General features: G+C 37.7%; 57 protein-coding genes and 5 tRNA genes (2 of these 62 cut by a window edge). 42 read left to right on the top strand and 20 right to left on the bottom strand.

The annotated features are described in order from the left end of the window. Positions 1 to 459, bottom strand: partial view of a LysM peptidoglycan-binding domain-containing protein gene (locus tag M9892_02670; GenBank protein ID MCO5253253.1) — the start only. Its footprint begins 957 nt before the window's first position; only the first 459 of its 1,416 coding nucleotides appear in the window; it begins with the start codon at positions 457 to 459; its stop codon lies beyond the left edge, outside the window. 89 nt (positions 460 to 548) lie between these two features. Here M9892_02670 and M9892_02665 point away from each other — a divergent pair, with 89 nt between their 5' ends. Together M9892_02665 and lpcA are read left to right on the top strand one after the other, a co-directional pair. Next, positions 549 to 2,777, top strand: coding sequence for a thioredoxin family protein (locus M9892_02665; protein ID MCO5253252.1), 2,229 nt, complete (start codon positions 549 to 551; stop codon positions 2,775 to 2,777). Positions 2,778 to 2,780: 3 nt separating this feature from the next. Beyond that, the gene (gene lpcA / locus M9892_02660; GenBank protein MCO5253251.1) at positions 2,781 to 3,347 is read left to right on the top strand and encodes a D-sedoheptulose 7-phosphate isomerase; all 567 of its coding nucleotides are present in this window, start codon (positions 2,781 to 2,783) and stop codon (positions 3,345 to 3,347) included. Between the two features lie 6 nt (positions 3,348 to 3,353). Here lpcA and M9892_02655 read toward each other — a convergent pair whose 3' ends face one another. The 6 genes from M9892_02655 to M9892_02630 all read right to left on the bottom strand — a co-directional run bounded on the left by M9892_02655 (position 3,354) and on the right by M9892_02630 (position 12,025). Beyond that, complete coding sequence (locus tag M9892_02655) at positions 3,354 to 4,043, bottom strand: hypothetical protein (GenBank protein MCO5253250.1); 690 nt, start codon at positions 4,041 to 4,043, stop codon at positions 3,354 to 3,356. A 100-nt stretch (positions 4,044 to 4,143) separates the two neighbouring features. Then, the gene (locus tag M9892_02650; GenBank protein MCO5253249.1) at positions 4,144 to 4,677 is read right to left on the bottom strand and encodes a DUF4878 domain-containing protein; all 534 of its coding nucleotides are present in this window, start codon (positions 4,675 to 4,677) and stop codon (positions 4,144 to 4,146) included. A gap of 184 nt (positions 4,678 to 4,861) precedes the next feature. Continuing rightward, the gene (locus tag M9892_02645) at positions 4,862 to 6,832 is read right to left on the bottom strand and encodes a ComEC family competence protein (protein MCO5253248.1); all 1,971 of its coding nucleotides are present in this window, start codon (positions 6,830 to 6,832) and stop codon (positions 4,862 to 4,864) included. 62 nt (positions 6,833 to 6,894) lie between these two features. After that, positions 6,895 to 9,300 carry a thiamine pyrophosphate-dependent enzyme gene (locus tag M9892_02640; protein MCO5253247.1) on the bottom strand — a complete coding sequence of 802 codons (2,406 nt, stop codon included), beginning with the start codon at positions 9,298 to 9,300 and terminating at the stop codon, positions 6,895 to 6,897. A gap of 132 nt (positions 9,301 to 9,432) precedes the next feature. Then, positions 9,433 to 10,659 carry a hypothetical protein gene (locus tag M9892_02635; protein ID MCO5253246.1) on the bottom strand — a complete coding sequence of 409 codons (1,227 nt, stop codon included), beginning with the start codon at positions 10,657 to 10,659 and terminating at the stop codon, positions 9,433 to 9,435. Between the two features lie 127 nt (positions 10,660 to 10,786). Further along, complete coding sequence (locus M9892_02630) at positions 10,787 to 12,025, bottom strand: hypothetical protein (GenBank protein MCO5253245.1); 1,239 nt, start codon at positions 12,023 to 12,025, stop codon at positions 10,787 to 10,789. Between the two features lie 286 nt (positions 12,026 to 12,311). Between M9892_02630 and M9892_02625 the strand changes: the two genes are divergently transcribed. The 7 genes from M9892_02625 to M9892_02595 all read left to right on the top strand — a co-directional run bounded on the left by M9892_02625 (position 12,312) and on the right by M9892_02595 (position 18,703). Beyond that, positions 12,312 to 12,785 (top strand): cytochrome c, encoded by a 474-nt coding sequence (locus M9892_02625; protein ID MCO5253244.1) that lies wholly within the window; start codon positions 12,312 to 12,314, stop codon positions 12,783 to 12,785. A gap of 80 nt (positions 12,786 to 12,865) precedes the next feature. Further along, a complete protein-coding gene (gene nosZ, locus M9892_02620; GenBank protein ID MCO5253243.1) occupies positions 12,866 to 14,857 on the top strand; it encodes a Sec-dependent nitrous-oxide reductase in 1,992 nt (663 codons plus the stop codon). A 118-nt stretch (positions 14,858 to 14,975) separates the two neighbouring features. Continuing rightward, entirely contained in the window at positions 14,976 to 15,536 is a 561-nt protein-coding gene (locus M9892_02615; GenBank protein MCO5253242.1) for a hypothetical protein, read from the top strand. Next, positions 15,533 to 15,991, top strand: a complete 459-nt coding sequence (locus M9892_02610) for a nitrous oxide reductase accessory protein NosL (protein ID MCO5253241.1) — start codon at positions 15,533 to 15,535, stop codon at positions 15,989 to 15,991. The genes M9892_02615 and M9892_02610 overlap by 4 nt, the downstream gene beginning before the upstream one ends. Then, a complete protein-coding gene (gene nosD / locus M9892_02605; protein MCO5253240.1) occupies positions 15,964 to 17,217 on the top strand; it encodes a nitrous oxide reductase family maturation protein NosD in 1,254 nt (417 codons plus the stop codon). Before M9892_02610 ends, nosD begins: the two co-directional genes overlap by 28 nt. After that, positions 17,214 to 17,939 (top strand): ABC transporter ATP-binding protein, encoded by a 726-nt coding sequence (locus tag M9892_02600; GenBank protein ID MCO5253239.1) that lies wholly within the window; start codon positions 17,214 to 17,216, stop codon positions 17,937 to 17,939. Before nosD ends, M9892_02600 begins: the two co-directional genes overlap by 4 nt. After that, a complete protein-coding gene (locus M9892_02595; protein ID MCO5253238.1) occupies positions 17,936 to 18,703 on the top strand; it encodes an ABC transporter permease subunit in 768 nt (255 codons plus the stop codon). The genes M9892_02600 and M9892_02595 overlap by 4 nt, the downstream gene beginning before the upstream one ends. A gap of 11 nt (positions 18,704 to 18,714) precedes the next feature. Here the strand turns inward: M9892_02595 and M9892_02590 are convergent, their stop codons facing one another. After that, on the bottom strand, positions 18,715 to 19,038 hold the full coding sequence (locus M9892_02590) for an MmcQ/YjbR family DNA-binding protein (protein ID MCO5253237.1): 324 nt from the start codon (positions 19,036 to 19,038) through the stop codon (positions 18,715 to 18,717). A gap of 83 nt (positions 19,039 to 19,121) precedes the next feature. On the opposite strand from M9892_02590, the gene M9892_02585 reads away from it, so the two are divergent. After that, positions 19,122 to 20,168, top strand: a complete 1,047-nt coding sequence (locus tag M9892_02585) for a hypothetical protein (GenBank protein MCO5253236.1) — start codon at positions 19,122 to 19,124, stop codon at positions 20,166 to 20,168. Between the two features lie 35 nt (positions 20,169 to 20,203). Here M9892_02585 and mutS read toward each other — a convergent pair whose 3' ends face one another. Both mutS and M9892_02575 read right to left on the bottom strand, forming a co-directional pair. Continuing rightward, positions 20,204 to 22,807, bottom strand: coding sequence for a DNA mismatch repair protein MutS (mutS, locus tag M9892_02580; protein ID MCO5253235.1), 2,604 nt, complete (start codon positions 22,805 to 22,807; stop codon positions 20,204 to 20,206). Positions 22,808 to 22,939: 132 nt separating this feature from the next. Beyond that, positions 22,940 to 26,194 (bottom strand): DUF2723 domain-containing protein, encoded by a 3,255-nt coding sequence (locus tag M9892_02575; protein ID MCO5253234.1) that lies wholly within the window; start codon positions 26,192 to 26,194, stop codon positions 22,940 to 22,942. A 122-nt stretch (positions 26,195 to 26,316) separates the two neighbouring features. Between M9892_02575 and meaB the strand changes: the two genes are divergently transcribed. Then, positions 26,317 to 27,237: a methylmalonyl Co-A mutase-associated GTPase MeaB gene (gene meaB, locus M9892_02570; protein MCO5253233.1), complete on the top strand. Its 921-nt coding sequence runs from the start codon at positions 26,317 to 26,319 to the stop codon at positions 27,235 to 27,237. A 23-nt stretch (positions 27,238 to 27,260) separates the two neighbouring features. On the opposite strand, the gene M9892_02565 is transcribed toward meaB, so the two are convergent. The 3 genes from M9892_02565 to M9892_02555 form a co-directional block, all read right to left on the bottom strand. Then, positions 27,261 to 28,559 carry an ABC transporter permease gene (locus tag M9892_02565; GenBank protein ID MCO5253232.1) on the bottom strand — a complete coding sequence of 433 codons (1,299 nt, stop codon included), beginning with the start codon at positions 28,557 to 28,559 and terminating at the stop codon, positions 27,261 to 27,263. Continuing rightward, entirely contained in the window at positions 28,556 to 29,467 is a 912-nt protein-coding gene (locus M9892_02560) for an ATP-binding cassette domain-containing protein (protein MCO5253231.1), read from the bottom strand. The genes M9892_02565 and M9892_02560 overlap by 4 nt, the downstream gene beginning before the upstream one ends. 129 nt (positions 29,468 to 29,596) lie before the next feature. Further along, positions 29,597 to 30,838, bottom strand: a complete 1,242-nt coding sequence (locus M9892_02555; GenBank protein ID MCO5253230.1) for an isocitrate dehydrogenase (NADP(+)) — start codon at positions 30,836 to 30,838, stop codon at positions 29,597 to 29,599. Between the two features lie 296 nt (positions 30,839 to 31,134). On the opposite strand from M9892_02555, the gene M9892_02550 reads away from it, so the two are divergent. Beyond that, the gene (locus tag M9892_02550; GenBank protein MCO5253229.1) at positions 31,135 to 32,226 is read left to right on the top strand and encodes a methionine aminotransferase; all 1,092 of its coding nucleotides are present in this window, start codon (positions 31,135 to 31,137) and stop codon (positions 32,224 to 32,226) included. Next, positions 32,214 to 32,972 (top strand): amidohydrolase, encoded by a 759-nt coding sequence (locus M9892_02545; GenBank protein ID MCO5253228.1) that lies wholly within the window; start codon positions 32,214 to 32,216, stop codon positions 32,970 to 32,972. Before M9892_02550 ends, M9892_02545 begins: the two co-directional genes overlap by 13 nt. A gap of 56 nt (positions 32,973 to 33,028) precedes the next feature. Here the strand turns inward: M9892_02545 and M9892_02540 are convergent, their stop codons facing one another. The 6 genes from M9892_02540 to M9892_02515 all read right to left on the bottom strand — a co-directional run bounded on the left by M9892_02540 (position 33,029) and on the right by M9892_02515 (position 36,880). After that, positions 33,029 to 33,907 carry an alpha/beta hydrolase gene (locus tag M9892_02540; GenBank protein MCO5253227.1) on the bottom strand — a complete coding sequence of 293 codons (879 nt, stop codon included), beginning with the start codon at positions 33,905 to 33,907 and terminating at the stop codon, positions 33,029 to 33,031. A 109-nt stretch (positions 33,908 to 34,016) separates the two neighbouring features. Beyond that, positions 34,017 to 34,685, bottom strand: a complete 669-nt coding sequence (locus M9892_02535) for a flavodoxin reductase (GenBank protein MCO5253226.1) — start codon at positions 34,683 to 34,685, stop codon at positions 34,017 to 34,019. A gap of 6 nt (positions 34,686 to 34,691) precedes the next feature. Continuing rightward, positions 34,692 to 35,339, bottom strand: coding sequence for a GTP cyclohydrolase I FolE (gene folE, locus M9892_02530; GenBank protein ID MCO5253225.1), 648 nt, complete (start codon positions 35,337 to 35,339; stop codon positions 34,692 to 34,694). A gap of 102 nt (positions 35,340 to 35,441) precedes the next feature. Then, a complete protein-coding gene (locus M9892_02525) occupies positions 35,442 to 35,603 on the bottom strand; it encodes a hypothetical protein (GenBank protein MCO5253224.1) in 162 nt (53 codons plus the stop codon). An 18-nt stretch (positions 35,604 to 35,621) separates the two neighbouring features. Beyond that, entirely contained in the window at positions 35,622 to 36,227 is a 606-nt protein-coding gene (locus M9892_02520) for an isocitrate lyase/phosphoenolpyruvate mutase family protein (GenBank protein MCO5253223.1), read from the bottom strand. A 137-nt stretch (positions 36,228 to 36,364) separates the two neighbouring features. Further along, a complete protein-coding gene (locus M9892_02515; GenBank protein MCO5253222.1) occupies positions 36,365 to 36,880 on the bottom strand; it encodes a DUF2480 family protein in 516 nt (171 codons plus the stop codon). Positions 36,881 to 37,022: 142 nt separating this feature from the next. On the opposite strand from M9892_02515, the gene M9892_02510 reads away from it, so the two are divergent. The 10 genes from M9892_02510 to trxA all read left to right on the top strand — a co-directional run bounded on the left by M9892_02510 (position 37,023) and on the right by trxA (position 42,960). Continuing rightward, the gene (locus tag M9892_02510) at positions 37,023 to 39,275 is read left to right on the top strand and encodes a T9SS type A sorting domain-containing protein (protein ID MCO5253221.1); all 2,253 of its coding nucleotides are present in this window, start codon (positions 37,023 to 37,025) and stop codon (positions 39,273 to 39,275) included. 117 nt (positions 39,276 to 39,392) lie between these two features. After that, entirely contained in the window at positions 39,393 to 39,779 is a 387-nt protein-coding gene (locus M9892_02505; protein MCO5253220.1) for a DUF302 domain-containing protein, read from the top strand. 11 nt (positions 39,780 to 39,790) lie between these two features. Then, positions 39,791 to 40,015, top strand: a complete 225-nt coding sequence (locus tag M9892_02500) for a DUF2892 domain-containing protein (protein MCO5253219.1) — start codon at positions 39,791 to 39,793, stop codon at positions 40,013 to 40,015. A gap of 4 nt (positions 40,016 to 40,019) precedes the next feature. Next, positions 40,020 to 40,349, top strand: coding sequence for a rhodanese-like domain-containing protein (locus tag M9892_02495; GenBank protein MCO5253218.1), 330 nt, complete (start codon positions 40,020 to 40,022; stop codon positions 40,347 to 40,349). Further along, positions 40,349 to 40,969 carry a class I SAM-dependent methyltransferase gene (locus M9892_02490; protein ID MCO5253217.1) on the top strand — a complete coding sequence of 207 codons (621 nt, stop codon included), beginning with the start codon at positions 40,349 to 40,351 and terminating at the stop codon, positions 40,967 to 40,969. The genes M9892_02495 and M9892_02490 overlap by 1 nt, the downstream gene beginning before the upstream one ends. Then, the gene (locus tag M9892_02485; GenBank protein ID MCO5253216.1) at positions 40,970 to 41,575 is read left to right on the top strand and encodes a class I SAM-dependent methyltransferase; all 606 of its coding nucleotides are present in this window, start codon (positions 40,970 to 40,972) and stop codon (positions 41,573 to 41,575) included. A 27-nt stretch (positions 41,576 to 41,602) separates the two neighbouring features. Beyond that, positions 41,603 to 41,860, top strand: coding sequence for a hypothetical protein (locus M9892_02480; protein ID MCO5253215.1), 258 nt, complete (start codon positions 41,603 to 41,605; stop codon positions 41,858 to 41,860). Continuing rightward, positions 41,857 to 42,471, top strand: coding sequence for a DUF3365 domain-containing protein (locus tag M9892_02475; protein MCO5253214.1), 615 nt, complete (start codon positions 41,857 to 41,859; stop codon positions 42,469 to 42,471). Before M9892_02480 ends, M9892_02475 begins: the two co-directional genes overlap by 4 nt. Further along, positions 42,468 to 42,689, top strand: a complete 222-nt coding sequence (locus M9892_02470; protein ID MCO5253213.1) for a DUF6132 family protein — start codon at positions 42,468 to 42,470, stop codon at positions 42,687 to 42,689. The genes M9892_02475 and M9892_02470 overlap by 4 nt, the downstream gene beginning before the upstream one ends. Continuing rightward, positions 42,667 to 42,960 (top strand): thioredoxin, encoded by a 294-nt coding sequence (trxA, locus tag M9892_02465; protein ID MCO5253212.1) that lies wholly within the window; start codon positions 42,667 to 42,669, stop codon positions 42,958 to 42,960. Before M9892_02470 ends, trxA begins: the two co-directional genes overlap by 23 nt. Positions 42,961 to 42,999: 39 nt before the next feature. Here the strand turns inward: trxA and M9892_02460 are convergent, their stop codons facing one another. Next, positions 43,000 to 43,482: an HAD family hydrolase gene (locus tag M9892_02460; GenBank protein MCO5253211.1), complete on the bottom strand. Its 483-nt coding sequence runs from the start codon at positions 43,480 to 43,482 to the stop codon at positions 43,000 to 43,002. Positions 43,483 to 43,540: 58 nt separating this feature from the next. Between M9892_02460 and M9892_02455 the strand changes: the two genes are divergently transcribed. The 19 genes from M9892_02455 to rpoB all read left to right on the top strand — a co-directional run. Next, positions 43,541 to 44,272: a polyprenol monophosphomannose synthase gene (locus M9892_02455; GenBank protein ID MCO5253210.1), complete on the top strand. Its 732-nt coding sequence runs from the start codon at positions 43,541 to 43,543 to the stop codon at positions 44,270 to 44,272. A gap of 164 nt (positions 44,273 to 44,436) precedes the next feature. Further along, positions 44,437 to 44,919: a hypothetical protein gene (locus M9892_02450; protein ID MCO5253209.1), complete on the top strand. Its 483-nt coding sequence runs from the start codon at positions 44,437 to 44,439 to the stop codon at positions 44,917 to 44,919. Positions 44,920 to 44,997: 78 nt separating this feature from the next. Continuing rightward, positions 44,998 to 46,035 (top strand): RluA family pseudouridine synthase, encoded by a 1,038-nt coding sequence (locus tag M9892_02445; protein ID MCO5253208.1) that lies wholly within the window; start codon positions 44,998 to 45,000, stop codon positions 46,033 to 46,035. Next, complete coding sequence (gene uvrA, locus M9892_02440) at positions 46,035 to 48,863, top strand: excinuclease ABC subunit UvrA (protein MCO5253207.1); 2,829 nt, start codon at positions 46,035 to 46,037, stop codon at positions 48,861 to 48,863. Before M9892_02445 ends, uvrA begins: the two co-directional genes overlap by 1 nt. Before the next feature lie 265 nt (positions 48,864 to 49,128). Beyond that, positions 49,129 to 50,040, top strand: a complete 912-nt coding sequence (locus M9892_02435) for a tyrosine-type recombinase/integrase (GenBank protein ID MCO5253206.1) — start codon at positions 49,129 to 49,131, stop codon at positions 50,038 to 50,040. Between the two features lie 111 nt (positions 50,041 to 50,151). Then, positions 50,152 to 50,445 carry a ribosome-associated translation inhibitor RaiA gene (gene raiA, locus M9892_02430; protein MCO5253205.1) on the top strand — a complete coding sequence of 98 codons (294 nt, stop codon included), beginning with the start codon at positions 50,152 to 50,154 and terminating at the stop codon, positions 50,443 to 50,445. A 114-nt stretch (positions 50,446 to 50,559) separates the two neighbouring features. Beyond that, a tRNA-Thr gene (locus tag M9892_02425) sits at positions 50,560 to 50,632 on the top strand. 21 nt (positions 50,633 to 50,653) lie between these two features. Further along, positions 50,654 to 50,739, top strand: a tRNA-Tyr gene (locus M9892_02420). A 44-nt stretch (positions 50,740 to 50,783) separates the two neighbouring features. Further along, positions 50,784 to 50,856 (top strand) — tRNA-Gly (locus M9892_02415). A gap of 19 nt (positions 50,857 to 50,875) precedes the next feature. After that, positions 50,876 to 50,947, top strand: a tRNA-Thr gene (locus M9892_02410). Positions 50,948 to 51,065: 118 nt separating this feature from the next. Continuing rightward, positions 51,066 to 52,253: an elongation factor Tu gene (tuf, locus tag M9892_02405; protein MCO5253204.1), complete on the top strand. Its 1,188-nt coding sequence runs from the start codon at positions 51,066 to 51,068 to the stop codon at positions 52,251 to 52,253. A gap of 27 nt (positions 52,254 to 52,280) precedes the next feature. Next, positions 52,281 to 52,351: transfer RNA gene (locus tag M9892_02400), tRNA-Trp, on the top strand. Positions 52,352 to 52,367: 16 nt separating this feature from the next. Further along, positions 52,368 to 52,565, top strand: a complete 198-nt coding sequence (gene secE, locus M9892_02395; GenBank protein ID MCO5253203.1) for a preprotein translocase subunit SecE — start codon at positions 52,368 to 52,370, stop codon at positions 52,563 to 52,565. Positions 52,566 to 52,586: 21 nt separating this feature from the next. Then, positions 52,587 to 53,126: a transcription termination/antitermination protein NusG gene (gene nusG / locus M9892_02390; GenBank protein MCO5253202.1), complete on the top strand. Its 540-nt coding sequence runs from the start codon at positions 52,587 to 52,589 to the stop codon at positions 53,124 to 53,126. Positions 53,127 to 53,150: 24 nt separating this feature from the next. Then, on the top strand, positions 53,151 to 53,591 hold the full coding sequence (rplK, locus tag M9892_02385) for a 50S ribosomal protein L11 (protein ID MCO5253201.1): 441 nt from the start codon (positions 53,151 to 53,153) through the stop codon (positions 53,589 to 53,591). Between the two features lie 18 nt (positions 53,592 to 53,609). After that, positions 53,610 to 54,305, top strand: coding sequence for a 50S ribosomal protein L1 (gene rplA, locus M9892_02380; GenBank protein MCO5253200.1), 696 nt, complete (start codon positions 53,610 to 53,612; stop codon positions 54,303 to 54,305). A gap of 3 nt (positions 54,306 to 54,308) precedes the next feature. Beyond that, positions 54,309 to 54,830 carry a 50S ribosomal protein L10 gene (gene rplJ, locus M9892_02375; GenBank protein MCO5253199.1) on the top strand — a complete coding sequence of 174 codons (522 nt, stop codon included), beginning with the start codon at positions 54,309 to 54,311 and terminating at the stop codon, positions 54,828 to 54,830. A 26-nt stretch (positions 54,831 to 54,856) separates the two neighbouring features. Further along, positions 54,857 to 55,237: a 50S ribosomal protein L7/L12 gene (gene rplL / locus M9892_02370; protein MCO5253198.1), complete on the top strand. Its 381-nt coding sequence runs from the start codon at positions 54,857 to 54,859 to the stop codon at positions 55,235 to 55,237. A gap of 97 nt (positions 55,238 to 55,334) precedes the next feature. Next, on the top strand, positions 55,335 to 57,671 hold the 5' portion of the coding sequence (gene rpoB, locus M9892_02365) for a DNA-directed RNA polymerase subunit beta (GenBank protein MCO5253197.1). The gene runs 1,476 nt beyond the window's last position; the window shows 2,337 of its 3,813 coding nt (coding positions 1-2,337); its start codon is at positions 55,335 to 55,337; its stop codon lies beyond the right edge, outside the window.

The raw sequence follows: 57,671 nt of genomic DNA, 5'->3' as shown, positions 1-57,671 counted from the left end.
AGGGTATTTCTGATTGGTAGCATAGCCCGCTTTCAATAAGCCGTCAGCCCAGGCTTTGTAATCAAGTATGTGAATGTCAAATAAAAAAGCATATCTTTTGTTCTCTGTTAAAAATAAGGAATGGTCTTCATACGATTCAAAAGGAGAGTTGTATGCTCTAAAGCATTCTCCTATTTCGTCATCATCTTCAATTATCGTGCGTCCTGTCCAATTTTTTTTACATTTTATTCCAAAATGATTATTTCCTTCTACAGCCAGACGACTATTGCCCGCACCTGATTCCAATAGACCTTGGGCGAGTGTAATACTTGCGGGTATTTTATGACTTTTCATTTCCTGCATAGCAATATTTTTGTACTGCTCAATATATTCTTGATAGCTGATACGATTGGCTTGCGCTGAGTTTGAAATAAAAAAAACTAAGCCCAATAGAAAGGGAAGGATTAAACGCATTTTCATGATTTCAAACGAAATTACAGTTTATATTTTAAAAGGATAACTAATATTTGTAAACACTTTTTTTAACGAACTTTGTAAACTGAATTTTTATGCAACATCTAACTTATCTAAAACGCATTTTTACGCTATTTCTTGTTGCGACAAGCTATTTTCTAAATCTGAGCAGTGCATCTGCACAAATGGTAAAACAACCGGTATGGGAATTTAAGTTTTCTCAAACCGAAGCCAAAGTAGGCGATGTCGTTGAAATTGTTTTTACAACCAATGCTCCCAAGGATTGGTATATTTATTCTACAAATGTAGAATGTGAAATAGGACCTATCAAGGCTAACTTCAATTTTGAACAGAACAACACCTTTGCACCAGTCGGCAATCTCTATTCCGTTGGAGACAAAAAAGAAATAGATGATATTTTTAAGTGTCAAGTTGGCAAATTTGAAAAGAAGGCAGAACTAAGGCACAAAGTGAAAATCCTCGCACCCAATCCGGTCATTAAAGGGTTTCTTGAAGGTCAAATGTGCAGCAATGTGTCAGGAATGTGTGTGCCTTTGGAAACAGCCAATATGACTTTTTCAGGTTTGACAGTATCGGGTACCGCTGCAGGGCAAAAGATGGAGGAGCAAGTTCAAACTAATAATATACACAGTGATACAAATGCAAATGTTGAAAATACAAGCGAAGTTGAGAGTAAAGATAATGTAGAAAGTACCGCGACTGTGGCGACCACCAGCGAGAATGCATATAAACCCAGTTATTTATACAAAGCAAAAGATGAAAATGATATTGGAAAATGTGAAGTTAAGAAATATGAAGGAGAAGTGGCAGGTGTATCTAAAGATAGCTTGTTAGGATTCTTTCTTTTAGCTTTCTTATCGGGATTGGCTGCGTTGTTAACTCCCTGTGTATTCCCCATGATTCCGATGACCGTAGCATTTTTTATGAAAGGAGGTGAAAACAAAAATAGAGCACAATCTATCAAGAGCGGTTTGTTGTATGGTGCGTCCATCATTTTTATCTATACCGTATTAGGTAGTCTGGTTGGAGTTGTATTTGGAGAAGATGCAGCTAATTTTGTGGCTACGCACTGGATTCCTAATATTTTCTTCTTTCTGATATTCATCTTTTTTGCAGCAGCATTTTTTGGTGCTTTTGAGCTCGTTTTGCCTTCTTGGTTGGTAAACAAAGTTGATAAGCAATCAGACAAAGGGGGTTTTTTGGGTATTTTTTTCATGGCTCTAACACTCGCATTAGTTTCGTTTAGTTGCACAGGACCTATTGTTGGGATTGTATTGGTGGAGAGTCTGAATGGAGAATTTGTAAAACCCGTTGTTGGAATGTTTGGCTTCTCGCTTGCATTTGCATTTCCGTTTGCATTGTTTGCCATGTTTCCAACTTGGCTTAATTCATTGCCTAAATCCGGAGGCTGGCTTAATTCGGTTAAAGTCATTCTCGGATTTCTCGAACTTGCATTGGGACTCAAATTTCTTTCTCTGGCTGACCAAACCTATCATTGGGGAATTTTAGACAGAGAAATTTATTTAGCACTCTGGATTATCATTTTCTCCTTGATGGGGTTATATCTGTTGGGTAAACTCAAATTTGCACACGACAGTGATTTGCCTTATCTGAAAGTTCCAAGATTAATTATGGCAATTATAACATTCTCATTTGTTATTTATTTGATTCCGGGTATGTTTGGTGCTCCGTTAAAAGCACTTGCAGGCTATCTCCCTCCTATGTCAACACATGATTTTGCTTTACTCGAAAAGCTTGAAGGTGAAAAAGGTGATGTAGAAGGTACCCCCAAATATTCCGACAAATTACATTTGCCTCACAATCTCAAAGGCTACTTTGATTATGAAGAAGGTATGGCGTACGCCAAAAAAGTGAACAAGCCTGTGTTTATTGACTTCACAGGACATGGATGTGTGAACTGTAGAGAAATGGAAGCAAGGGTTTGGAGTGATGAAAAAATACTCGATATCCTCAGCAAAGACTATATCGTCATCGCGTTATATGTGGATGATAAAACAATTACCTTGCCTGCAGAGGAGCAATATTTATCAAAAATAACGGGTAGAAAAGTTACTACCTTGGGCAAGAAGAACTCTGACATTCAATCGTGTATGTTCGGAAGTAATTCACAACCCAACTATATTCTGCTTGACAATGATGAGAATTTGTTGAACTCCCCACAGCCGTATGATTTAAACGTAGATAATTTTGTGCGTTTCTTAAAACAAGGACTTAAACACTATAAACACAATCAATTGCAAAAAGCAAAACAGGAGAACCCTGTGTTTGAAAGTGCATACTAATTTATGACAGCTAAAAAACATTTTGAAGAAGCACAACAGATTCTCACCCAATTCTTAGGTAATCAAAACAATTTTGCCAAAATTGAATCTGCTGCCGATTTGATGGCTAATGCAGTCAAAAAAGGAAATAAAATTATTTCGTGCGGTAATGGAGGTTCAATGTGTGATGCTATGCACTTTGCAGAAGAGCTAACAGGTCGCTATCGCAATAACAGAGCAGCAATTCCGGCTATTAGTATCAGTGACCCGGCACATATAACTTGCGTTGGTAATGACTATGGTTTTGAAGAAATTTTTGCAAGATATATTGAAGCTTTAGGAAACAGAGGAGATGTCTTATTAGCTATCAGCACGAGCGGAAATTCTGTTAATATTGTAAAAGCGGTGCAAGCTGCAAGAAAGAAAAATATGTCCATAGTAGGACTGACCGGAAAAGACGGAGGAGTGTTGGGTACCATGTGTGATATTGAAATACGTGCTCCTCATAGCGATTTTGCAGACCGTGCACAAGAAATTCATATTAAGGTAATTCATGCTTTGATTGACGGGATTGAGCAAAGTTTTCCCTAAATAATCTCAATCTACAAGCTGATTGATGATGATGCTAAAATTTTCCGTATTCATAAAATTGCTGTACGAAGGTGCTGTAATCAGACCTATATTTTTTCTCTGAGTAAGAATTTTCTTTCCCAAGGTTCTTTGCAATGCCAGATCAATAACTTCTGTACAATATAGTTCGGAGCTATCGCTGTCGTCAAATTTGTAATCAAAAGGTACTTGTTTTTCTAAATAATAGTTCATCCATTGGTGGAAAATGGGCTGAGCCTGTTCTTGATCATTGAGCCTTACAACTACAATGGTTTCAGGATGTGAATCATTTAAAAATGCTTGCAAAGATGTAACCTGCATACCCTCGTGATATTGATTAGACTCACAATTAATGACTTGCCACAAAGAATCTTTTAAAGTCAGTACACCGCAATGGGTTAGCCCGTATTTATCACTAAAATGATTGTGAATCCAGTCACTTACAAAACCAAAACCTCTTCGTAGAATGATGTCTCCTTCCCGAAAATTTAGCAAATCTTGTTCTGATAGTTTGGAATGAGGTCGTTGATTTAATTTAGAATTTGACTTATATGTACTTGCTGTATTTAATGCTACCCACCTTCCTGCTTTGCTGCGCACAATTGGAGAGTTATAAAGTACAATAGCAAAAACACCCAATAGAATTATGATTCCCGTTATTGTTGTAAGCAGTCTCATTATTTTAGCAATACTCACAAACAACATTATTAATTCAACAATAAAAAAACCTCTTAAGACAAGAGGTTTATAGAAGCATTAAATTAGGTACAATAGTGAATTACATTGAATCACTTTGCATTTCTGAAGCATCTGATGTGGAACTATCAATATCACTACCGTCTTCAGGAATGTTTTCATCCGGATTTTCCATATCTCCATTTTCAGAATTCTCTTTTGCATTCATGCCTGCATCTTCTTTGCTCATATCAACAAGCCATTTGCCATCCACTTTGGTAAGTACCACCGGTGAAGATTCTTCATTTCCTTCTTCGTTTTTATATGAAACGGTACATTCATGTTTGTTGTCGTCCAAGGCTTCACATTTGCAACCGGTAATCTCTATCTTGGCTTTTTCAGCTTTTGCTTTTTCTTCCTTGAACTTTTCTTCTCCCATCATCATTGCAAATCCTTTCATGGTTTTCATGAATTCTTTAGTTTTATCTGTGCCGAGTTCGCTCGCTTTATCGAAATCTAATTTCAAGAAAGATGTTTGAAATGCAGTTGCAACGTCCTCCGGTTTTGCTTTTTTAGAGCATGAGTATAAAAATACTGCTGTCAATAGGATGAAGGATAAATTTTTAATTGTTTTCATTGTATTATTTGTTTGAGTGTGATTTTTATGAATAAAGTTAATTGTCGTAAACCTAATGTGGTTAAAGGATTGGGTTGCAATGCCTCGCACACGGATTAGGAATGTGGAGACAAATGTAATTGTTTTTCTGATACTCAGATTGTTGGATGATATTTTTTTGAAGTGACTTTATAAGTCTTTGCACTTATTCTAATTTCATCCATCCTTGCATTGCCTGTATTTCTATTGATTTCTTGCTCATAAAGTCCATTCTCTTTTTATCGTTGGAATTAAATACCCATGCGGTATTGCTTCCATTTGTGTTTTGGTGCAGAAGTATCCATTTGTTTTTATATAGGATAGTGTGGTTTTTGATTTGTAAAATATTGTTATATAAAAGAAAATGGTCTTGGGATATACTGTCTTCCCATGTATGGAAATGTATTTTGCGCAAACCGTGTTCAGAGATGTAGGGTCGCAGATAAAAACGCTGGCTGTTTTCATCGTTTATGAATGAAGAATCTGAAATAAAATGGACTTCTCTACCATTTACAATACTCATTACTTGGTGTTTGTTTATGGAGTGTACCACAGCAAAGTTTTGATTATTGACCTTGTAATAGCGATACAAGGCAGTTGACATAAATGCCACAACCGTGATCATTGAGAGCCATCCGTAAGATTTTTGAGCAGAAAAAAGCCATAATGTAAATACAAAAACGAAAATATAGAGCAGTATTAACTGTGTTGGTGTCAAATACAAGAATTCAAAACTTGCGCTTGGAAGTGAATGCATGGTGCTGACCGTCCAAAGTATAAAGTCAATGCTGATTTTTGCTATCCATGTAATGATGCTCCCCAAAAATGGAATCCAAAACATTGATACACTTGCGATGAGCGCAAGCATAGCAACAAAAATAGCAGGAATGACAACCAAGTTGGACAAAAGAAAATACAATGGAAATTGGTAGAAATAAAAAATTCCCAGAGGAAAGGTTGCAATCTGTGCAGCGAGTGAGACGGCTGTCAAATCCCAATTATATTTTGTGATTTTATTTCTCGGTATAAACCAATTTCTAATTTTAGGTTGAAGAAATACAATGCCCAAAACAGCGATATATGACAGTTGAAAACTCACACTCACTATCAAAAACGGATTCACCAATAGTATGAAAAAAGCCGAAGCAAAAATGCTGTTATAAATCTGTGGTCTGCGCTTGAGCAGTACTCCGATTTGTACAATGCTGAACATAATGGCAGCTCTTTGCACCGAAGGCGACATCCCGGTCACAAAAGCATAAGCCCAAATGCCCATGATAACAATCAGTCCTTTGTAGATATATTCGTGTTTTGAACTACGAAAAACCTTGCTTATAAAATTCAAAATCAAAAAGATAATCCCCACATGCAATCCTGAAACAGCCAACACGTGCAGTGTGCCGGTCTTGGAAAATGAATCTACAATTTCGGTGTTTAGATTGTTTCTGTAACCTACAAGCAAAGCCTCTGCAAAACCTTTGTGTTCAGGGTCCGGAAAGAGTTGCCCAATCTTATCTATAATGCTCATTCTGGCTTGTGAGGCAATGCTTGTAATAGAAAGATGATGTACACCTGTACTTATCCAATCATCTTCATTCAGGAAAACCTGAAAATATATATTTTGGTAACTTAGAAAGCGTTTGTAGTTGAATTCGCCCGGGTTGCGAGGAGGTTCAACCTCTTGAATGAGTTGTGCGTTGATAATGACCTCATCACCTATGGTAAACTGCTGTGCAACAGGTTTTCTGAAATAGGCAAGTACGCTGCCGGTTTCTTTATAAAAATTTTGTACCGAATCAAAACCACCTTGAATATTAAGCCTTACGCGAACAAAGTGTTCTCTTTCAAATGATTCTTCGGCAACTTGTGCCAACAAATATTCGGTTTGCTTATTTTTTGAAAAATGGTTTGGTGTGTTTAACTCATTATAGGTGAATTGTCTAAAACTGCCAAGCGCAAAAAGCAAGAGGAATAGAGCAACACCATAGAGAGTGTCAAGACTGAATTTCTTGATAGGTTTACGAAAATAATAATAAATAGAAAGGGCTAATCCGGGAACGGCAATGAGTGCAATCTGCCAATTGTCATTCAGTAGATAAAATGAAGTAAACACGCCAAGTATATAGGGGATAATCATCCGCAAATAGTGTATGGTGTGCCAACTGAACATATTTCATGGCAGTTTTTTGATTGAAAATGTTATGCCCCAAACGCAGGATACTTCTCAGGATTGTATTCGTGCATTATTTTATATATGGTGTTAAATACGTCCTCTGCATTGCACTTTGAGAAATAATCTCCGTCTGAACCATAAGCAGGTCTATGTTCTTTAGCAGTTATGGTAACAGGCTCTGCATCCAGGTATTTGAATCCTTTTTGTTCTTCCAATACTTTTTGCATCATATAGGATGTTGTGCCGCCCGGAACATCCTCGTCCATAAATACAACCTTATTGGTTTTCTTGATAGACTCAACAATACTGTGATGGATATCGAATGGTAACAAAGTCTGAACATCAATAAGTTCAACAGAAATTCCAAATTCTTCTAATTGTTTGATGCCTTCTTGCGCAATTCTTAAACTGGAGCCATAACTTACTAATGTGATATCAGTACCTTGGTGCAAAATTTCCGGAATACCCAAAGGTACTGTGAATTCGCCAATATTGTCCGGCAGTTTTTCTTTCAGTCTGTAACCATTCAAGCACTCAACTACAAGTGCGGGTTCATCTGCTTTGAAAAGTAGGTTATACATCCCTGCGGCTTGTACCATGTTTCTGGGTACGCAAACGTGCATGCCTCGTACCAGATGAATCACACCGGCCATGTATGAACCTGAATGCCAAATTCCCTCCAATCTGTGTCCCCGTGTGCGGATAATGACAGGAGATTTTTGTCTGCCTACTGTTCTGTATTGGACTGTAGCAATATCATCGCTCATAATCTCGAGCGCGTAAAGCAAATAGTCGAGGTATTGGATTTCTGCAATAGGTCGAAGTCCGCGCATTGCTGCCCCTAATCCTTGTCCTACAATGCTCAACTCTCTGATTCCTGCATCTGTAACCCTCAATTCGCCATATTTGTCCTGCATGCCGGCAAATCCTTGGTTTACATCGCCTATTTTGCCAACATCTTCCCCAAAGGCAACGAACTCGGGATATTTTTCAAAATTCTTGTCAAAGCAAGCATTTACAATCTCTCTGCCATCAAGTATGGGAGAGTTGTCGCTGAATTCGGCAGGAATAATTGTTTGACTAAATACATTGCTGTCGGAGCGACTATATAAGTGAGAACCATATCTTTCCTTGTTTTCAGCAATCATATTGTTATAAAAATCAAGCAATTTTTGTCTTGCTTGTGAATGGATATTTTGTGCATGAGTTTCGCGCAAAGCTTTGTGTACAACGGTTAAAGTCTCTTTGCGAATAGCATTTTTATCTGCTTTGAGTTCGTTGGTTAATTCTGTTGCATGCGCATAATCGGGAGCTAGTTGATTTAGCAGTTCAATGGCGGTATTTTTATCTGTATTCATTGAATCCATGAACTCTTTCCATGATTCATCTTTTTCTTTTTTAACTAATGACAATGCTTCTTCCTCAACTTGTGTTAATTCTTCTTCGGTGGCAATACCGTTGCTAATCATCCATTTACGCATCTGTGCATTACAATCGTATTCTGATTCCCATGCCAAACGCTCTTTGGATTTGTATCTTTCGTGCGAACCGGACGTTGAGTGCCCTTGCGGCTGAGTCAATTCTGTAACATGTACAACAACAGGGGTATGTTCCGTACGACATATTTCTGCAGCTTCTTCATACGTCTTGCATAGTGCTGCATAGTCCCACCCTTTGACGGTGAATAATCGAATTCCTTTTTTGTCGCCTTCGCTAACAAAACCACTCAATAGTGCAGACAAATCCTCTTTTGTAGTCTGATATTTTGCAGGAACTGAAATTCCATAAGCATCATCCCAAATAGACATCAAAAGTGGAACTTGCATCACACCCGCAGCATTCATAACTTCCCAAAATCCGCCTTCGGAAGTGCTTGCGTTTCCTATTGTTCCAAAAGCAATCTCATTGCCGTTTATAGAAAAATCAGTTCTGTCTTTGAGGGCAGGATTTTGTCTATATATCTTAGATGCATAAGCCAATCCAAGCAATCTGGGCATTTGACCGGCAGTTGGAGAGATGTCTGCAGAGACGTTAAATTTGTTAGTCTGTGCAAGCCAGTTACCTTTTTCATCCAAGAATTGCGAAGCGAAGTGTCCGTTCATTGAACGTCCACCGGAATTTGGTTCAGTTTCAATGTCGGGATGGGCATATAACTGTGCAAAGAATTGTTTAATGGTGTTTACTCCTTTGGCAAACATAAAGGTTTGGTCACGGTAGTAACCGGAGCGGAAATCACCTTTTTTGAAAACTTTTGCCATCGCAATTTGCGGAACCTCTTTTCCATCTCCAAAAATTCCAAATTTGGCTTTGCCGGTAAGCACTTCCTTGCGCCCAATCAAACTGGCTTGTCTGCTCTCAACTACTAATTTGTAGTCTTCTAATACTTGTTTTTTGAATTCGTCAAACGAAAGAGACGAGTCAGTGGCTTGCATCTTAGTCATATTTTATATCTTATAAAACCTATTCTGGATTTAGGTTGTGCAAAAGTAAGCAAATATTACGAAGGTTTGGGACTCAAAAAAGCTGAATAGTGTCAGCCTGCATCTTAATTGTGTGGGTCGTGATTAGGATTTGATTTGTCCTATCAAAAACAATATTAAAGACGCAGAAAGTACTGCTGTAATATATAGCAACCAGAGATTAAAGTTAGGCATTGCAATAGAGAAAAATGCCCCCGCAGATTCTAAAAATAGAATAGCTTCGCTCAACAAAGTGCTTGCTACAAAGAGGATTACACCGCTTTTTGACAATACGTTTCTATTGACTTGGAATAAATTTTTCTCAAAGAAAAACCCAAAAATAAAAAAGCTGATTATACACAAGAAAATCAAATGTAAAAAACCAATAGCAACCGGTCGGTAGCTAAAGGCAAAAGCTGTAATCTCGGGCTCAATTGAAAATGACTGCATAATGGTTTTAGCAACAAAAGAAACAAAGGCAGTCATCCAAAGGATTTTGGTCAAACCTTGTAAATGGGCAGCAATTTTTTTTCGCGATTGAATAAAGAATTGAATGAATAAAACCATAGCAATCAATTGCGCGATGATTGAAATTTGTGCTGCAAAATTGACCCAATATGCATCCGTTAGTCCAATGATAGATAATGCATATCCGGGGAAAATGCTGAATGCCAACAATGCAAAGAATTTAAAGAAAATAGATGAGTCAAAAATGATTTTATTTCTAACAAGCCAATGCAAGAATAGTGCAAAGACAGCAAATGTAAACCAGCCGTCATACTGAAAGTGTAAGTAAAAGTATAGTGCACCATTGATATACAAAGGTGCTGTTTGACCGGTGGCGGAGAAATAGGCAAGAAAATATGGACCTAAAGACGAAATAACAAAGGAAATTACTGCAATATAGGAAAAATATTTTACCAGAGAGGTATTGTCTGATTTCCTCATATCCTTAATAAAGATGACAGCAAACCAGTAGAATACAAAGGTTGCTATGGAAGAAAATACAATAGAAGGAACTTTATACCCTTGAATTATGAAAGTGATAAGCATGCCATAGGAACTAAAGAATAATATCCAGAATATCCATGCATAAGATGTCTTATTCTTTTTGTCATCCGGCAGCAAATATGTTACTAATGATGTAGAGAGTGCCATAGTAGCCCATGCATAAAATACAAAATGAGAATGTGAGTGCAGAATAAATTCAAAATTCAAGAAAGGAATAGGGTAGTTAAGTATGTATCTCATGAGCAAACCCAGCAACGAAGCTATAAGGAGGTTTATCAGGCATATTGTAGCCCAAATTTGAGGAATAGCTATCTTTCTCATGAATTGAATTTACAATGAAAAAGAGTTAATAAAATTATTTTTATACTCTTTTTTTCGGGGTGCAAATTAAGGGCTTATTTTGAATGATTTTAAATAAAAAAGTAAGGAATTGAGTATTTTCACCTGCTCATTTCCAATATCTTCTTATCTGTCCTAATACAAAAACCAACAGTGACAAAGACATTACAATCGTTACGTAATAAATAATCAAGGCAATGTTGGGAACAGGGAAGTAGAAAAAATTTCCGGCTGCTTGAAGGAATAACAGTAGTTCGCTAAGAAAAGAAAAGACAAAGAAGGCAATTACTCCATTACGTGCCGGTGAAGATGCTTTAAAACTCAGTTTGTCCTTCTCAATCATATACCCAAATAAAAAGAAACTGACAAAGCAGATGAAGATTAGATGGAGATAGCCTATTACCAGCGGGCGAAGGCTGAATGCAATAATTGCCAAATCGGGGCTCAAAGATCCCATCTGCATTCCTGTTTTTGCAATAAAAGCAAGAAATGCTGTGCCCCACAGAATTTTTGAGAATAGAGATAGATTTTGATTGATTTGTTTTCTGGCTTTTATAATCATATTAAGTAGCATATAAACTGCTATCATTTGTGTTATGATTGCAAAATAGGAGCACACATAAACCCAAGGTTTATTCACATATCCGATTAATGAAAGAGCATATCCGGGAATTAATCCTATTGCAAGCAGAACAAAAACTTTTAATAAGGTTTCATGTCTATACTTGATTTTGTTGGTGGTTAACCATTGAAAAAACAGTGTGATGATTGCAAAGGAAAACCAACCATTATAAATAAAATGTAACAGAAAATACATTGCCCCTCGTGTAATCAGAGGTGTAGAAGGTCCATATAATGAAAAACTCGCAGAAAAATATTCTCCGATAGATGCTATAATAAAAGATACAATAGATGCTATTGCAAAGTATTTTACCACTTTGTGAGCATCTATTCTTTTCAAATCCATGATAAATTTAACTGCAAACCAATAGAAAACTATGTTTGCAGCAGTAGTAAATCCAATAGAAACAGGAGAGTAACCTTGAAAAGAATAGCTGATAAGCATAGCCCAAGACAGAATGAGTGAAAGCCAAAAGATAGCAAAATACGGAAATGTTCTTTTAATTCTCTCAGGCAGTATCAGACTAATAAAGGCAGTCATTAAAGTGAGGGTTGCCCAGCCATGAAAAACAAAATGAGAATGAGCATGCAGCATATTAGCTTGAACAATACCGGGTAATGGGAAATTGATTTTATATCTCATAATCACCCCGATAATAGAAGCAACAAAAAGATTAAACAAGCAAATTGCACCCCATGAATCAGGCAGTTTGAATAGTTTCGGCATATTCTGAAATTGGTTTTGAAAGGTTAAGTGTCAGAAGAAAAATTAAAGATAAGGAACTGAATAAATCACAAAAATTTAAAGGAGAATAAGTAAGCTGCGTTAGGTTATCTATTCTGAATATCATGCTTTAAACTTAGTATTTTTAGGAGGTGATTTAGGCGATTATATATTGATGTGATTTCTGTCTGCAAATTAAGGTCAAAATAAAATATTGATTCATGATTAATATCATTTTCTGTTCTGTTTTTCATATCTACATTTGCACTTGAAAATAATAAAAACTAAAATGAAAAAAATAATTTTAATTGGATTTGCTGCATTACTATATGCATGCGGAGGTTCTCAAACTACAAATGAAGAAAACACAAGTAGTACAACAGAGCAAACAACTGATACAAAGAAAGAAGTTAGTGAATACGACCCTCACAGAGGAGAAGGTAAATTCAAAGATGTAGTGTTAGGAGCACTCGACAATGCAAAAGCAGATAAAGGCAAAGCTATATATGATATGAAATGTCAGAGTTGTCATAAATTAACTGACGAAAGATTGGTTGGTCCCGGATGGCACGGTGTGACACAAAGAAGAACACCGGCTTGGTTGCTTAATTTTATTACCAATCCTGACGAAATGTTAGACAAAGACCCCGAATTGCAATCACAGTTAGAAATTTGTTTGGTGAGAATGCCAAACCAAAATGTAGCTGATGAAGAGGCTTATGCACTTGTTGAATTCATGCGTAAGAATGATGGAGTGAAGTAAGCCCTTATTAATAATACCTTAATTCATTGATTTATATTCTCCTCAATAACAAAATCTGTTTAATCTAATCAATATAATTTATGTTTCAAATTCAATCAAAATCGAGATTTGTAGCTGTGGCTGCTGCCATTTTTGCTACTGCAATTGGCTTCCAGAGTTGTAAGCCTAAAACAGCAACAACAGCCGTAAGTGGTGATGCTGCACAGAAAGTCTATGTTGCACCGGGACAGTATGATGAGTTCTACTCTTTTGTGTCAGGTGGTTTTAGTGGACAAGTTTCTGTTTATGGAATTCCTTCCGGAAGACTTTTTAAAGTACTCCCTGTATTTTCAGCAGATCCTGAATCTGGTTATGGATATAGTGAAGAAACAAAAAATATGCTTATGACTTCACACGGGTTTATCCCTTGGGGAGACCAACATCACTTGTCTTTTTCTCAAACAAATGGCGAGTATGATGGCAGGTGGTTGTTTGCAAATGAAAATAATACCCCACGTGTTGCCAGAATTGATCTAAAGACCTTTCAAACTACTGAAATAATTGAGATTCCTAATTCAGCCGGAAATCACTCTTCACCTTTTATTACAGATAATTCTGAGTATGTAGTTGCAGGTACCCGTTTCAGCGTGCCTTTTGACGATGAAAATGGAGATATTCCAATCAGTTCGTATGCAGATAAATTTAGTGGTGCAATTAGCTTTATTAGTGTTAATCCTGATAATGGAAAGATGGACGTTGCGTTTCAGTTAAAAACCCCTCCGGTAAATTATGATTTGAGCCATACAGGCAAAGGTCCAAGCAGCGGATGGTTCTTCTTCTCTACATACAATACAGAAAAGGCATATACATTATTGGAGGTTAATTCTTCGCAAAGAGACAAAGATTTTATTATGGCTGTTAACTGGAAAAAAGCTGAAGAATATGTTAAAGCAGGAAAGGCAAGAAAAGTTAAAGCAAATTATGTTCACAACATAATGGACGAAAATTCTTTTGTTGTGAATTCGACTACCAAAAACGAAGTATTGGTATTAGATGTGAAAGATTTGGAAGGCGTGTGCTACTATATCCCATGTCCTAAATCTCCACATGGTGCGGATGTTGACCCTACTGGCGAATATATTGTTGGAAGTGGAAAATTAGCTTCTTTGATTCCGGTTTTCTCTTTCCAGAAGATGATAAAAGCAATCGAAGAGAAAAATTATGAAGGTAATTTTGATGGTGTTCCTGTATTAAAATATCAAGCTGTGCTTCATGGAGAAGTTAAAAAGCCGGGATTAGGTCCATTGCACACCGAGTTTGATGCAAATGGAAATGCTTATACATCATTCTTTGTTTCGTCTGAAGTTGTTAAATGGAATTTGAAAACCCTTGAAGTGATTGACAGACAGCCTACTTTTTATTCAACTGGCCACTTAACAGTTGCCGGTGGAGATTCCAAAACACCTTATGGCAAATACCTTGTAGCATGGAACAAAATTACAAAAGACCGTTATCTGCCAACTGGTCCTGAACTTTGTCAAAGCGCACAATTATTTGATATCTCAGGAGACAAAATGAAATTATTGCTTGACTTCCCAACTATTGGTGAACCTCACTATGCAATCATGATTCCGGCAAGTAAAATCAAAGATAATCAAGTTAGGATTTTTGATATTACAAAAAACAATCATCCTTATGTTGCAAAAGGCGAAGGCGAAACAAAGATTGTTAGAAACGGAAACAGAGTAGATATCTATATGACACTGGTACGTTCACACATTACACCGGACAATATTGAAGGTATAAAAGTGGGTGACGAAGTTTATTTCCACTTGACAAACCTTGAACAAGATTGGGATTTACCTCACGGATTCACTATTCTTGGTTCAACAAGTGCAGAGATGTTAATACTCCCCGGAGAAACCAAGACGATGAAGTGGATGCCTAAAAAGGTTGGTATAGTTCCATTCTATTGTACAGACTTCTGTAGTGCATTACACCAAGAGATGCAAGGTTATGTGAGAGTTTCCCCTGCCGGAAGTAACACCCCGTTACGCTATGGAACAGGTGATACAGCACCCAAAGCAAACTAGTTTTTCATTATTTTTTTTATTTATCATTGAGCTGCCTCGAAGAGGCAGCTCATCTTTGACAACACTTTACTTTTAATCTTTTATTATTACTTTTATGGCTACTGCAAAAAAAAATTCATTGTCAAGCTTAACTAGGATTATGTCTCTTGTTGGCGGCTTAGCTCTCTTTATTGTTATTTTTGTGCCAATATGGAGAATTGAGTTGGACGCGCCCCAATACCCGGAAGGGCTGGTGCTTAAAATTCATGCTGATAAACTCTCCGGTCAAGTTGATATTATTAACGGACTCAATCATTACATAGGAATGCGACATCTGAGTGAAAAAGATTTTGTCGAGTTCGAGGTTTTGCCCTATATATTTGTTGTTATTGGTTTATTCGGACTTCTTACTGCAGTTATTAACAGAAAGTGGTTTTTCTATGTTTGGGGAGGTTCTTTTATAGCATTTGCAATTGCTGCTATGATTGATTTTTATATGTGGTTGTATAATTACGGACATAACCTTGACCCTACTGCTCCTATTCAAGTGCCCGGTATGACATATCAACCACCATTACTCGGGTTTAAACAACTGCTTAACTTCGGTGCATATTCTATTCCTGATCTTGGGGGATGGATTATGGCAGGTGTGGGTGTTATTATTTTATTTTGTGCTTTTATTGAAATCAGAAGAAAATGATGAGTCTTGTTAAATCAAATTATTCTTTTACTTTTCTTTTTTTGATTTTTATATCACTGCTGCTGAGTTCATGCAGTGTAGGTCCAAAACCGATTGCCTTCGGAACCGACAATTGTGATTATTGCGCAATGACTATTAGTGATAATAGATTTGGCGCGGAGTTAGTAACAAATAAAGGGAGAGTTTACAAGTTTGACGACCTGCATTGTCTTAGAGGCTTTATAAATGATAAATCAATAATCAACACAAATATCCATTCATTGTGGGTAGTGGATTTTTCTATGCCGGGTAATCTGACAAATGCAGAAAACTGTTTTCTGCTGCACAATGACAAACTTCAAAGCCCAATGGGGTCAAACACTGCAGCTTTTGAATCTCAAGACAGCCTTAATACATATTTTTCACAGTTTGAAGGTAGCAAATTAAAATGGGAAGAATTTATTTCAGCGGAATAACTGCATTTCTGTTATTTGTATCTTCAAATCTGTTTGCAGTAACTTTTGTTGTAACTCCCAATAACAATATTAAATCGCTTACAAGAGCTATTGATACTGCAAAAGATGGAGATACCATTTTGATTAAACCCGGATTGTATAAAGAAGGAGCTATTTTTTTAAAAAAATCCTTGGTACTTCTTGGCGAAAATTTTCCTGAAATTGATGGTGAAAATAAATATGAGAATCTGACTGTTGAGCATGAAAATGTTGTTATTAAAGGAATCTTGTTCAAAAATTCAGGTAGCTCAAGCTTCAATGATATTGCTTCGCTCAAGATAAATAATACAAAAAATATACTCATTGAAAATTGCAGATTTGAGAATAACTTTTTTGCAATTTTGACCATGAATTCATCCTATGTTTCTTACTTGAACAATGTTTTAGAATCAGGTAAGAGTAAAGATAAACCTGCCGCAAATGGGATTCACAGCTGGAAATGCAATCATCTTACAATAAAAAATAATAAAATCCACGGTCATAGAGACGGGATATATTTTGAGTTTGTTACTCATTCATTCATCCAGCACAATGAAAGCATAGGCAATAGCCGCTATGGCATGCATTTCATGTTTTCGCATGATAATGTGTTTCGTGAAAACGTCTATAAAGGCAATGGAGCCGGGGTAGCAGTGATGTATAGTAAACGGGTTGAAATGTATAACAATGTATTTGCTGATAATTGGGGAGGAGCAGCTTACGGATTATTGCTAAAGGAAATCAATGACAGTAAGATTGATGATAATGACTTTACTACAAATACCATGGCTATTTTTGCCGATGGTTCCAATAGAATTGAAATCAAAAATAACAGATTTACTAATAATGGTTGGGCACTTAAAATCAATGCAAGTAGTAGTGATTTTATAGTAACGAATAACAATTTTATTGGCAATACCTTTGACCTTGCTACTAATGGTAAGTTAATCATGAAATCACTTGATGGCAACTTTTGGGACAAATATGACGGTTATGATTTAAACAAAGACGGTGTTGGAGATGTGCCATACAGACCCATTACCTTTTATTCCCTTATCATAGAACGAAATCCCGGTGCATTGATGCTATTTAGAAGTTTTTTTGTCAGTATGATGGACAAGGCAGAAAGCGTTCTCCCTAGTATGGTGCCGGAAAATCTCAAAGATAATAACCCGTCTATGAAGAAAATTAAAACAATACACGAATGATTCAGTTCACAAACATTAATAAGCAATTCGATAATTTTAAAGTACTCAAAGAGGTTAACCTTCACTTAGGTGAGAAGAATATAATTGCATTGATTGGTCCAAATGCGTGTGGCAAAACCACACTTATTAAATGCCTGTTGGGTATGGTTATCCCTAATTCAGGCGAGATATTTTTTATGGACAAACCAATCAAAGGACAATGGGAATATCGCCATCAAATTGGTTATATGCCCCAAATTGCCAGATATCCTGAAAATATGAAAGTAGGACATGTTTTGGAAATGATTGAGGATTTGAGAGATGGTCGTAAGGCTAATCTGGACAAGGAACTATATGATAGTTTCAATCTGAAAAATATTCTCAATAAACGTATGGGCACATTGTCCGGAGGAACAAGGCAAAAAGTGAGTGCGTATTTAGCGTTTTTGTTCGACCCGGCAGTACTTATCTTAGATGAACCCACTGCGGGTCTTGATCCTGTTGCTTCTTTGGTATTGAAAGATAAAATATTGAAAGAGAAGGAAAAAGGGAAATTAATACTAGTAACATCTCATATACTAAGTGAATTAGATGAGGTTATCAATCAGATTGTTTATATGGAAGAAGGGAGGATTATCTTTTGTAAACCCATTGAAGATGTGAAAAAAGACACCGGAAAAGTAAAATTAACAGAAGCTATCGCTCAGATAATGAGTGCTAACAATCAAAATTTAAAACTATGAAGAAAGTCATAAAATATGTTGTTGTTGATATTCTGAGGAATAAAATAGTCATTGCCTACACACTCTTTTTATTACTATTCTCTTTAGGGTTGTTTATGTTGGAGGACGTACCCGAAAAGAGTCTGATGAGTTTGCTTACGCTAAACCTGATATTAATTCCTTTAGTCAGTACAATATTTTCTACCATCTATATCTATAACTCTTCAGAGTTTATTGAGCTATTAATAGCGCAACCTATCAAAAGAAATTCACTTTGGATTAGTTTCTTTATTGGATTAGCCATAGCACTCATTATTGCTTTTGTAATCGGATGTGGACTTCCTATACTGATTTTTGCACCAACAATAGTTGGTTTTACAATGATTATAACAGGAGTTCTGCTTTCTGTTATTTTTGTTTCTATCTCTTTGTTTGCATCTGTATATATTCAGGAAAAAACTAAAGGAATAGGCGCATCCCTTCTGTTATGGCTCTATTTTGCACTCCTGTTTGACGGATTAGTTATGTTTGTTTTGTTTCAGCTATTGGAATATCCACTTGAAGGTATTATTGTTGGGTTGAGTGCACTCAATCCGATTGATTTAGTAAGAATTATTACTTTGCTCAAAATGGATATTTCGGCACTCATGGGAGTTACCAGCGCGGTGTTCAAACAAAGTTTTGCAGGTGCGATGGGGACGATAATCGCTTATTCTATTCTTGCATTATGGGCTTTAATACCTCTGCTTTTATCGTTGAGAAAGTTTGGTAGAAAAGACTTATAAAATGAAGTCCACTACTTCTTTATCTGCTTTGTTACCAAAGCATAAGAGTGGTCTGTTAATTCCAATATAAGCTTGTCGGGCATAAAAGTCATTACTGTGTTCCAATGCTTTTTATTCATGTGGTATCCCGGCATAATCCCATCAGGGTGTTGTTCGCGTAATTCTATGGCTAATGCAGGATCACATTTGAGATTGATACTGTCAAAGCTGTTGATGTCACACAATGCGAAAATTTTGTTCCTAACCTTAAAAACTAAGGTGTCCGGTCCAAATGGCAATTCTTCAGTTGTGTCATTTTTTGACAAACAATAATTTCGAAAATGCTCGATATCCATTGTGGTTTAATTTTTGGATTACTATCAATGATTGTTTATAAAAAACCAATCTTAGTGAAATAATATTAATCTAATTTGCAACTATGCGAAAGTATGCTTTTTTACTGGTTTCTCTGATTTGTAGCACATTGCTCACCCATGCTCAGAAGAATGTTTTCTTTGATAAACTACAAAACATTAATGATGTCTATTATTACAACGACAGCCCTTTTACCGGTTTATCTCTTGTCAGACATGATTCTACTAACAAAAAGAAAATCCAAATACAATGGAAAGACGGTTTGATGGATGGACAGAAAATCACTTGGTATAAAGATGAACGGCTCAAACAAACCATGAACTTCACGATGGGAAAAAGAAATGGTGAGTATGTGAATTATTATGAAAACGGAAATGTGAAAGAACGCGGTTTTTATTACATGGATTCTATTGATGGTAAGAATAAAGGCTATTATGAAACAGGACAACTCAAGTTCGATTATTTTTATATCAAAGGCGTACAAGCAGATACAAACACTATGTATTTCGAAAATGGTCAGATGGAACAACAGTTTTATCTCAAGAACAGTCGTATAGACGGGGCGTTTAGAGCGTGGTATCCCGATGGAAAACCGATGAAAGAGTTTATGTTCAAAAATGGACTTTACAATGGAACTTATAAAGAATGGCACATGGACGGAACTATTGCAGTCTCAGGTCAATACACAGATGGATTGAAAGATGGTAAGTTTGAATCTTATGAAATTTTTGTCAAGTCTCCGCTTAGAATTGAATATTATAAGATGGGTTTAAAAGACAGCACTTGGATTACCTTTGGCTTAGAGGGAGATACAACCACAGTGGCACATTATACCCGTGATACGCTCAATGGCGAGTACGTTGAAAAGATGGAGGGCAAAATTGAAAACAAGGGAAATTATATCATGGGAGTTAAAGACGGTTTTTGGCAACAAAATCTTGTTACACTTATAGGTGCTTCCGAAGGAACCTATAAAATGGGGGTAAAAGTTGGGGTATGGAAGTTATATGATTTCAAAGGTAAGTGGCTTGCCAGTATTACATTTGACGACAATGGAGAAATCATTGATGAGTATTGGTATGGAATGAAAAAACGAAAATCTAAGAAATGATTATTACTCAGTTCTTACTTTGAATAGAACCTTGATTACTTTCCTCCTTCCAGCACCTTTTTCAACTCATTTAGCTTCATCAAAGCCTCAATAGGCGAAAGCGAGTTTACATCTGTTTCAAAAACCATTCTGCGCATTTCCTCAAGACGAGGATCGTTTATGCCAAACATCGTCATTTGCACTTCTTGACGCTTGAGTTTTTTGAGTGTTTCTTTGCCGGAGATGGCTGCTCTATCTTTTTCCAATTCTTCTAAGATGAGTGCTGCGCGGTCAGTTACAGCCTTAGGAATGCCTGCCATCTTGGCTACGTGAATACCAAAACTGCTCTCACTTCCGCCACTAACAAGTTTTCTCAAAAAAAGAATTTTATCACTTACTTCTTTAATAGAGATATGAAAGTTCTTGACTCCTTGCAGTTTGTTCTCAAGTTCATTCAACTCGTGATAATGGGTTGCAAACAATGTTTTTGGGCTTTGGACATGGGTGGCAATGAATTCAGCAATAGCCCACGCCAGAGACACTCCGTCAAAAGTGGATGTGCCACGCCCTATTTCATCCAGAAGCACAAGGCTGTTCTTGCTGATATTGTTGAGAATACTTGCAGTTTCGAGCATTTCAACCATAAAGGTGGATTCTCCTAAACTGATATTGTCCGAAGCTCCTACACGCGTATAGATTTTATCTACTATTCCGATAGTGGCAGAATCGGCAGCAACAAAGCATCCAATTTGTGTCATCAACACGGCAAGAGCAGTTTGCCTGAGCAATGCCGATTTTCCAGACATATTTGGACCGGTAAGTATGATAATTCTTTGTTCTTCATCAAAAAGAATGTCGTTATCAATATAACTTTCACCGGGAGGAAGTTGTTTTTCTATTACCGGATGGCGTGATGCTTTGAGTTCAAGTTCAAAACCCATTGTGATTTGAGGTTTGCAATAGCGGTTGCTCATCGCCAATTCGGCAAAAGATGTTAAGCAATCCAAATTGCCAAGACTAAATGCTGTGATTCGAATGGGTTCAACAAAATTAATTATATGTTGCTGAAATTCTTCATATAATTGAGTTTCTCTTTGCAGTATAAGCGTTTCTGCATTGAGTATTTTTTCTTCTAATTCTTTTAGTTCGGGAGTAACATAGCGCTCGGCATTGGTGAGTGTTTGCTTGCGAATCCAACTCTCGGGAACTTTGTTTTTGTGTGCGTGTGTAACTTCTAAAAAATAACCGAACACATTATTAAAACCTATTTTAAGGGAAGGAATACCGGTCAAATTAACTTCACGTGCATGGATTGCTGCAATTTTGCCTTTACCATTTTGGGTAATGTCACGTAGTTCATCTAATTCAGCATCAAATCCGTTTGTGAAGACACCTCCTTTGGCAGCCACGGCAGGAGCATCCTCACTTATTTGAGTAATGATTTTGTTGGCAATGCTTTGACAGGGATTGATTCGGTCGGCAAGTTCAATAAGAGTGTTATTGCCACTTTGTTTGAGAAAGTTGTTAATTTCTTCAGCAATTTTCAACCCTTTGGCTAACTGTAATAACTCTCTTGGTCCGGCTCTGAGTAGTGCAACACGTGAAATAATGCGTTCAATATCTCCAACTTGCTTAAGTGAGTCAATGATTTGTTGTCTGAGTGAAGGATTTTGAAAGAAAAATTCAACTATATCCAATCGTTCTTGGATAGGTTTCAGTTCTTTGAGTGGCAACACTATCCAATTCCTCAGTGTTCTGGCTCCCATGGGAGATACTGTTTTGTCAATAACTTCTACTAATGCTTTGCCACCGGGGAAAATGGGCTGTAAGATTTCAAGATTTCGAATGGTAAAAGAATCCAGCCAAACATAGTTGTCAGTTTCGATTCTTTGCAGGGTGTTAATATGTTGCAGTCGGTCAAAACAAGCTTCTGCGGCATAATGCAAGGCAGCACCCGCTGCCGTTATCATTTCCAATTCATCTTCAATTCTGAAACCTTTCAAGGAAACTGTTTTGAAGTGATCTTTGAGTTTATCTGATGCATAATCGGGTTGGAAAACCCATGCGTCCAGAGTTTGGATGATATAACTATCTTGCCATGCAGGCGGAAAGTCATTTTGTTGATTTTTTGCTATTATTATCTCCGCAGGTTGAAACCCGCCAAGCAGCTTGTCAACGCTTTCTATGTTTCCTGCTGTCACAAAGAACTCTCCGGTTGAAATATCCAAAAATGCAATTCCAATCTTACCATCAAGTTTGAAAACGGAAGCCAGATAATTGCTCTTTTTAGATTCTAACACCTTGTCGCTGTATGCAACTCCCGGACTCACCAACTCAGTAACACCTCTTTTGACAAGTCCTTTAGCCATTTTGGGGTCTTCTAATTGGTCGCAAACAGCAACGCGATATCCTGCTCTCACTAATTTAGGAAGATAGGTATCCAATGAATGATGCGGAAATCCGGCAAGCTCAATCTCAGAAGCTGAACCATTGCCTCGTTTGGTGAGCACTAGCCCTAGTGTATTGGCTGTTTTAACTGCATCTTCGGCAAAGGTTTCATAAAAGTCTCCAACCCTGAACAGAATGATTGCCCCGGGGTATTTGGCTTTGACTTGCCAAAACTGTTTCATCAAGGGGGTTTCTTTAACAGGATTTGTCATTACTTTCTATTTTTCTGTTTGAGGGCGCAAATTATACTTTCAACAATGGAAATGATTAACATTTTCTCAATAAAAAAGGCGGGTTTAAAACCCGCCTTTAATTGATGTTTCAGGCATTGTTATGAATAGGGACTAATTGATAATTCCCAATTTCTTAGCTAAATCCCTATATTGATTACTTTCAGTTTCAATTTTGTTCTTCATGTCCTCCATACCCCATTTTTCAAACGATTGTTTTGCAAGGTCTATAAATTGAATAGCTTCGGAATACATACTCATTGCATAGGGTGTGAATTGAGTTCTACCGTCAAATTGGTAGAGGTATTTTGCCATAGCCAAATTGCGTTGATATAACTCAGTCATGTGATGAACACCCTTGTCTTTTTCATCCAAATCATAATAAGTCAGAGCAGCATAATACTTTGTTTGACTTCTCATAGGCAGAATAGATTCAGGAATTTCTTCAAAAACTTTATCTAATATTTTGATTGACCTCTCTTTATTCTGTTTGATTCTCTGGGTGAGCCACTCTTTTCTTCCCTCTGGTGGGCTAGGCATTCCATCGGTCGGGTTTTCAAGCAAATTCAATTCAGTTCTGTAATTCCTATTGGTTTGCTCCATATCACTTGCAAATTGTACAAAAACATTTTGAAGGTTTTGGGGAACCAATACAGATTTTTCATCCATGAAGAAGGTCTTCTTGCCCTTCATATTAAAATACTTGAATTTCTCCATCAAGTTTTTATATAAAATATCATACGCAAGTCTTGTAGGAGTACCACTTTGAGGCTGGTTTTCGATCGGAACAAGACGGTATGCCAATCCCTCTAATTGGAAGTACTTCTCAAGTCCGTAATATGCACCTCTTCCGGTGGTTGTGGTAAAGTAAATAGGGCGCTTCCAACCGGTTTTGGCATTGTTTGAAATTAAATCAAAAAATACCATATCTCCTTTGTGCATATACTGTCTGTTGAACGAAAAACGAAGTTCGTTGACAATACTTCCTGTATCTTCAGTAGGAACCACATTGCTTTCTATCACGGCATTTTTATCGACCTTAATTACAAAATTTTGTACAGGCAAATAATGCACTTTTTCACCTCTTTGGTCTGTTACAATTTCGTTGGGGTCGCGAATAAATTTCATTACATCGCCAAGTGGGTAATACTTATCTTGATTGAAATTACCCGGATAATACCTTACAAACTCATTGTTTCCTGCTCTTAAATCTTCCTTGGTAAATGTAAGTGGGAGCGGGTCTGATTTGTACACTTTGTCAAGCAAAATAGAAGAGTACCAGTCTGTAGGCAACAAACTCATATTGATAATCCTGATATCAGTTCTGATACCTTCCACGTTTTGTGCATACCACAATGGATATGTGTCATTATCTCCATTGGTAAATAATATAGCATTAGGTGCACAAGATTCCAGATAATCAATAGCAAAATCAATCGCCATGCGTCTGCCTGAGCGGTTGTGGTCATCCCAGCCTTGAGCTCCCATCAAAACAGGGGCAGCAAGAATAGAAACCGCAGTAGCAGTAAGTGCTGCTGTTTTGCCATTCTTAATGTATTTGTTTAATAATTGCCATGCCATGAGTACGCCCAGCCCTATCCAGATACAGAATACCTGAAACGAACCCACTACTGCATAATCTCTTTCACGTGGTTCAAAGGGAGGCATATTCAGATATACAACAATCAAAATTCCTGTATAAAGGAAGAAGACCAAGTTGACAATAAAATCATTCTTAGCTCTCTTGTATTGGAATACAATGCCGAGAATACCCAAAATCAAGGGTAGGAAATAGAATTTGTTTTTAGCATAATTAGATTTTAATACTTCGGGCATATTGCCTTGAGGACCTAATCTTATATTGTCCACAAATGAAATACCACTAACCCAGTTTCCATCAAACTCTTTGTTGAAATAATGTCCTTGTTGGTCATTTTGTCTGCCGGCAAAATTCCACATGAAATAACGCATGTACATATATCCAAGCTGATAGTTAACAAAAAACATTAAGTCATTTGAAAATGCAGGCTTTGTTTTTTCATATTGAGTTAACTGACCTCGTAGTTGCTCGGCTTGTTGTTGGTCTTGAGTGGATTGGAGTTGCTGGCTTAATTGGTCAATTCTTGATTGAATATCACCCATGCCACCCCAAAGTCTGTATCCTTGCGCACTCCCTTCTTTTTGCATGTCGCCCATACGTGGAAAGAAAGTTTGCATTTCTTTTTCATATTCATAATCTTGTTTGTTGCCCACTTTCAGATAGCCCTTGTCGCCCTTTGTCCAAATAGTGCTGCCGGGATTTACGTTGATTAGATCCGCATTAAAATAAGGACCATACAACAAAGGTCTGTCCCCGTATTGTTCACGATTGATATAGCTCAAAAGGTTGAACGGGTCGGCAGGATTATTCATGTCAATTGGTGGGTTTTGTAAAGAACGGATAACCACCATTGCATAACTTGAATACCCCAAAAGGATATAAGCTATAATCACAAAAGCAAAGTTCAAATGTCTCTTTCCCTTTTTCAAAGAAAAAATGATACCTCCAATAACCACAGCCACTATCAACAGTATCGCTACAAATGACCCGGTATTAAATCCGAAACCAAGTGTGTTTACAAAGAACAAATCAAAAATGGACATTAACTTCGGAATGCCGGGAATCATCAAGTTTTGAATAAAAGTTAATATCAAGAATCCTGCAACAAAAGCAATGATACCGCCTACCCAATTGGGATTTACTGTCTTTTTGAAATAGTAAATAAATGCAACAGCAGGAATTACCAGCAAACTGAGTAAGTGTGTGCCGATAGATAATCCTATCAACAACCCAATCAACACTAACCATTTGTCTGCATGTTTGCTTGTGCTGCCTTCCCATTTAATGGCTGCCCAAAATGTAGCCATTGTGAAGAAAGATGACATTGCATAAACCTCTGCCTCGACAGCTGAGAACCAAAATGAATCCATATAAGTCATTGCGAGCGAACCCACGAAGCCTGCACCAAAGATGAGAATGAGTTTTTCGGTGGTTAATTCTGCACTGTCTTTTGTCAAAAGTTTTTTTGCATAGTAGGTAACAATCCAAAAAGTAAATAACACAGCACCCGCAGCTGCCAATGTGCTCATGGTGTTAACCCAAAATCCCACAGCAGCAGGATTGGGTGCAAACATGGAGAAAATTCTGCCCAACATCAGGAAGAAAGGTGCTCCCGGAGGGTGAACTACCATCAGTTTGTATGAGGCTGCAATAAACTCGCCACAATCCCATAAACTGACAGATTGTTCAATTGTAAGTTGATAGGAAATCAGGGCAATAAGTCCGGCTATCCAGCCAAACAGGTTGTTGTAAAATTTGTATCCGCGCATAAATCTATTTTGCTCAGTAAGGGCAGCGAAAATAAAGATTTTTTGCAAAGTCAAAGGTATTTTCATTGTGCATTTCATAATATCGCACAAAAGCCTCCTTTTATGGCTACTTTTGCCACAGCATGAGCAAAGGAAAAAATAATTTGATAGATTTGTTTGAATCTATGAAAAATGGTAATGTGCGTGCCCTTGCCAAGCTTCTGACCGCAATTGAAAACCAAGAATCCGGGATAGAATCCATCTTAGAAAAACTTAGCCCCAATATTCATGTTCCGGTTATCGGTATCACAGGACCTCCCGGTGCGGGCAAAAGTTCTTTGGTTAACGCACTTGTCGGTTATTGGACAAATTCTCTGAATCTTAAAGTAGCCATACTTGCGGTGGACCCATCTTCACCCTTTAATTTGGGAGCATTATTGGGTGACCGCTTGCGCATGGCGGAACTGTATACAAACGATAGGGTTTTTATTCGTTCTTTTGCTTCACGTGGGGCTTTGGGTGGGTTGACACATACCATAGTGGAAGCAACTGATTTGTTGCGAAACGCGGGTTTTGACAGAATTGTTATAGAAACTGTGGGGGTAGGTCAAAGTGAAGTTGAGATTGCCGGACTTGCAGATACAACTGTGTTTGTGCTGGTGCCGGAAGCCGGTGATGAAATTCAAGCAATCAAATCGGGGATTATGGAAATTGCCGATATTTTTGTAATTAACAAATCTGACAGAGAGGGAGCTGCAAAATTTCATGTGTATTTGCAAAATGCACTCAATCATCGCAAAGCAAGTGATTGGAACCCGCCCATTATAGAAACTGTTGCTACTCAGAACATAGGCATTGAGAAACTTTCAGAATCCATAGAAAAACATATTCTTTCAAACAAAACGAATGCGAAAAAGGCATCTCTGCTTGCCGAAAGAGCATGGAAGCTCATAGCAGACAAGAGAATGCGCAATCTGAATCGCAAAGATTTAGAATTGCAAATCCACCAAAAGATACAACAAGGCAATTTTAATTTGTATGCTTTGATAAAAGAATTTGAGTAATAAACAGATTGAAATTCTACTTACTAACCTTTTATAAACCATTTAAATAAAGTTTTGTAATTTACTTTGGAGCCTTGTGTGAGAATACCCACTTTGAAAATTCTACCGGAAGCCCATAGCATAAAAAAAGTAGTTGCAACCAACAGAAACATAGATAAAAATAACTGCCACCAAGGCACATCAAAAGCAAGTCTCGTCATCATGGCAATGGGTGAGAAAAAAGGTATGATGGAAAGCCAAAAACTGACTGAGCCGGAAGGATTTTGAAGTACAAAACCCATAGAACCAATGATTGCAACCAGCATGGGGATAGTTATAGGCAAAACAAACTGCTGCGCTTCTTGTGGGGTCTCAACTGCCGAACCAACTGCGGCAAATACGGAACCATACAAAAGAAACCCAAAAAGAAAATAGAATAAAAACAGCACAATTATCTTCGCAAATGGAATTCCGGAAATGATACCAAACCAATCTGAACTTATTTGCACATTTTCCATTCCTTGCATATCGGGGTTAACAATTTCGGGACCATGCGAAAGCTGAGGCAGGATAAAAGATAGCCCTACAGTCGAAAGTAGTGTTATCAAAATTACCCAAACCAAAAACTGAAAAAGCCCGACAGAAGCTATTCCCAACACTTTTCCCATCATCAACTGCAAAGGTTTGACAATGGATACGATTATCTCAATTACTTTGCTTGATTTTTCTTCAATGATGCTCTGCATCACTTGTGAGCCGTATATCAATACAAACATATAAATCAACATGCTGAGTACATAACCAACCCCGAAGGTAATGATGGAACTTGACAGCTTTTCATCTCCCTTTTCAGTCAATGTCTTTTCATTGAGCCTTACTTTGGGTTGCAAGGAAGCTAAAATTGTACTGTCGAGGTGCTGTGCTTTCAGTTTTTCTTCTCGCAACTGATTTTCTATAAGCAACTTAATATCTGTACTCTCTGAAATGCTGAGATTTGTCTTAGAATACAAGGTCATCCCCTTAGTTGATTCCGCACCTTCAGGAGGGATATACAGAAAAGCAAAGTAGTCAGATTCTGAAAACATTGCTTTTGCACCTTCAAAATCACTTAAAGTTGTCTCATAAATATATTTGGGTGAATTAGTAAAATGAAACGTATGTGTTTCATCCAAAACTAACACAGATTTGGGTTTTTCTCCAGCACTTTCTCTGCTGTTCAAATAGCCCATCAAAATAATAAATGCAGGCATTAAAACGGGTATTAGCAGAGTAGAGATAATGAAAGAGCGCTTTTTGACCCTGCCCCAAAACTCCTTTTTAAGAATAATCCAAACTTTGTTCATGCGTTGTCTTTTACTGAGCGGATAAAAATTTCATTCATGTCGGGTAACTTCTCTGCAAACTCCATTAATTCAACCTGCATTGACAGTCTTTGTATCAGGTCTCTATTGCTCACTTCGGGTGCAGCTTTGATGAGCGCGTTTGAGATATCTGTGTTTTCTTTCAGTTCTATAATATCAAAGCTGTTATCGGTTTGCAAATGGCCTTTGTATTTGATAGCAAAACTGTGCTCTCTAAAACGCTGTTTGATATCAGAAGTTTTACCCTGAAGTATGACTTGAGACTTATTGATTAACACAAGGTTGTCGCAAAGTTCCTCTACTGATTCCATTCTGTGAGTGGACAGTATTACAGAAGCCCCGCGGTTCTTGAGGTTTAAGATTTGATTTTTTATTAAATCTGCATTCAGCGGGTCAAAGCCGGAAAAAGGTTCATCCAGAATCATTAAATCAGGTTCATGCAGCATAGTGGCTACAAACTGAACTTTTTGTGCCATACCCTTGGATAAATCTTCCACTCTTTTGTTCCACCAATCTTGTGCATCAAACTCTTTGAGTGTTTCTTTTGATTTGCGTTTGGCTTCTTCATTAGATAATCCTCGAAGTTGGGCAAAATACATCAGTTGTTCCCCCACCTTCATCTTCTTATAAAGCCCGCGTTCTTCGGGCAGATAACCAATATTCAGCACGTGTTTTTCTGAAAGATTTTCTCCTTTAATCAAAATACTGCCTTCATCGGGCATCAAAATCCTGTTTACAATGCGAATAAATGTACTCTTGCCTGCGCCATTCGGTCCCAACAATCCAAAGATTGATCCCGCCCCGACTTGAATGTCCACCTTGTTTAGCGCAACGTGTTCACCATACTTTTTGGTGATACCTTTTGCTTCCAGAATTAGATTTTGTTCCATGAAAAATGAGTCAGCAAATTTATTTCATTTTAGGTGGAAATAAATTTGCATCATAGCCTTTATAAAGCAAACAAGGCGCACCAAAAATCAGTGCGCCTTGTGTAATATACTTTAGCAAAATTGATTTGATTATGCTGAATGAGCCGTAAGTTTTGCTTTCAATGCGCTGTCAATAGCATCAAGGAATTCCTCGGTGTACAAGAAATGTTTGCCGTGTTCCACATTGTTTCCATGAATGCAAATTGCCAGGTCTTTAGTCATCTTTCCGCTTTCTACCACTTCAATACAAGTTTGTTCAAGGGTGTTGCTGAAATCAATCAGTGCTTGGTTATTGTCTAATTTGCCTCTAAAAGCAAGCCCTCTTGTCCATGCAAAAATACTTGCAATCGGGTTGGTAGAAGTGGGTTTGCCTTGCTGATGTTGTCTATAGTGACGTGTAACAGTTCCGTGTGCAGCTTCTGCTTCCATCGTTTTGCCGTCCGGTGTAACCAAGGTAGAAGTCATCAGTCCTAATGAGCCATAGCCTTGTGCTACTGTGTCTGATTGAACATCTCCATCATAATTCTTACAAGCCCAAACGATTTTGCCATGCGTTTTTAATACAAAAGCAACCATGTCATCAATCAATCTGTGCTCATAGTAAATACCTTTTTCTTCAAATTTAGATTTGAATTCGTTTACATAAACTTCTTCAAATATGTCTTTGAAACGTCCGTCATACTTTTTCAGAATTGTATTTTTTGTGCTGAGAAATAGGGGCCAACCCTTTGCCAATGCTTGGTTCATACAAGCTCTTGCGAATCCGTAAATAGATTCATCGTGGTTGTACATTGCCATTGCTACTCCGTCCCCCTTGAAATTATATACTTCAAAAGACTGAGGTACGGCTCCGTTCTCGGGAGTAAAAGTAATGGTGAGTTTTCCTTGCCCTTTAGTAACAAAGTCTGTGGCTCTGTATTGGTCTCCAAACGCGTGTCTTCCAATGCAAATAGGGGAAGTCCAATTGGGTACAAGCCTCGGAACATTGTCTATAACAATGGGCTCTCTGAATACTGTACCGTCTAGAATGTTTCTGATTGTGCCATTGGGAGATTTCCACATTTGTTTCAAGTTGAACTCTGTTACTCTTTGCTCATCGGGTGTGATGGTAGCACATTTGATTCCTACATTGTATTTCTTGATAGCTTCGGCAGCTTCTATCGTAATTTTATCATCTGTCTCATCTCGTTTTTCAACTCCCAAATCATAATATTTGATATCAAGGTCGAGATAAGGGAAAATAAGTTTGTCTTTAATTGACTGCCAAATAATTCTGGTCATTTCGTCTCCGTCAAGCTCTACAACGGGGTTTGCTACTTTAATTTTTTGCATGATAATTTTGTCTTTTGAATTAGATAGAAAGGGTGCAAAAGTAATTTTTTTTAAGCTTAAATACAAACGGGTGTAAGGATTAGAGAAGATAAAATTGATAATCAGAATTTTATCCACCCATGGTGTGCAAGGATTGTGGATTGAGAAAAATGTACTGAGGTATATTTGCGGGCTTAAATCTCAGCTCTTTAAGGCATATACAATGCTAACAAAGAGTTATAAAAATTATTTATTTGAATTACTCGAGTAATATAAAATCAAAGTTTCCCAAAGTAAGCACCAGTATTTTTACGGTGATGTCGGCTTTGGCTAAAGAACATGACGCAATCAATCTGTCACAGGGTTTTCCTGATTTTTCGCCACCTCAGGAATTGATTAGTGCTGTCAATTTCTATATGGAAAAAGGCATGAACCAATATGCCCCCATGGCGGGATTGATGAGTTTGCGAGAACAAATTGCAGAAAAAATGTATGAAAATTATTCTGCACAATATAATCCTGAAAAAGAAATTACGATTGTGCCGGGTGGTACAATCGGTATCTACGCTGCCATTGCCTCTGTGGTACGAGATAATGACGAGGTAATTATTTTTGAACCTGCTTATGACAGTTACGCTCCTGCCATAGAAGCAAACGGAGGAAAAGCCATTTTTGCAGAATTGAAATTCCCGACTTATAAACCCAATTGGGAGGAAGTTACCAAGCTCACAACAGCACGCACCAAAATGATTATCATTAACAGTCCTCACAACCCTACGGGCAGTATTTTAAGTGCGCAGGATATGATGAAATTGGAAAAACTGGTTAAAGACAGAGATATCGTCATCCTGAGTGATGAAGTTTATGAACATATCATCTTTGACGGGGTTGAACATCAAAGCGTGGCACGATTTCCCAATCTTGCCAAACGCAGTTTTATTGTATATTCATTTGGTAAAACATATCACGCAACCGGTTGGAAGATGGGATATGTATTAGCTCCCGAAGAACTGACAGAAGAATTCAGAAAGATTTATCAATATATGGCTTTTGCTTGCAATACACCTATGCAGTATGCTTTTGCAGAGATACTTAAAGACAAAAGTTTATATCAAAATCTGGGGGCTATGTATGGAAAGCAACGCGACTATTTTAAGAATGGGCTCAAAGGTTCAAGATTCAAGATTAAACCAACCTTAGGTACCTATTTTCAGTTGCTGGATTACAGTAAAATCAGTGATATTGACGAAATGCAATTTGCAGAATGGCTCGTGAAAGAAAAGAAAGTAGCAGCTATTCCCGTTTCGAGTTTCTATAGAAAAAAAGAAAATCATAAAGTATTGCGCTTTTGTTTTGCAAAACATAATGAAACCCTTGACCGTGCTTTAGAAATCCTATGCAAACTCTAAAAATTGCCATCATACAAACCCATATTTACTGGGAGGATGTCGATGCAAATCTCGCTCATTTCTCAACCCTGCTCGAAACTGTGAAGGTAGATTCAGACCTGATTATGCTACCTGAAATGTTTGCAACAGGGTTTAGTATGAGCCCTGAATCACTGGCAGCCGACTCTTTTAAAAAAGGTCTCCATTGGATGCAACAGAATGCAAAGGAACATAATTGTGTGATAGCAGGGAGTTTGATGATAGAAGAAAACGGCAAGTATTATAACCGTCTTTTCTATGTTTTTCCGGATGGCAATCACGTGTTTTATGATAAGAAACACTTGTTTTCTATGGGCAATGAAAAGGAGCATTACCAAGCGGGCAATAAGACAATCATTGTTGATATCAAAGGCTGGAAAGTCAAACCGTTAATATGTTATGATGTGCGTTTTCCGACCTGGTGCAGAAATACTGAAGATTATGACTTGCTGACTTTTCACGCCAGTTTCCCCGAACGCAGAATCCGGCATTGGGACATACTGCTGCAAGCAAGAGCACTTGAAAACCTGAGCTATGTTGCGGCTGTTAACCGATTGGGTGATGACGGTCACGGAATTGCACACAATGGGTCTTCTCAGTTTATAGCTCCTGATGGAACTTTGATGCTTATCAACAAAGGTGATGACACCATTCTGTATGCTACCCTGTCAAAGGAAATACTCGCAACAACAAGGCAAAAATTCCCGTTTTTGAATGATCGGGATTAGAAGTAATGATTTCTACTGATTATCCCTCTTAACACAGATTGGTAAAAGAAAATGGCTTATTGCATGTTTTCTTTAAAAAATGACACGGTTTCTTCTATACATTTATTGTTGTATTCGTCATTAAAACCATGTCCTTGCCCTTTGAATTCAAAGTATTTGTTGTTGAGTTTCAAAGAATCAAGCTTGTGAACAAAATACTGACTTTGATATAAAGGCACTATTACATCAATGTCTCCGTGAAAAGTGATAGTGGGAACATAATTGCTTTTATTGACTAAATGATAAGGACTTAGCCCGTAATACAAAGCAGAATCCCAATATTGACCGGTGTATTTTTTATAAATCTCCTTCACATTTCCACCCAAGAACAAATTGAAAGAATTGTAGAAAGACCAGTCTGCAAAATAGCTTGGACCAAACATGTTACTTACCGCTTTAATATGGTTGTCAGCATTGAATTTGTATGCATACAATAGGGATAAATGCGCTCCTGCACTGGCTCCCAACATTGCCATATCTTGCGAAAGCCCATAAACAGAACCGCTGTCAATCAAATAATTTACTGCTAATTTCAAATCTTCCGAAATTTGTTCGTGAATTACACTGCCACCGTTCGCTAGACGATAATTGATATTAGCAACGGCAGCCTCGGGCCATTTTTTGTTGATGATTTGAGCCAAATTATTCATTTCGCTCTTGTCTCCTCCTTGCCAAGCCCCTCCGTGTATGAGAATAATCACTTTGGTTTTGTCAGCACTCCTGCCTTTTGGAAGATATAAATCCATGGATTGTTTTGAGTCTTTGCCATAAGGCACATTGCTTAATATCGTATCAAGATTGGATACTTGTGTTGTTTTCCCTTTATTGTTCGAGTCTGTATTGCAGGCAACGAAGACGACAACCAGACAAATTAAAAAGAATAGATGTTTTCTCATAAGAGATTGCTATTGATTATTGCAAAGGTATTTTATTTTATTGCAAAAGTGTATGGCATAAACAAGCAGGTCGGCTTTGCCGACCTGAAAAAACTATGCACAAGAAAAACTAAAAACCTTCTTTCACAATGTATTGAGGCTCCACACCCAAAGCGCTAAGGTGTTTCTCAACCGCATTCATCATAGGAGGTGGACCGCACAAATAGTAGTATTTGAGTGCGGTTTCAGAATGTTTTTTTATAAGTTCAGCATCAATGAACCCGTGTTCATATCCGTAAACTTGCTCGTTCGCAAGTACATTGATAAAGCGACTGCCCAACATTTTACTTAACAAAGCTTTTTGGATAATATCATGCTGTGTTTTATTGCCAAAAATTAATTTGTTTTTGCCTAACTGTCCTTTTTTCTCAAGATTTTTGAGGATGGCAATAAAAGGTGTAATACCGGCACCTCCGGCAATGAATATACCTTCTCCTTTGTAGTGAATATCGCCATAAACATCGCCCACAAAAACTTCGTCACCGGCATTCAAAGAGCGCAATTTATGTGTTATACCTTGATGGTCGCTATAGGTTTTAATATTAAATTCCAAAAAATTTTCTTCGGGCAAAGAAGTGAACGTGAATGTATGCCATTCGTTTTCTAACCCCGGTTTGTTGATTGCAATATCTGTGGCTTGTCCTGGTATGAAGGTTATTCCCTCGGGTTTTTCTAACACTAATTTTATTACATCATGTGTAAGGGGTTCGATAGATTTTATTTTAACTAAATGTGCCATAATGGGTTATTTTGTAATGTGAATATAATTGAAAAATTCGTTTTTGGTAGCGTCATTTTTGAATTGCCCTGAGAAGAATGAAGTGGTAGTAGAACTACTGGTGTCTTTGATTCCGCGTGATTGTACACAAAGATGGTCCGCCTCAATCATAACTGCAACATCTTCTATTTGCAATATTTCTTTCATTGCTTCTCCTATTTGATTAGTCAATTTTTCTTGTACCTGAGGTCTTTTTGCATAAAACTGAACAATGCGGTTGATTTTGGAAAGTCCGATAATATGATCATTGGGAATATAAGCAACGTGCGCTTTCCCGATGATGGGCACAAAATGGTGTTCGCAAGTAGAAAACAAGCTTATGTCTTTCTCTACCAACATGCTCTTATAATGACTGCTGTTTTCAAACTGACTGATTGCCGGTTTGTTTTTGGGATTTAATCCACTAAAAATTTCGTTTACATACATTTTGGCTACTCTGTACGGAGTGTTTTTTAGGCTTTCATCGGTAAGGTCAAGCCCAAGTACTCTCATAATTTTGGCAAAGTGAAATTCAATTTGTTCTATCTTTTCTTCTTCACTCAGCTCAAATTCGTCAAGGGATATACTTGCTTCCAAGTTGAGTTTGTCTAATTCTGTTTTGGTTAATGCTTGCATGTTAGTCTTTCGTTTTTAATTCGTTGTATATACCACAATAGAGTGAACATCAATGCAAAAGGTTACAAAAAAATTGATTATTTTTTGTTTTAATCAATCTTTTTAAGCTTTGGATTGCTTTATCAATCCTTCCAGATAGTCAGAAGTGATAGGATTTTGGGTGATTTCATCCAACCCGTTTTTGTGTTGTAATTTCTCTGCCAAATGCTTCATTGATTTGATTGCATATTTGAGTAGTGAGGGTCCCAGACTTACTCTCGCCACTCCAATTTGTTCAAGGGTTTACAAATCAGGAATACCCAGTAGTGTGAGAATGTTCACGGGCATTTTGAGTGCATTTATAGTAGCCTGAATATCGAATTCTTCTTTCATTACAATAGGATAGAAACAGTCTGCACCGGCTTCTTTGTATGCAGAACCTCTTTGGATAGTTTCTGCCAAACGTTGTTCAGGGCTTAATTCTTTTTTGTAAATATAAACATCGGTTCGAGCATTGATGAATAAATGCACTCCTTTGGATTGAGCTGTTTTGCGAATGGTTTTGATTCTTGAAACTTGGGTTTCTAAATCAAGTAATGAATGATTCTTCTTGTCGGAATCTTCTATATTTATTCCAATGACACCAGCATCTATCAAATCTTCTATATTTTTTGTCAATTGTTCATCAGTGTCTGCAAAACCACTTTCAAAATCAACCGAAACAGGAATGGAAACAGCATCTGTAATCTGTTTGACTTGCGACAAAAACTCGGCAAATGTGATGTGTTCTCCATCCAAATAGCCATTGGTATAAGCCATAGCAGCACTTGCGGTGGCTACAGCCGGATAACCGATTTCTTGTAATAATAATGCACCCAGAGGTTCCCAAATATTTGGCAGGATGAGCATCTTTCCAGAGTGGTGAAGATTGCGAAAATGTCCGCTTTTTGTATTTGAGTTAATAAATTGTCCATGTTGTGATTTTAGTATATGAAAAGTGCCAAAGGAACAGATAATGATGAAACCGTGTGCAAAGTTTCGACCAATCAGGCTTTTGATTTCTTATAAACCGGCACAGTAGAGCAAGGTTCGCCAAACATCAGTGACTGAACAAAAGGAATCAACATCTTAGTGATTTGTACATAAGCAGCTTCGGTAATTTTAACCTTACTGCAACCTTTGATGACCATTCTTACTCCTTGGTATTCGGCAGGGTTGATTTTTTCTTTCAGGGTGTTGAGCAGCAATATAGTTTCAAGAGTGTCGAGGTTGCCAAACACTATTTCTTTAGCTATGCCGGTTAATTTACTTGCGACCAACATATATGCCCAAGTTGGAACTACGGCATCTGCTGTGCAGGTGATTGCCACTAATTTGTCTGTATATTGAAGCCAGTCATGCTCATGAATAAAATCCCTGAAATCTTTTTCTTTGAGTATAAGACCCATAAAAAGATTGTCTTTCAGGTCTATTACTACACGTTCTCCGGCAGTATAGTATGCTTCTAAATCAAGAGTAACAATACCACTTGCCTGAACTTTATTTACAATTGCCATTGGAATGGCAAAGGTATAAAATTAAGGATTGTTTTGATTGACTTTATTTGTTCATGGTGAGATGTAAATTCTGAGTTTATATCACGTTTAAATGATAGTTTCCATCGTTTTCAAAATCAGTTTACATTTGTAGCAAATAAATGCAAGCATGAAGAAGTTGATATTAGTGTCAGGGTTAATGTTCTTAGGCTTAGTCGGATTTGGGCAGGCGCTTACTTCGGTCAATTTACTGGGCAGTCGATTTATGGCAGACAACAGCACCCAACTTTTTAAAACAATGGATGGTAAATTTCTTGTATTTGGTACATCTGCTAATCTGGGTGTGATGTATGCAGATTTTCAACAAGGTGCTTCTACACAGTTCTTTGTATATTCTGACAATCCTGATTTGCCCATCAGGGAAATACAAGGGGCAGGCGGTATTGCGGAAAATGATACTACGTTTGTTTTGATTGGTCAATTTGAGTTTCCGAACCAGAATGCACAAGTCATTGCAGTAAAGGTAACATCCGGAGGGAAAGTATTGTGGGCAAGAAAACTCAACTCTTTGAGCAATGACTTTGCAGATAAAATCATTCGTTGTCAAAATGGTGATTATTTAATTTCGATTTTGAGCGGACAACGTGAGAATAATTTCGGAAACAGAATTTCGGGAAGCGCGGTTTTTAGAATTGATAATTTGGGTAATTTGCTGTGGTATGCTAATCTCGATACAAGAGGTGAAACTAATTCCAAAGTCTTATCTATGCACGAACTTAGTTCTAATAATCTGGTAGTGATACAGAATTTCTCTAAGCAATTATCTATCCATAAGCTCAGTTCAGATGGAGATAGTTTGGGAGGAATTTTATCCGATGACGAGCTGTTGCCGGTGGCTGCTGATTTTATTTCCGACAACGATGGTTTTTTTGTGGCTACTGCCACTACAGCTTTGTTAAAAGTGGATACATCATTGGATGTCAAATCTTTTGTGCAGTATGCACAAGCAGATATTAGCAGTTTTACTTCTGTGCTCAACGTCAATGACAGTACTGTGGCAATCGGGGGTAAATACCTGAATGAAGCCTGTATTTTGAATATAAACAGCAGTACCTATCAAGTCAGAAAAGTTTATCACAAGAGTTTCTTCCCTTATGCAGGTGCGGATATTCAGGGAATGTTTGTAGTTGAAGACACTTTTTACAGTCTGTTATCCAATGGATTTGCGCTCAGCAAACACAATAGCGACCTGAGCCATGATTGTTTTGAAGAAATAGTTGGAAATCAGGTGAGTGTATCACCTCAGCCTTTGCCTGATTTTAGCATGGGTGTAAACTTTAATTCGGAGATGCCCAACTTTGAATCATTGTTGGGAATTTATACAGGAGAAAAACAAGATTTACAGCCCAGTGTAAATTGTCTTGACTATGATTTGAGTATCAGAACAGAATTTTTGGAGTACAATTTTAGCTGTCGCAATATTGCTTTGCGGTTTTATGTCTTTAACAATGGAACGCAAGCTGTAAGCAGTTTTGATATCACAACCTATTTCACGGATGGAGCTATTACAAAAAGTTTCAACTTGAACACACCCATTACAAGCAAAACCGGTGCTTACATTGATTTTGGGAACTATTATCTTGACTTTGGTATTACCAATCTGAGCTATAAGGTTGCTAATCCGGAGGGGGTGCAGGATGAATACACAATCAATGATTCTTTTATGACCGTATTTTCTACCATTCCAAATCAAACTATCGGGATTCATGCGGCTGACAGCATTTGTGCAAATAATACTAACACTTTTGTTAGCACTGGTACGGATGGGACATACTCACTTTTCAAAGACAGTATGATGGTGATTCAAGGAACCGGCAAAACTTACAATGTTAATACCGGTGGTGGCTTATATCGTTTTATGTTCGAAAATTCCAAGGGTTGTATTTTCTATTCCGACACGTTAAGAGTCAAAGAGCTTGCGGTGCCTCCGAGGCCGTTCTTCATCATAGTCCACGATACCTTGTTTACTGATGCAAGTGGTAAGATTTATTGGTATTTTAACAATGTGTTGTCGGATTCCAACACTCAGGTTTTCCTATACAAGGGAACCGGAAATTACAAAGTGATAACTCAAAATGCTTCGGGTTGTGAATCTCAAAATGAATTGATAAATCTGACCCTTAGTGTACCATATGGACTCGGTTCAAAACAATATTATTTTGCTGAAAACACCCTGTTTTTGACAGATGTTGAACCTTCACTGAGTGTTGAATTATATAGCCTTGATGGACGCATGCTTGAACGTTTTGATGTGAGCAAAGGAGCCTCCTCTTATGCCATACACCGCCCCGCAGGTTTGTATTTTTTACTTATCCGTTCTTCATCCGGTGTATTTGCAGAAAAAGTATTGATAGAAAATTGAACACAATAAGATTGTTTTCCGTTTAAAGAGTTTTTTTGAAGTGTAACCAATGTTACTTAGTTACTGTTTTCGAAATACTAATTTTGCAACCGATTTTAATCATTCAAACTAATTATTATGAGCTATACATTTTCAAAAATCGTAGGTATGGATTTTGACGAAGCGAAATCAAAAGTTACCGATGAACTAAAAAAAGAGGGTTTTGGTGTCTTGACCGAAATAGATATTAAAGATGCACTTAAAAAGAAGATAGACGTTGATTTCAGAAGATATACAATCTTGGGTGCATGCAATCCTCAATTTGCACACAAAGCCTTGTCAGTTGAACACGAAATCGGCAGTATGTTGCCATGTAATGTAGTTGTGCAACAAATGGAAGACGGCAGTATCAAGGTGAGCGCCATAGACCCGGTGGCAAGTATGATGGCAGTGAAGAATGATAACCTTGGCGAAGTGGCTACTCAGGTGCGTGAAAAACTAAAAACCGTAATTAACAATCTTTAATTAAAATTTTTATGAAAGCTAATGTTGGAACCTTGGACAAAGTAATTAGGATTGTTATTGCAATTATTCTGTATGCACTTTATTTAATGGATGTAGTAACAGGTATGGTTGGAATCATTTTCCTTGTATTGTCATTGGTGTTGCTATTCACAGCTTTTATGAATTATTGTCCGATTTGGCACATTACAGGTATGTCAACAAGAAAAAAAACAGATAAACAATTAAACAATAAATAAACCCATGTTTGGAATTTTTAAATCATTATTTGGTGCAGACAATGCACAACTCAAAGAAGTTATCAAAGACGGAGCCTATTTGGTAGATGTCCGTACACCTGGCGAGTTTTCAGGCGGAAGTGTAAAAGGTGCAGTGAATATTCCTTTGGATACAATACCCGGCAAAGTGTCAAAGTTCAAAGGAAAAAAGAATATTGTACTGTTCTGTCAGAGTGGTGGCAGATGTACACAAGCAAAAGGATATCTTGAACAACAAGGTATTACTAATATTTATAATGGAGGTTCATGGTATAGCGTTGATGCTATTGTGAACGAAATCGAACAAGAAAAATAATGGCAAACAGCAGAGCATTTTGGAATGAGCGATTTGCACAAACTGCTTATGTGTATGGTGAGGCTCCCAATGAATTTGTCAAATCAAAGCTCAAAGGAATGAAAGCAGGCAAGGTCTTGTTTCCATGCGAAGGAGAAGGGCGCAACGCTGTGTATGCCGCCACATTAGGTTGGGATGTTTGTGCATTTGACCAAAGTGAAGAAGGAAAAAAGAAAGCAGAACTCTTAGCTCAAAGGCACAATGTGAAGTTTGATTATAAAATTTCAGATATTGAAAATGCCGAGTACCCTGCCGAATCCTTCGATGCGCTCGTGCTTGTTTTCGCCCATTTCCCTTCTGCTGTTCGAAGAAAGTTTCATAAGACTTTAACAAGTTTTGTGAAAAAAGGCGGTTGTCTCATTTTGGAAGGTTTTGATAAAAAACATATTGCCAACCAAGCAGTTAACCCCCATGCAGGAGGTCCAAAAGATGTGGATATGCTCTTTGATATCAATGAACTTAAAACAGATTTTGAAGGCTTTAAGTTTGTGGAAATTGCCGAAGTCGTGGACAACCTGAACGAAGGAGATTATCACAAAGGAAAATCAAACCTTGTAAGGGTATTTGCAATTAAGAACTAGATGATGTTCAATCGGGAATATTGGGATAAACTTTACAGTCCTGACGTATTTCTGTTTGGTGAAAGCCCCAATCTGTTTCTGAAAGACAAATTAGTGGAAATACCGGCAGGAAAAATCTTGTTTGCGGCAGAAGGAGAAGGCAGGAATGCAGTCTTTGCTGCTCAAAATGGTTGGAGTGTATCAGCCTTTGACCTCAGCGTAGTGGCAAAACATAAAGCAGATACCTTGGCACAAAAAGCAGGACTTGAGATTGATTATCATGTAGGTGATATAGCGCAACTTGATTATGAGTCGGAGTCGTTTGATGTGTTGGCTTTAATTTTTGCGCATTTTGAGCCGGAGAAAAGAAGTACTTTACACAAACAATTAAGTTCATACCTCAAGCGCGGAGGCTGGTTGATACTGCAAGGTTTTGGAAATGGAAAAAGTTTGGGAGAGGATGCCCATACAAGCACACATGAGCTTTACTATGATTTGGAAATGTTGAAGAAAGATTTTGCAGATTTTGAAATGATAGAAATATCCGAAAAAATCATCCAAATGAATGAAGGTCGTGTATTGCAAGGACAATCAGTCATCGTAAGCATGCTGGCTCGCAAGAAATAATAATATTATCATTAACTTTGCATGAATATGAAAATTGAAAATAAATTGAAAGACCTACTCAAAGGCTGGAATTTAATGCGGATTCTTTATCTGGTGATGGGTGTCATGATGGTTGTGCAAGCGGTTCAGATTCATGATTGGTTTGTTGCCATCATGGGAATTGCACTTTTCAGTATGGGGGTTTTTAAAATGGGTTGTGCAGGCACAAAATCCTGTTGTAATACAAGTAACACACAGACTCCACAAGACAAAAAAGAAACAATTACTTTTGAAGAAATAAAATGAAAAAAATCTTTGGCATAATAGTTATGGCTTCATTTGTTGCGTGCAGCAGCAATCGTTCAGAAGTTGCAGAAACAACCGAAGTCAAGACTGCACATGCTATTTTAGACACAGCCAAATTTCTGGCAATAGGTGACGAGATGGCAAAACAAACCCAGCAGATTTTACTTGCCAATGTTGCCAATGCCATCAAAGAAAAAGGTGTAGCAGGCGCAGTTGACTTTTGTAATACACGTGCTGTATCGCTTACGGATTCTGCTTCCGACATGTTTTTGGCTCAAATTAGTCGCGTTAGCAATTTAAACAGAAACCCTAACAACGGACTCAATAGTAATATGGACAAGACTGCTTGGAATGAAATTGTCCTAATGATGTCAGATGCAAGTTTGCCGGACAAACATATAATTATACAAGAAAACAATGAAACCTATTACTTCAAAGCAATACCTATAGGAATGCCTACTTGTCTTTCCTGTCACGGTGTGGTCGGACAAGACATTAACAAAGAAACCTATGATGTAATACAAGCAAAATACCCAAATGACAAAGCCACCGGTTATAAGATGGGAGAGTTGAGAGGGCTTTGGAAAATAAAACTAAATACAACACTATGAATTTTGTCAAAAATAACTTACTCGTAATCATTGGCGTTTGTGTAGGAGCCATTGCAGGATTCCTCTATTGGCACTTTGTGGGATGCGAATCGGGCACCTGTGCAATTACTTCAAAACCGTTGAATAGTACTGCTTATGGTGCTTTGATGGGGGGACTCGCTTTTTCTATGTTCAAAAAAGAAAACAAAACCAAACATGACATTCCAAGAAATCATTAATCAGAATAAGCCCGTACTTGTTGACTTTTCCGCAGAATGGTGCGGACCTTGTAAAATGATGGCACCTATTCTTGACGACCTCAAAAAACAAGTGGGAGACAGCGTAAGTATCATTAAAATTGATGTGGACAAAAACCCGCAAGCGGCTGCTGCACTTCAAATTCAGGGCGTTCCGACTCTGATTGTTTTCAAAAAAGGAGAAATGAAATGGAGGCAATCCGGAGTGGTGCCTGCACACGAGTTGGAAAGAATTGTAAAACAATTTGTGTAAGAATAATAGAAGCTAATGAGTGTGCAATGCTGTTGCGTTTCACTTCAATTCTTCCATCAAAAAATCAAGACTGCTGTTAGGCTCAACCAAAAAACCTCTGATACCCGCTTGTTCAGCCGCAATAATGTCGCGTGGGCGGTCGCCAATCATAAAACAGAGTGCCTTGTCTGCATGGTATCTGTGAATAGCCCGCTCTATCATGAGTGAAGCGGGTTTCCTGCATAAGCATTTGCCAAAATCATCGTGATGAGGACAATAGAAAATATCATCAAACCGGATGCCATGAACGGAAAACTCGCTTTGCATCTTGTGATGGATTTGATGTAAGGTTTCATGGGTGTATAAGCCTTTGGCAATTCCACCTTGATTGGTGATGACTACTAATTTGAAGTTTTTTTCAATGGCTTTTTTGAGAAAAGGGATGATAAGAGGGTTGATTTCAAAATCATCAACACTGCTGATATAGTGTTCCTTTTCGATGTTCAAAACACCATCCCTGTCTAAAAAGATAATTTTATTCAAAACCTATTTTTTGGGTTTCCAAAATAAGTTCATATTTGCATCAATAAAAAATAATCCATTGGTAAAGAGAATTGTAGTCATCCCCACGTACAATGAGATTGAAAACATAGGTCTGATGCTGGATACAGTCATGAACTTGTCTATGCCTATGGATATATTGGTGGTGGACGACAATTCTCCGGATGGTACAGCATCCCTTGTAGATCAGAAAGCTAAACAGCATGAAGGGCGCATCCATTTGTTGAATAGAAAAAAGAAGGAAGGACTTGGAAAGGCTTATGTTGCTGGTTTTACTTGGTGTTTAGAAAACGGTTATGAGCAGATTGCCGAAATGGATGCAGATTTCAGCCATAACCCAGCCGACTTACCTGAATTGTTCAAAGCACTTGATGAAGGTGCAGATGTGGCAGTGGGCAGTAGGTACAAAACCGGAGTGAATGTGGTTAATTGGGGTATCAAAAGGGTCATCATGTCCTATTATGCCTCTCGATATGTAAAGTTTATTACAGGACTCCCAATCAATGACGCAACAGCAGGTTTTGTTGCTTATAAAAGAATTGTATTGGAAAAAATCAATCTTAACCTGATTAAGTTCAAAGGCTATGCTTTTCAAATAGAAATGAAATACAAGGCTTGGCGCAAAGGCTTTAAGATTGAAGAAGTGTCCATCATTTTTACAGACCGTAAACGAGGTCAATCTAAAATGAGTATGGGGATTTTCAAAGAAGCTTTCTTTGGTGTGATTGAGCTTCGTTGGAAAGCCATGATTGGCAACAAAGCATTTAAGTAAAAACTTGTCAAATTTGGTTGATAAGCTCATTCTGTCTAATAATTTATAGCTATATACAAGGTATATATTGCAGATTTATAATTCCAAATCTGCATGATACTTGTGATTCATTTTGTTAAAATCATATTCAGTGCAACTGTAATAAACATTCTTATATTTGCCTTATGAAAAAGACAATATTAAGTACTCTTTTAATATCCGTATTTGCGCTCAGCGCTATTTTTATTACTTCTTGCAAGAAAGATAAAAAAGATGAAGACAAGAAAGAAGAGCCTAAACCACCTACCAACAAAGAACTTGTGATGTCAAATACTTGGAAAGTTACCAAAGTAATGTCCCAAGGGATTGATGTTTGGAACTCATCCATACTACCCATTTTTCAACCTTGTCAAAAAGACAATACTTATCAGTTTCAAGCAGACGATTTGTTGTTGATTGATGAAGGAGAAACCAAATGTAATGATGCTGATGCACAAACTCAGCAAGGCGCATGGATGATGGTGGGTAAGGATCGGATGTTTATTGATGTTATTTTTCTCACAGATACGGCTGAAATTGTGTCAATTTCAAAAACGCAATTAGTCCTCAAAGCCAATATTGAAAGTTTTGGCGTGGATGGAGATATTTATTTTGATAAAGTAAAGTAAACAGAGTGACGGATTAGGCAGAAGCTTGCTTTATCCTCTCACTTATATATTTTGTGCAGATTAGTTACCTTTGCACCTATGAATGAGGAGCAGGAGAGCCTGTCCGAAGATAGGGATTTATACGAACATTTTAGTATCCAAGTGGACCCTGGTCAAAATCCCATCAGAATTGATGTTTTTCTGACTCATAGGATTCCAAATGCAACCCGAACCAAAGTCCAAAAAGGAATTGAAGCCGGTAGTGTTTTGGTCAACTCAAATGTTGTCAAATCCAATTATAAAGTCAAGCCAAATGATGTGATTTCGGTGGTGCTGCCCGAGCCGCCACGTGACACAGAGATTCATCCTGAAAAGATGGACTTAACTATAGTCTATGAAGATGATGAACTGTTGATAATCAATAAACCTGCGGGAATGGTTGTGCATCCGGGGTATAATAATTATACTGGAACATTAGTACATGGCTTGGTGCATCATTTTGAACATTTGCCCCATCGAGATGATATAACAAGACCGGGTCTGGTACATAGGATAGACAAGGATACAAGTGGGCTGCTGGTAATTGCCAAAACCGAATACGCACTCAACTATTTGGCAAAACAGTTTTTTGACCATAGCATAGACCGCAATTATTATGCACTTGTGTGGGGAGATGTGAAACAAGACAATGGAACAATTGTAGGTAACCTAATGCGCGACCCAAAAGACAGAAGGCGTTCAGTAGTTACAACAGATGAGGAACAAGGCAAACACGCAATTACTCACTATGAGGTGGTGGAACGATTTCATTTTGTAACATTGATTAAATGTACACTCGAGACCGGTAGGACTCACCAAATCAGGGCACACATGAAATACATTGGGCACCCTATTTTTAACGATGAAATGTATGGCGGTAATGTGATTCTGAAAGGGATGTCTTTTGGTAAATTTAATCAGTTTATTAATAATTGTTTTTCTATCCTGCCACGACAGGCTTTGCATGCCTATTCATTAGGGTTTGAACACCCCAAAACCAAGAAAAGAATATATTTTGAAGCAGATTTTCCTGAAGATTTCAAAACGGTATTAGAAAAACTCAGACGATATGTAAACAGTAATAAGATGGAGGAATAATGGCATTTTCAAAAGAAATTGAAATATTTGGTGCAAGAGAACATAACCTGAAAAACATTGACTTAAAGATTCCTGCAGGGAAACTTGTGGTTTTTACGGGATTGAGCGGGAGTGGCAAATCTTCGCTCGCATTTGATACCATTTTTGCCGAAGGGCAGCGCAGATATATGGAGACTTTCTCCTCTTATGCACGTCAATTCATTGGAGGGATGGAACGTCCGGATGTAGATAAAATTGAGGGTTTGAGTCCTGTGGTTGCGATTGAACAAAAGACAGTCAGCAAAAACCCGCGTTCTACGGTGGGGACGATTACAGAGATTTACGATTTTCTCCGTTTACTCTATGCAAGAGCGGGTGAGGCATATTCCTATAAAACCGGTAAAAAAATGGTGCGTTATAGCGAAGAACAAGTGCTGGGACTTCTGATAGAAACGTTTGCAGGCAAACAAATACAGTTGCTCGCCCCTCTTGTCAAAGCAAGAAAAGGTCATTACAGAGAGTTGTTTGAAAGTTTGCATAAACAAGGCTATAGCAAGGTTAGAATAGATAGTGAGGTTTTTGAAATCAGTCGCGGAATGAAACTCGACCGATACAAAGTTCATGATATTGAACTGATTGTGGACAGACTTGAACCGACCGATAAAAACAAAACCCGTTTGAGAGACAGCCTCAAATTGAGTTTTAAGCTTGGTAAAGGATCATTGGTGGTAATAGAAATGAATACCGGAAAGGTGTTTTATTACAGCAAAAACCTGATTGACCCCGAAACAGGACTGTCTTATGATGAGCCTCAACCCAATACTTTTTCGTTTAATTCTCCCTATGGTGCGTGTCCTCGTTGCAACGGAATCGGTATCATTCATGAAATTGGTATTGAATCTATCATTCCCGATACTTCCAAATCCATCATGAGGGGCGCTATTATTCCACTGGGAGAAATCAAAGGTAATTATGTATCTGCACAACTAAAAGGATTAAGCAAAAAATTCGGATTTAGTCTTGCAGACCCGGTAAGTAAACTAAGTCCCGAGATTATGGATATTGTCATGCACGGTACAGATGAAGAGTTTAAGGTAACCTATGAAAACTATGAGGGACGAAAAATCGAGGTGTTTACCCATTTCAAAGGTGTAATTCCTACAATAGAAGAACAATTTTATGAAAACCGTAGTGAAGCCTTGATGGAGTGGGCAGAGGAGTTTATGCACCCCGTTGACTGCCCTGCTTGTAATGGCACAAGGCTGAAAGAAGAGGCTTTATGGTATAAAATAGCAGATAAAAATATTGCTGAATTAGCCGAAATGACCATTGGAGAACTGAATGATTGGATGAAAAAGGTTGATGCCAAATTGAATGAAAGACAAAAAGAAATTGCTACCGAAATACTCAAAGAAATCAGAGAACGCATGAGTTTTTTGATGGGAGTAGGCTTGGACTATTTGACATTGAATAGTCCGGCATCTACACTGAGCGGAGGAGAGGCACAGCGAATCAGGCTTGCTACACAGATAGGGTCAAAACTTGTCAATGTCCTATATATCCTTGACGAACCGAGCATAGGATTGCATCCGAGAGATAACATGAAACTTATTCAATCGCTTAAAGACTTGCGAGATGTTGGCAATTCTGTGATTGTAGTGGAACATGATGCTGAAATGATTAGTGAGGCTGATTATATTGTGGATATTGGACCCAAAGCAGGCATACAAGGCGGACATGTCGTGGCAGCGGGTAGTCCACTTGATTTTGCAAAACAAAATTCAATTACGGCAGATTATTTAAGTGGTCGAAAACAGATCGAAACGCCCAAGAGGCATAGAAAATTGTCAGGCAAATGGATTAAGCTCAAAGGATGTTCAGGGCATAATCTTAAACAAGTTGATGTTGATTTCCCATTAGGAGTATTTATTTGTGTAACAGGTGTTTCAGGTAGTGGAAAATCCTCACTGGTGAATGAAACACTCTATCCTATTTTGGCAAAAGCTAAATATGGCAGCAGAAAAAAACCGCTTCCATACAAATCAGCAAAAGGAGAAAATGACATTGATAAAGTGATACGCATAGACCAAGACCCTATTGGCAGGACTCCGCGTTCAAATCCCGCAACTTATACCGGACTGTTTACTGAAATCCGAAACCTCTTTGCCGAAATGCCTGAAGCTAAAATCAGAGGTTACAAACCCGGTAGATTCTCTTTCAATGTCAAAGGAGGCAGATGTGAAGAATGTAGAGGAGGCGGGCACAAAGTCATTGAAATGAACTTCTTGCCGGATGTGGAAGTGCTTTGCTCTACATGCAACGGCAAGCGTTATAACAGAGAAACATTGGAAGTTCGCTATAAAGGCAAATCCATATCAGATGTGCTCAACATGAGTATAGCCGATGCAGAACCTTTTTTTGAAAATATTCCATTAATACAGCGCAAACTCACAGTACTCAAAGACGTGGGCTTAGGTTATGTAAAACTCGGTCAATCTTCTACAACTTTGTCCGGAGGCGAAGCGCAAAGAGTGAAGTTGTCGGAAGAGTTATCAAAAAAAGATACCGGTTCCACCTTTTATATATTAGACGAACCTACAACAGGCTTGCATTTTGAAGATGTAAGAATGCTATTAGATGTGTTAAATAAACTTGTAGATAAAGGGAATACGGTTGTAGTAATTGAACACAATTTAGATGTAATCAAAGTAGCAGACTATATTATTGATATGGGTCCCGAAGGGGGGCATAAAGGGGGAGAAGTATTATGTACGGGTACTCCGCAAGAGATTGTGAAGGCGAATGTTGGTTACACAGCAAAGTTTTTGGCAAGAGAGTTGGTAAAGTGAGTTTGCGTGCAGGAATATTGGTAAAATCAAAATCGAAAACGGTTTTGGTATTAATGGAAAATACAATATTCTTTTTTATGACGGAGCTTCAATGGAAAAGGAATATGATTGGATTTCAAATGATGGAGCAATCGCAATAGAAAAAAAGTAGGATTACTATTTGAGATATTTACCAACTCCCAATTGTCCACTATTTACAAGACAAGGCAATACAGCGTTTACAACTTTCGTTACCTGTCAGGAAGATAAACGCTTCTTTTGTTTCATGGAGTTTAGTAAGGCGTTGGATATATTTTTCAGGTATCTGAAACAGGAGAAAAGGTATTCTGCTCACACACTTATTTCCTATCGCAACGACCTTCATCAATTAAGCGAATTTTTACATACAGAATATGACATAACTCGTGTAGAACAAGTTAGTCATCCAATATTGAGAACATGGTTGGCAACATTAAATCATAAAAATTTTGTCCCGAGTAGTATTAATAGAAAACTGACAGTTTGTCGAAGTTTTTATAAATTTATGGTCAAAAATGACTTGTCAGCACGCAACCCCGCAGTCAATCTTAAATCACTCAAAAAGCCAAAGAGGTTACCGGTTGTTGTGGAAAAACAAAAACTGTTTAATTTGTTGGAACAAGGTTTTGAACAAGAACTGAAATCGGGTGATTATAGACGAGTTTTGGCAAGTACCACTTTGTTTTTTATATATCATACCGGAGTTCGAGCTGCGGAGTTGCTCAATTTGAAATATGCGAATCTTGATTTCTCACAAAAACAAATCAAAGTGTTGGGGAAAGGCAACAAAGAGCGAATCATTCCGATGACCGAAGAACTCGCAGTTGTTTTGCAAGAATATTATATACCAATGCGTGAGCATGTACCCATCCAGGATTTATTTTTTGTTTTTGAAAATGGGAAGAAAATCTATCACAGGTGGCTTTATAATGTCATTACCGATATGATAAAAGAGGTATCCACACAAGAGCACAGAAGTCCACATGTGTTGAGACACACCTTTGCTACGCATTTACTTGATGAAGGTGCAGATTTGAATGCTATCAAAGAATTATTAGGACATGCCAATTTATCGGCAACTCAAATATATACACATAACAGTATGGAGCGGCTAAAAAACATTCATCGATTGACACATCCTCTTTATAAGAATGAGTAAATATGTCTATGATTTGATTTGGAAATCAAAAAAAATGGTATTATTTTCGTAGCAGACAAAAGCAGAAGATAACCGCTTTATTATTCAATCAATCACCTAAAAATTAACGTTATGACAATCGATTTTCAGTATGTAAACTTCAAAGCAGATCAAAAATTACTTGCTTACATTTCAAAAAAACTTAGCAAAATGGGTACCTATTATGACGGAATCGTCAATATGATTGTGTATCTCAAGGTCATCAATACGGACAGTAAAGAAAATAAGTCAATAGAGGTCAAAGCGAATGTGTCGAACCAAACCCTCTTTGTATCCGAAGTGAGTCAAAGTTTTGAATCTGCTGTTGATAAAGTGGAAGAAAAGCTTCGCACACAAGTGCAGAAATACAAGGCAAAACAAGCCTAAAAAATAATTCACAGTTTTTTTTGCACAATTAAAAAAAGAATCTACTTTTGCAGTCCTTTCTGAAAAGGCATAAAACCCTTTAAAGAAAGGACTGTTTTTTGATATAAATATTAAGCCACTTTAGCTCAGCTGGTAGAGCAACTGATTTGTAATCAGTAGGTCGTTGGTTCGATCCCGACAAGTGGCTCAATATAGTAAGTAGAAAAGCGGGAAGATACTCAAGTGGCCAACGAGGACAGACTGTAAATCTGTTGACTTATGTCTTCGCAGGTTCGAATCCTGCTCTTCCCACCAAATATTAAACAGTAACGTTCTTTCTAAACAAGATGCGGAAAAAAGCGGGAGTAGCTCAGTTGGTAGAGCGACAGCCTTCCAAGCTGTAGGTCGCGGGTTCGAGCCTCGTCTCCCGCTCGCTTAAACCACCACGTAAGCCGTTGTAGCTCAGTGGTAGAGCACTTCCTTGGTAAGGAAGAGGTCGTGAGTTCAATTCTCACCAACGGCTCATACCTTAAGGTGATAGCAAAGCAAGGTGGAATTAGATGTGAAAAAGAAGACCGTAATTGTTTAGTTTTAAAAAAGCAAAATTGATTTTTAAATTATAATAAACTAAAAATAACATCATGGCAAAAGAAAAATTTGACCGCTCCAAAGCACACGTAAACATCGGTACTATTGGACACGTTGACCACGGTAAAACTACTTTGACCGCGGCAATTACTACAGTTCTGGCTAATGCAGGATTCTCTGAAGCACGTTCTTACGACTCTATTGATAATGCACCGGAAGAAAAAGAAAGAGGTATTACTATTAACACTTCACACGTTGAATATCAAACCCAAACACGTCACTACGCTCACGTTGACTGTCCGGGTCACGCTGACTATGTAAAGAACATGGTTACAGGTGCGGCTCAGATGGACGGTGCTATCCTTGTGGTAGCTGCTACTGACGGACCAATGCCTCAAACTCGTGAACACATCCTTCTTGCTCGTCAGGTAGGTGTTCCTAAATTGGTTGTATTTATGAACAAATGCGATATGGTGGATGATCCAGAATTGTTAGATTTAGTAGAAATGGAAATTCGCGATTTGTTAAATTTCTATAGTTTTGATGGTGACAACACTCCTATTATCAGAGGTTCTGCTTTGGGTGGATTGAATGGTGACCCAAAATGGTCTCAATCTATCCTTGACCTAATGAAAGCAGTAGATGAGTGGATTCCTATTCCTGCTCGTCTTGTTGACCAACCTTTCCTTATGCCGATTGAAGACATTTTTTCAATCACAGGTCGTGGAACTGTTGCAACAGGAAGAATTGAAAGAGGTGTTATCAACGTAGGTGATGCAGTGGATATCATTGGAATGGGTACTGAGAAACTTTCTTCAACTTGTACCGGAGTTGAAATGTTTAGAAAACTTCTTGACAGAGGTGAAGCAGGTGACAACGCAGGTATTCTTCTTAGAGGTATTGAAAAAACTGATATTAAAAGAGGAATGGTTATTTGTAAACCAGGTTCTGTTACACCTCACCACAAGTTCAAAGCTGAGATTTATGTATTGACAAAAGAAGAAGGTGGTCGTCACACTCCTTTCTTTAATAAATACAGACCTCAATTCTATTTCAGAACTACTGACGTTACAGGTGAAGTAAAACTTCCTGATGGAACTGAAATGGTTATGCCGGGTGATAATGTTACCATCACTGTAGATCTTATCGCTCCGATTGCAATGGAAAAAGGTTTGAGATTTGCAATTCGTGAAGGTGGTAGAACTATCGGTGCCGGTCAGGTAACTGACATTATCGAATAAGGTTTAAATCATTATTTAAGGCACAAAACGGGTGTAGTTCAATGGTAGAATCGCGGTCTCCAAAACCGTTGATCTTGGTTCGAATCCAGGCACCCGTGCAAGATATAAAAGGACATGTTAGAGAGAATAAAGAATTATTGGAATCTGATTGTTGACGAGTTGCTCAATAAAGTAACTTGGCCTACATGGGACGAACTTAGACAGGCTTCCATGATTGTACTTGTTGCTTCTATTATTATAGCTGCGCTCGTATATCTGGCAGATATTGTTCTTGGTTTTATTCTTCAGTTTATATATGGAATTTTTGGCTAAACATTAATGAATTCAAAAATTATGACAGAAGAATTTAGCTGGTATGTAGTAAGAGCAATTAGCGGTCAAGAAAAAAAGATTGCTAAGTATATTGAATCTGAATTGGAACATGCTAAGTTAAGCAAGTATGTTCAGCAAATTTTGATTCCTATGGAGAAGGTTTATCAAATTAAAAATGGCAAGAAAATCGCCAAGGATAGAAGCTTTTTTCCTGGATATATTCTTATACACGCAAACTTAATGGGAGAAGTTGCTCCGACTATTAAATCAGTGAATGGTGTCGTAGGTTTTTTGGGTGCAAATGATTTACCGGTTCCTCTCAGACAAGGTGAAGTAAACAGAATCTTAGGTAATGTTGATGAAATATCCGAGAACAGTGAGGAAAGAGTTGAACCATTTATAGTGGGAGAACATGTTAAAGTGATTGATGGTCCGTTTAGCGGATTTAGTGGAGTGATAGAAGAAGCAAACGAAGAAAAGAAAAAATTAAAAGTAATGGTTAAGATTTTTGGAAGAAAAACCCCCTTAGAGCTTAACTATGGACAAGTTGAAAAAGAATAATTAATATTTTGTAAAAAACCAGATATGGCAAAGGAAATAACCGGATATTTAAAATTACAAGTAAAAGGAGGACAAGCCAATCCTGCTCCACCTATTGGTCCGGCATTAGGTTCTAAAGGAGTAAATATTATGGAGTTTTGTAAGCAATTCAATGCTAGAACTCAAGATAAAATGGGTAAAGTATTACCTGTGGTACTCACATTGTATTCAGATAAATCTTTTGATTTTATCATCAAAACCCCACCTGTAGTAGCTCAATTACTTGAAGTTACAAAAGTAAAAGGCGGTTCTGCTGAGCCTAACAGAAAAAAAGTAGCTGAAGTTTCATGGGAACAAGTACGTCAGATTGCAGAAGCAAAAATGCCGGATTTGAATTGTTTCGAAGTAGAGTCCGCTATGCGTATGGTTGCCGGAACAGCAAGAAGTATGGGTATTGAAGTTAAAGGACAAGCTCCCTGGGCATAATTTATAAACAACGAAGAGATGAAACTAACTAAAAATAGAAAAGCAGCATTAGCAAAATATGAGCAAGGAAAGTCTTATTCCTTAGCAGAAGCTACACAGGTTGTTAAAAATATAACGACCACAAAGTTTGATGCCTCAGTTGATGTTGATGTAAGACTTGGTGTTGATCCTCGCCAGAGTAACCAAATGGTGAGAGGTGTTGCAACACTTCCGCATGGAACTGGCAAAACCGTACGAGTTTTGGTTCTTTGTACACCTGATAAAGAACAAGAAGCAAAAGATGCAGGTGCTGACCATGTGGGTTTAGATGATTATATAGAAAAGATTCAAAACGGCTGGCTAGATATTGATATTATTATCACTATGCCCGCTGTAATGGCCAAGTTGGGAAGACTTGGTAAGATATTAGGTCCCAGAAACTTAATGCCAAATCCAAAGTCAGGAACTGTTACAACTGACATTGGCAAGGCAGTAGGAGAGGTAAAAGCAGGTAAAATTGACTTCAAAGTTGATAAATCCGGTATTATTCATGCTTCCGTTGGTAAAGTGTCTTTTGATGCTAACAAATTGTCAGAGAATACAGCCGAGTTAATCCAAACTTTACAAAAGCTTAAGCCATCTTCTGCAAAGGGGATCTATTTTAAAAGCATTTACCTTTCCAGTACTATGAGCCCGGGGGTAAATGTGGATGTTAAATCAATTCCAGGAATATAAGAGATGAAAAAGACAGAAAAAAATGTGATTGTTGCAGAATTGCAGGAAATCTTTGAAAACAACTCGTTTGTTTACATCACAGACGCAACCGGCATGACTGCTGCAGACACAAACAGTTTAAGAAGGGAATTGTTTAAAAATGGAGTAACAATGAGAGTGGCCAAAAATACTCTGATTAAACTCGCAATGAAAAATTCATCCAAGGATTTTGGAGAGCTTCCAGACACTTTAAAAGGTTCATCAGCCATTATGGTGAGTGTAAACCTTAAAGCACCGGCTGTTGCTATCAAAGGCTTCAGAGGCGCAAAAGAAACTCCAAAACTCAAAGGTGCATTTATTGATTCCGCAATCTATATTGGTGACAACCAATTAAGTGCGTTAGCATCATTGAAGTCTAAAGAAGATATGTTGGCTGACATCATTTCACTCCTACAATCTCCCGTTATGAATGTTCTATCTGCAATCAACTCCAGCAGTCAGAACATTACCGGAATCTTACAAACACTATCAAACAAAGAAAATTAATTAATTAAAATCAAAAAATCAAAATCATGGCAGATTTAAAACAAATTGCAGAACAATTGGTCAACCTTACAGTAAAAGAAGTAAAGGAATTGTCCGATATTTTGAAAAGCGACTATGGCATTGAGCCGGCAGCAGCAGCAGTAGCAGTAGCAGCACCCGCAGTAGCAGGTGGAGCAGCAGACGCAGCAGCAGCTAAAACCGAATTCGATGTTATCCTTAAATCAGCAGGCGCTGCTAAATTAGGTGTAGTTAAAGTTGTTAAAGACTTAACCGGACTTGGCTTGAAAGAAGCTAAAGATTTAGTAGATGCAGCTCCAAAACCTGTTAAGGAAAAGGTTTCTAAAGAAGAAGCTGATGCACTTAAGGCAAAATTAGAAGAAGCCGGTGCAGAGGTTGAAATTAAGTAGTAGTTACTACTTTACCATTAAAGACTTATCTAAGTAGCCCTCTTAAAAGGGGGCTGCTTTGTGCATTTTACTAATTAATAATTAAAATTAATACAACTTGGCAACTATACTAGAAACCAATAAGAGAATAAATTTCTCTAAGACAGAAAGGGTTATTGACTACCCTGATTTTCTTGAAATCCAATTAAAATCTTTTAAAGAGTTTTTTCAGCTTGATACTCAATCTGATAAAAAAACCAACGAAGGCTTGTACAAAGTATTTGTTGAGAACTTTCCAATTAGTGATACAAGAAATATTTTCACTCTTGAGTTTTTGGATTACTTCGTGGATCCGCCAAGATATTCAATATTCGAGTGCATTGATAGAGGGCTAACTTATGCAGTGCCTTTGAAAGCTAAATTGAAACTCTTCTGTAATGACGAAGATCATGAAGATTTTGAAACCATTGTGCAGGATGTGTATTTGGGTACTATCCCTTATATGACACCACAAGGAACTTTTATTATTAATGGTGCTGAAAGAGTTATTGTGTCTCAACTGCATCGTTCACCGGGTGTGTTCTTTGGACAATCGTATCATACTAATGGTACAAAATTATATTCAGCCAGAATCATTCCTTTTAAAGGTTCTTGGATTGAATTTGCAACAGACGTAAATAACGTCATGTTTGCGTATATTGATAGAAAGAAAAAATTCCCTGTTACTACATTGTTGAGGGCTATCGGTTATGAGTCTGATAAAGATATTCTGAATATCTTTGGCTTAGCTGAGGAAGTGAAGGTTACAAAAACAGGGTTGAAAAAATATATTGGCAGAAAATTAGCCGCACGTGTTTTAAGAACCTGGATTGAAGATTTTGTTGATGAAGATACCGGTGAGGTTGTTTCAATTGAACGAAATGAGGTTGTTTTGGAAAGGGATACAATTTTAGAAAATACACATATTAACGAAATTCTTGAATCCGGAGCAAAAGCAATTATTCTAAACAAAAACACCGATTTAAAGAATGATTATGCAATCATCTACAATACCCTTCAAAAAGATACATCTAATTCAGGTAAAGAAGCGGTTGAACATATTTACAGACAATTAAGAAACACAGAACCGCCAGATGAAGAGACTGCCCGTGGTATTATTGAGCGTCTTTTCTTCTCTGACAAGCGATATGACTTGGGAGATGTGGGTAGATATAGAATTAATAGAAAATTAAATCTTGATATTCCGATGGAAACCAAGGTTTTGACCAAAGAAGATATTATCAGTATTATAAACTATCTGATTGAATTGAGTAACTCCAGAGCAGATGTGGATGATATTGACCACTTGAGTAACAGAAGGGTCAGAACCGTTGGTGAGCAGTTGTATCAACAGTTCGGAGTGGGATTGGCAAGAATGTCAAGAACCATTCGCGAAAAAATGAATATTAGAGACAATGAGGTGTTTACACCTACTGACTTGATTAATGCAAGAACATTGTCTTCGGTTATTAATTCCTTCTTTGGAACAAATCAACTTTCTCAGTTTATGGATCAAACCAATCCCTTGGCTGAATTAACCAATAAACGCAGATTGTCGGCTTTGGGACCAGGTGGATTGTCAAGAGAGAGGGCAGGATTTGAGGTTAGGGACGTTCATTACACACATTATGGTCGTCTTTGCACCATTGAAACTCCCGAGGGACCCAATATAGGATTGATTTCATCTTTGTGTGTTTACGCAAAAATTAATAGTATGGGATTTATCGAAACTCCATACAGAAATGTGGTTGATGGAAAAGTAGATGCATCAAGCAATGTCATTTATCTCAGCGCAGAAGACGAAGATAACAAAACCATTGCACAAGCAAATGCAGAGTTAAATGCAGATGGAACCTTTGCTTCCAATGCTGTTAAAGCTAGATTTGAGGGTGATTTTCCAATTGTAGAGCCGGACAAAATTGATTGTATGGATGTTGCCCCCAATCAGATTGTGTCTATTGCAGCATCATTGATTCCATTTTTAGAACATAATGATGCAAACCGCGCACTGATGGGTTCTAACATGCAACGCCAAGCTGTACCTCTGATGAGACCACAAGCTCCTGTTGTAGGAACTGGATTGGAAGGTAAGGTAGCACATGATTCAAGAGCATTGGTTGTGGCAGAACACAATGGAGTGGTTGAATACGTGGATGGAAATACCATTAGAATTAAATATAACTTCTCTGAGGATGATGAATTAGCAAGTTTCTCAGGTAATGTTGTGTCATATCCTATAACCAAATTCAGAAGAACCAACCAAAATACTTGTATTAACCTCCGCCCCATTGTTAAAAAGGGACAAAAGGTAAAAGCAGGTGAAGTTTTGTGTGAAGGATATGCAACCAATGGAGGAGAGCTTGCTTTGGGCAGAAACCTTAAAGTGGCTTTCATGCCATGGCAGGGATACAATTTT

Source organism: Bacteroidota bacterium, from assembly GCA_023957335.1.
Classification (GTDB): Bacteria; Bacteroidota; Bacteroidia; order NS11-12g; family UBA955; genus JALOAG01.
Note: the sequence above shows the minus strand (reverse complement) of the source record. Positions and strands in the feature narration are given on the sequence as shown.

Excerpts from the sequence above, each read along its gene's own strand:
- M9892_02470 (MCO5253213.1), top strand. The coding sequence starts at position 42,468 with ATGAATTTTGTCAAAAATAACTTACTCGTAATCATTGGCGTTTGTGTA.
- M9892_02535 (MCO5253226.1), bottom strand. The coding sequence starts at position 34,685 with ATGGCACATTTAGTTAAAATAAAATCTATCGAACCCCTTACACATGAT.
- M9892_02490 (MCO5253217.1), top strand. The coding sequence starts at position 40,349 with ATGGCAAACAGCAGAGCATTTTGGAATGAGCGATTTGCACAAACTGCT.
- M9892_02640 (MCO5253247.1), bottom strand. The coding sequence starts at position 9,300 with ATGCAAGCCACTGACTCGTCTCTTTCGTTTGACGAATTCAAAAAACAA.
- tuf (MCO5253204.1), top strand. The coding sequence starts at position 51,066 with ATGGCAAAAGAAAAATTTGACCGCTCCAAAGCACACGTAAACATCGGT.
- mutS (MCO5253235.1), bottom strand. The coding sequence starts at position 22,807 with ATGACAAATCCTGTTAAAGAAACCCCCTTGATGAAACAGTTTTGGCAA.
- nusG (MCO5253202.1), top strand. The coding sequence starts at position 52,587 with ATGACAGAAGAATTTAGCTGGTATGTAGTAAGAGCAATTAGCGGTCAA.
- rplA (MCO5253200.1), top strand. The coding sequence starts at position 53,610 with ATGAAACTAACTAAAAATAGAAAAGCAGCATTAGCAAAATATGAGCAA.
- M9892_02500 (MCO5253219.1), top strand. The coding sequence starts at position 39,791 with ATGAAAGCTAATGTTGGAACCTTGGACAAAGTAATTAGGATTGTTATT.
- M9892_02575 (MCO5253234.1), bottom strand. The coding sequence starts at position 26,194 with ATGCGCGGATACAAATTTTACAACAACCTGTTTGGCTGGATAGCCGGA.
- M9892_02550 (MCO5253229.1), top strand. The coding sequence starts at position 31,135 with ATGTCGGCTTTGGCTAAAGAACATGACGCAATCAATCTGTCACAGGGT.
- M9892_02630 (MCO5253245.1), bottom strand. The coding sequence starts at position 12,025 with ATGCCGAAACTATTCAAACTGCCTGATTCATGGGGTGCAATTTGCTTG.
- M9892_02625 (MCO5253244.1), top strand. The coding sequence starts at position 12,312 with ATGAAAAAAATAATTTTAATTGGATTTGCTGCATTACTATATGCATGC.
- M9892_02445 (MCO5253208.1), top strand. The coding sequence starts at position 44,998 with ATGAATGAGGAGCAGGAGAGCCTGTCCGAAGATAGGGATTTATACGAA.
- rplJ (MCO5253199.1), top strand. The coding sequence starts at position 54,309 with ATGAAAAAGACAGAAAAAAATGTGATTGTTGCAGAATTGCAGGAAATC.
- rplK (MCO5253201.1), top strand. The coding sequence starts at position 53,151 with ATGGCAAAGGAAATAACCGGATATTTAAAATTACAAGTAAAAGGAGGA.
- M9892_02665 (MCO5253252.1), top strand. The coding sequence starts at position 549 with ATGCAACATCTAACTTATCTAAAACGCATTTTTACGCTATTTCTTGTT.
- M9892_02505 (MCO5253220.1), top strand. The coding sequence starts at position 39,393 with ATGAGCTATACATTTTCAAAAATCGTAGGTATGGATTTTGACGAAGCG.
- M9892_02590 (MCO5253237.1), bottom strand. The coding sequence starts at position 19,038 with ATGGATATCGAGCATTTTCGAAATTATTGTTTGTCAAAAAATGACACA.
- M9892_02540 (MCO5253227.1), bottom strand. The coding sequence starts at position 33,907 with ATGAGAAAACATCTATTCTTTTTAATTTGTCTGGTTGTCGTCTTCGTT.
- M9892_02510 (MCO5253221.1), top strand. The coding sequence starts at position 37,023 with ATGAAGAAGTTGATATTAGTGTCAGGGTTAATGTTCTTAGGCTTAGTC.
- M9892_02610 (MCO5253241.1), top strand. The coding sequence starts at position 15,533 with ATGATGAGTCTTGTTAAATCAAATTATTCTTTTACTTTTCTTTTTTTG.
- rplL (MCO5253198.1), top strand. The coding sequence starts at position 54,857 with ATGGCAGATTTAAAACAAATTGCAGAACAATTGGTCAACCTTACAGTA.
- folE (MCO5253225.1), bottom strand. The coding sequence starts at position 35,339 with ATGCAAGCATTAACCAAAACAGAATTAGACAAACTCAACTTGGAAGCA.
- nosZ (MCO5253243.1), top strand. The coding sequence starts at position 12,866 with ATGTTTCAAATTCAATCAAAATCGAGATTTGTAGCTGTGGCTGCTGCC.
- M9892_02600 (MCO5253239.1), top strand. The coding sequence starts at position 17,214 with ATGATTCAGTTCACAAACATTAATAAGCAATTCGATAATTTTAAAGTA.
- M9892_02565 (MCO5253232.1), bottom strand. The coding sequence starts at position 28,559 with ATGAACAAAGTTTGGATTATTCTTAAAAAGGAGTTTTGGGGCAGGGTC.
- M9892_02435 (MCO5253206.1), top strand. The coding sequence starts at position 49,129 with ATGGAGTTTAGTAAGGCGTTGGATATATTTTTCAGGTATCTGAAACAG.
- raiA (MCO5253205.1), top strand. The coding sequence starts at position 50,152 with ATGACAATCGATTTTCAGTATGTAAACTTCAAAGCAGATCAAAAATTA.
- M9892_02635 (MCO5253246.1), bottom strand. The coding sequence starts at position 10,659 with ATGAGAAAGATAGCTATTCCTCAAATTTGGGCTACAATATGCCTGATA.
- trxA (MCO5253212.1), top strand. The coding sequence starts at position 42,667 with ATGACATTCCAAGAAATCATTAATCAGAATAAGCCCGTACTTGTTGAC.
- M9892_02485 (MCO5253216.1), top strand. The coding sequence starts at position 40,970 with ATGATGTTCAATCGGGAATATTGGGATAAACTTTACAGTCCTGACGTA.
- secE (MCO5253203.1), top strand. The coding sequence starts at position 52,368 with ATGTTAGAGAGAATAAAGAATTATTGGAATCTGATTGTTGACGAGTTG.
- M9892_02645 (MCO5253248.1), bottom strand. The coding sequence starts at position 6,832 with ATGATTATCCCCTATATACTTGGCGTGTTTACTTCATTTTATCTACTG.
- M9892_02555 (MCO5253230.1), bottom strand. The coding sequence starts at position 30,838 with ATGCAAAAAATTAAAGTAGCAAACCCCGTTGTAGAGCTTGACGGAGAC.
- M9892_02495 (MCO5253218.1), top strand. The coding sequence starts at position 40,020 with ATGTTTGGAATTTTTAAATCATTATTTGGTGCAGACAATGCACAACTC.
- M9892_02560 (MCO5253231.1), bottom strand. The coding sequence starts at position 29,467 with ATGGAACAAAATCTAATTCTGGAAGCAAAAGGTATCACCAAAAAGTAT.
- M9892_02450 (MCO5253209.1), top strand. The coding sequence starts at position 44,437 with ATGAAAAAGACAATATTAAGTACTCTTTTAATATCCGTATTTGCGCTC.
- M9892_02520 (MCO5253223.1), bottom strand. The coding sequence starts at position 36,227 with ATGCTCATCCTGCCAAATATTTGGGAACCTCTGGGTGCATTATTATTA.
- meaB (MCO5253233.1), top strand. The coding sequence starts at position 26,317 with ATGAGCAAAGGAAAAAATAATTTGATAGATTTGTTTGAATCTATGAAA.
- M9892_02475 (MCO5253214.1), top strand. The coding sequence starts at position 41,857 with ATGAAAAAAATCTTTGGCATAATAGTTATGGCTTCATTTGTTGCGTGC.
- M9892_02480 (MCO5253215.1), top strand. The coding sequence starts at position 41,603 with ATGAAAATTGAAAATAAATTGAAAGACCTACTCAAAGGCTGGAATTTA.
- M9892_02545 (MCO5253228.1), top strand. The coding sequence starts at position 32,214 with ATGCAAACTCTAAAAATTGCCATCATACAAACCCATATTTACTGGGAG.
- lpcA (MCO5253251.1), top strand. The coding sequence starts at position 2,781 with ATGACAGCTAAAAAACATTTTGAAGAAGCACAACAGATTCTCACCCAA.
- M9892_02585 (MCO5253236.1), top strand. The coding sequence starts at position 19,122 with ATGCGAAAGTATGCTTTTTTACTGGTTTCTCTGATTTGTAGCACATTG.
- M9892_02595 (MCO5253238.1), top strand. The coding sequence starts at position 17,936 with ATGAAGAAAGTCATAAAATATGTTGTTGTTGATATTCTGAGGAATAAA.
- nosD (MCO5253240.1), top strand. The coding sequence starts at position 15,964 with ATGGGAAGAATTTATTTCAGCGGAATAACTGCATTTCTGTTATTTGTA.
- uvrA (MCO5253207.1), top strand. The coding sequence starts at position 46,035 with ATGGCATTTTCAAAAGAAATTGAAATATTTGGTGCAAGAGAACATAAC.
- M9892_02650 (MCO5253249.1), bottom strand. The coding sequence starts at position 4,677 with ATGAAAACAATTAAAAATTTATCCTTCATCCTATTGACAGCAGTATTT.
- M9892_02655 (MCO5253250.1), bottom strand. The coding sequence starts at position 4,043 with ATGAGACTGCTTACAACAATAACGGGAATCATAATTCTATTGGGTGTT.